A 57,671-nucleotide genomic window follows, 5' to 3' on the forward strand; every position below is an offset into this window, starting at 1 on the left:
TTGACAATTTTTAAAATCAGTCGTTTGTCATAGCGTTCTTGTTGGTTTGATCGTAATACATAATTTTCCTGTTTTGATGTTTCCATACACTTGTTTTAGTGTATAGCTATTCTAGGACAAGACAAGTAGTGAGAGGTGAATAGTGAGAAGTGAATGGTGAGAAGTGAATGGTGAGTGGTGAATGGTGTATAGTGCGTGGTGAGAGGAGGCTTGGTTCATTCAGTTTTAAAGGCTTGTTTATGAGGGTTTTGTGTTTGTTTTGTTGTAAGTATTTGATTTTCAGGTTTTTGAGAAAGTGTCCTTTTCAGAAGTAGCCTTTATAGTTATTTTTAGAGCCCCTTTTAATAGGACTGCCATAAGGTGTTTTTATGGGCTATAAGTTAAGTAATTTGGATTTGTAAAAGTTTTGTGTAAAACTGATTTAAAAAACTTAAAAAGAGATGATTATTAAATAACATATTAACATGATTTTTGATGATAACTTGTCAAAAACTAGCAATAAGTTCTTTAGAGCACATTAATATCATGTGTTATTTTTGTAAGTCGTTGAAACTAAGCTATGCGTTTATATTTATATAGAGAACATATAGAGCGTTTAAATGAGGTAAGTTCTAAGGTGGCCCTAAAAATTATGAATGATATTAGGGAGGCATATAACTTGCCTCATACCCGCTATATAAGTATAAAAGCCTATTGCAAATATTTTATGCAAGACCGCGAAGATGTTTGGGCGGCTTTAGAGCATACTAAGGCTAGTTAAATTATATTCTATTTTTTATGGTGTGGGTTTTTAATATTAATTTATATTTTAGCGTGATATGTTTGCCTTATGCAAGAGCCACAGTTTTCTATACTTATAGCTAATTACAATAATGGACATTTTTTTAAAGATTGTTATAAAAGCATCGTAGCTCAAACCTATAGTAAATGGGAAGCTGTTATTGTTGATGATGCTTCAACGGATGATTCTATTGAAATCATTAATGATTTGATAAAAGGCGATGATAGGTTTAAATTATATTTAAATAAAACCAATAAAGGTTGTGGTTATACTAAACATAAGTGTGCCACACTAGCACAAGGAGACATAATGGGTTTTTTAGATCCAGATGATGCCTTGGTTCCAGAAGCTATAGCGCTTATGGTTAACACACACCTTAAAAATAAAGATGTTGCTATTGTAACCTCAAAATATGAGTTTGTAGATTTAGAAATGAATTTTACTAAACCAAGTCTATATGGATGCAGCATACCCAAAGGAAAATCATATTTAACCTATGCTAATGGTGCTTTAACCCACTTTGCTACTTTTAAGAAAGCGGCATATACACAATCTGGAGGTATAAACCCTTTTATGAAACGGGCAGTTGACCAAGATTTGTATTACAAGCTAGAAGAACAGGGCAAGCATTTGTTTTTAGATAAGGTTTTGTATCGTTATAGAGTTCATGAACATAGTATTTCAAATAATGATAACCTTTATAAAGCCGAATATTGGCATTTTTATGCTATAGTTAATGCTTATAAGCGTAGAAAAAAGAAGTGTCTTGAAATTGATAACTTTTCTAAAAATTATATAAAGACATTAGCTTCTAATTATTACATAAAACGGTTTGAACGCCTTAAGTTTTCTAATAAAAAATGTTCTCAATACTATTTGTTATACAAAGCTTTTATAGCGTATCCATTACATAAGTTGCCGTTTAAAATGAAGAGTTTAATGGTTTTAATATTGGGTAGGATATGAAAACACCCTTAATATCTGTTGTACTTCCAGTTTATAATGTAGCGCCTTTTATAAAGGAAGCTTTAGATTCTGTTTTAAACCAAACAGTACAAGATTTTGAAGTATTAGTTATTGATGACTGTTCTACTGATGATACTTTAAAGGTTGTTAAAGATTTTAAAGATGACAGAATACGAATCATTGAAAAGCAACAGAATAAAGGCCTTATTGATAGTTTAAATATAGGTTTTAAAGAAGCCAAAGGGGCATATATTGCTAGAATGGATGGCGATGATATTAACGTTTTAAATAGATTTGAAAAACAACTCCATGTTTTGCAAAATAACCCCAATATTAAAGCTTGTGGGTGTTGGTTGCAATGTTTTGGTGCAAGCACAAAAATTATAAAGCACAGGGAGCATCATAAAGAAATTCAGGCGCATTTATTATTAAGTAATCCCATGAGCTTAGGGGCAACCATGTTGCATAGAGAGTCTTATAAAAATTATAGTTTTGATACAACTAAAATACATGCAGAAGATTATGACTTTTGGGCAAGAACAGCATGGGAGAGCCAAATGTATAATATTCAAGAAGTTTTGTATTATTATAGAACGCATACCAATCAGGTTTCTACTCAGTACAAAAATGTTCAAGTAAAACAAGATATAGCCATTAAATTAAGTTTATATCATAAAATAAACTATGATAAAACCGAATTTTCTGATACATTTTTAAAAAAGATGTTGTTTACAAATAATCAATTTTCATTGTTAGAATGTAAACAGTTTTTTAAGTGGTTAACACAAATATTAAGAATTAATAAAACGCAACAAGTTTTTGAGAATAAAGAACTCAAAGAAGTAGTACAAGTATTGAAAAGGAGGTTTGTTTTTGAAATATTTTTCACCAATAATAGAGTAGGCGTTGATTATAAATTGAGAAAAGACATTTTGTTTATTTTACCTTTTAATGAGAAATGCTTTGTGGTAAATAAGAAGCGTAAAGAGATTATTAGAGTATTAAAGAATAAAGTTTTTAAAGTTGAATAATGGGTGAGAAAAAAATAGGGATAGCTCTTTTAAGAATATTAGCTACTTTTTCTGTAATTGTAATTCATGTTTCAGCACCATTAGTTGTTGATTTTGGTAAAATACCGATGTTTGATTGGCATGTAGCTAATTTTTTTGATAGTATTAGTAGGTATTCAGTTCCAATATTTTTAATGATTAGTGGCGCTCTTTTGTTAAATAAAGATTATGATCTAATGGAGTTTTTGAAAAAGAGATTTGTAAAAATTATGCTTCCATTTTTAATGTGGTCCATAATTTATAGTCTTTTAAACCGCTACGTTTTTAAAAAAGGTTCTTTTGATATAATTAAAATTGTGAGAGATGTATTTTATGGTTCAGAATACCATTTATGGTTTATATTTACATTACTAGGAGTTTATTTAACCGTTCCAATTTTAAGAAAGTGGATAAAACAGGCAACTAAAAAAGAAATTTTATATGTATTGATTATTTGGTTAGTCACTTTGTTTCTTACTATACCTAGAATGAAAATTTATTTTCCTAAAATTGATTTAACATATTTTTCTGGGTTTATCGGTTATTTTATTCTAGGTTATTATTTGTCTTTATCTCATTTTAAAAGAATAGTCTCAGTCTCTCTTATTGTTTTTGGAGTTTTGGTTACAATCTTTGGAACTTATCACTTTACTGTTAAAAACGCAAAATTCTATTTTTATTTTTATGAGTATTTATGTTTAAATACGTTTATGGTTAGTTCTGGCGTTTTTATGCTTTTTAATAAATTAAATTGTGTTAATCCAAAGCATACTAATATGGTAACAAAAATTAGTCAAGCTTGTTTTGGAATTTATTTAATGCATCCTTTAGTGTTGAAATTATTTAAATCAATTGGTTTAGATATTTATATTATAAATCCAATTGCAAGTATATTATTAGTAGCTATAGCTTGTTTTGTATCATGTTTTATAATGGTTTCTTGCTTGAGAAATCTAAGATTTGGATATTTAGTTGCTTAATGTTAAACTTTTGAGCATATGAGTTTTTCTTTTGATAATAAAAATGTACTTCTAGTTCTTAACCATGGGGGGTTAGGAGGTTGCGAAAGACAAGCTTTAGGCCTTGCTAGGTATTTAACCCAAAAGAAAGATTGTCAAGTTACTATATTGCAGATTTATTCGGGCTTTCAAACCGAGGAATATAAAGCATATGCTAAGTGTTGCCATGTTAAAGAAATACTTTATTTTGGAGAGCCTTATTTGATTTTTAGAAAAGAATGGTCTTTCAAAAATATAAAACGTTTAAAATGGTCATTTCAGTATTTATGGAAACTGAGGCAAGGAGTGAAACCTTATAAACCAGACATTATTATACCATTTTTAAATGTGCCTTCAAAATTAGCTTACTATTTATATAAATCATTACCATCTGTAAAGGTTACTTTTTGGCACCAATTAGGAGCCGATACTAGAAAGGGAGATTGGTTTGAAACAATAGCAGCACATAAAACCCCTTTTGTAATTGGAAATGCTCCAAATTGTTTTGAAATGTTCCAAACCCAATATAAGGTTTCAAAAAACAAACTTAATTTGCTGCCTCAGTATGTTACATTAGAAAAAGTAGCAAAAGATTCAAATTCAATAAGAACTTCATTAGGTATACCAGTTAATTGTGTGGTAATTGGAATGATAGCGCAGTATAGAAGCGATAAGTATTTTGATTTGTTGTTAGATGCTTACCATCAATTGCATGTGGATATAGATATTCATTTAGTTTTTCTAGGTAATAAAAATAATAATGCTTCCTCTCTTCAAATTTTTAATGATTTAAATGAAAAAGTAAAAAAACTTAAATTAGAAGATAGAGTGTCTGTTTTAAGCAATATACCGGTAGAAGATGTGTTAAATATATTGGATATAGGTGTTTTACTGTCACAAATGGAGGGTATGCCTAACTCGGTTATGGAATATATGCTATATTCAGTACCGGTAATAGCAACTAACCATATTGGGTGTCAGCAATTATTAACAAATAGTGAGTTCTTAATTCCTAACGATATTGATTTGTTAAAAGAAAAATTGAAAAAGCTTATTGACTCAAAAGAAATAAGAATGAAAGAAGGAAATTTTAATAGAAATAGAATCTTAAAGTTCAATTTACCTAACTATGTTTGTGAATTAGAGAAAATAATCAATAAATATACATGATTGCTACCCCATTAATATCAATAATAATTCCCTGCTATAATCAAGCTGAGTTTTTAGATGAAACACTTCAATCTGTTTTAAACCAAACGTATGCCAATTGGGAATGTATTATTGTTAATGATGGTAGTACCGATAATTCTGAAATTATTGCAAAAAAATGGGTAGCTAAGGATAAGCGATTTAAGTATTACTATAAGCAAAACAGCGGGGTAAGCTCAACAAGAAACTTTGCTTTAGATAAGGTTAAAGGCACTTATGTACAGTTTTTAGATGCTGATGATGTTATAAATAATAAGAAGTTAGAGTTATCATTATTAGAAACATCAACTTTGAAAGATGATAAAATAGTTATTTCAAACTTTAGAATGTTTTCTATAAATCAAGAGCATACTACAAAACCTTATTGTAATTTAAATAGTGATTTATTTACTTATGATAATTTACTCTATAAATGGAATGAAACATTTTCAATCCCTATTCATTGTGGTTTTTTTAAGGCAAGTCTTTTTAAAGAGATTAGATTTCCTGAAAACTTAACAGCTCAGGAAGATTGGATTGTTTGGGTAAAGCTATTTAAATTGAATCCGAATGTTATTTTTTTAGACCAGCCACTAGCTTTATACAGACAGAATTTAAGAGGAAGAACAAAAACTAAAAGTTTGCATGATGATCAAATAAAGGCTTATGCTTATTTAAAAGGTTTGTTAAGTGAAGATGAATTTTATAAACTGTCAACAACATTAATATCTAGATATTATAAGTCTGAAGAAGAGATAAAAAAAAGGCTAAGAAAGGTTAAGGCTTCAAGACCATATCAAACAGGGTTAATGATTAAGAAAATACTCAAAAAAATAGGGTTGTTAAAAATATCTAGACGCATATTTCCAATTTTATTAAAGTTTAAAGCTAAAAACTAAAAAGAGTGTATGCTAGCTATAGTTATTCCTTATTATAAACAAACTTTTTTTAAAGCTACGTTACAATCTTTAGCAAATCAAACAGATAAACGATTTCATGTTTATATAGGAGACGATGCAAGTCCAGAAAACCCCAAAAAACTATTAGAATTTTATAAAGACACATTGGACTTTCACTATACTAGGTTTGAAACTAATTTAGGAGGGATTTCGCTTGTAAAACAGTGGGAACGTTGCTTAGAAATGGTACAAAATGAAGTGTGGGTCATGATTTTGGGTGATGATGATACTTTAGGCCCTAATGTGGTAGCGTCATTTTATGAGAATTTAGAATTTCTTGAAAAAGAAAAATCAACTGTAGTGCGTTTTGCAACGCAGGTTATAAATGAATATGGAGATGTTATATCTAAAGTATATAAACACCCAAAAACAGAATTAGCTTCCAATTTTTTACTCAGAAAGTTTAAAGGTGGTACAAGAAGCTCGTTAAGTGAGTATGTTTTTAAAAAAGATAAAATAACCACTGTTAAATTTAAAGATTTTCCTTTAGCATGGTCTAGTGATACACTAGCTGTTGTTGAGTTTTCAGGGGGTAACCCTATTTTTACAATAAATAGCGCATTGGTATTTTTTAGACTGAGTGGAAAGAATATAACAGGTCAGGGAGATTCTATAGAAAAAAATAAGGCTTGGTTTCAATTTTATAGTTACCTACTTTCTAAGTATGGTAAACAGTATTCTAATGAGTTATTAGAAAAGTTGTTTGATAGACTTGAAAAAGTTCAATTAAATAATAAAAAGACACCATTACGGTGGCTTAAATTATTTTGGTTGTACATTGTGTTTTTTAAATATTCAAGGTTTTTATCATTATTTAAAAAGATTAAACAAAGTATTTTATGAAATTTTTAATTATTGTTCAAGACCTACGCGTTAGCGGAACTAGTGCAGGTATTGGAAGAAGGTCTTTTTTAGGAAAATTACGTAGGGTTTATCCAGATGCTAAAATTGATGTGCATTATATAATTCATAGAGATACAGAAGACCAGTTAGATTTACTACCTATAAACTCAATAAAAAAACATATTGTAAATACAAAAGTACCCTGGCATATTATATTTTTAAACCGTTTTTATTGGAGGTTATTCCATATATCATTAAAAGAACGTTATGTGCATAAACAGTATGCCAAAGTTATAGAAAAACTAGATTACAAGGTGTATGACCATATTTTTATAACGAGTTCAGGGTTAGAACATGAAACTATTTTGGCAACTTATAACTTGCCAATTCTAAAAAAGGCTATTTTGGTATTTCATGACCCTTATCCATTATCATGGTATGTTGGTAGTGATAAAAAACCTTCAAAATTAGATTTGTTTCGTCTAAATAAAATGATTGAGGTTGTGCATCAAGCAAAAACATGTGCTACTACAGCTAATTATATGTCTCAAGACCTTCAGCATTTATATGCTTCAAAAAAGAAGTTTTATACTTTACCTCATCAGTTTGACGCTGATGTTTTTGACCTTTTAGATACAAGTCAAGTGATTAAAAAAAACAAAAAAGTTAGATTGTCTTATAATGGAGCGTTTATGTTTGGGCGTAACCCAGATAACATGCTGATGGCTTATAAGGCTTTGGTAAATGAGAACCCTATTTATAAAGAGCATACAGAGTTTGTATTACGTGTTAAAGGAGAAGGGATAGAAAATTTAAAACAGAAATTTAAGGAAATTAAAAATATCAAAATTTTAGAAACCTTAAATTTCTCTAATGCTTTTAACGAGCAAATTAATGAAAGTGATATTGTTATAATATTAGAAAATGGTCCAATATATTGCAATATTTTAGTGGGGAAAGCTCCATTTTTAGCAGCGTATAACAAACCTTTATTATGTATTTCACCAGAGAAAAGTGAATTGAGAAACATTATAGTAGATAAAAGGTGTATTGCAAATATGAATGATATAGCAGACATAAAAGAAAAACTAAATGTTTTAATTAACAATAGGTTAACTACTGATGAGATATTTAAACCCTTTGGAGATTACTTTAGTAATGAAAAATTTAAAGAGAGGTTAGAGAAGATATTAAAGGATAAGAATGATTAATAAATTTAAAAGATTTATAAGAAAACGCTATAATATAAGTTTCTCTAAGTCTGGTGATGATATTCAGCTTATGAAACTTATTAATAATAATACACCTGGTGTATATGTAGATATAGGTTGTTGGCACCCTATAAAAGCTTCAAATACCTATTTTTTTCATTTAAGAAAATGGAAAGGGATTTGTATAGACCCAAATCCTGAGTTGAAATTACTTTATCAAACTCATAGACCTTCAGATATTTTTGTAAATGCAGGAATAGGTAATTCTAAAACCATGTTAAAATACTATATGCTTGAAGAAAGCTCTATGAACACCTTTAGTTATGATTTTGTAAAAAAGCAAAAACAAGAAGATAAAATTATAAATACTATAAATGTTCCTGTTTATAATTTAAAAGATATTCTAGATAAGAATTTACAAGAAAATGACCGATTGGATTTTTTTGATATTGATGTGGAAGGATTGGATTTAGAGGTTTTAAAAACAAACGATTGGAATATATACAGGCCTAAAGTAATAGTTGTAGAAAGTGATATTCCTATAAAACAAGATGTGAAATCTGAGATTACTCAATATCTTGAGATGCAAAATTATAGACTAATAGGTAAATCTATTATAAACTCAGATTTGGGAAACTTGTTTTTTCTGTCATATTAAATATTAAAGATGCGTATAGGATTTAACCCCAATAAAGATAGAGCTATTGAATGTTCAAAATACATTCACCAAGTGGTTATTCCTGTTTATATTCCAAATGAAGCAGGGTATTTTAAAGATAGTTTTAAAATCTTTAAGTTATGTATAGAGTCTTTATTAAAAACTGTTCATAATAAAACATACATAACTATTGTAAATAACGGAAGTAGTCAAGTTGTTAAAGAATATTTAGATGATTTATTGAACAGTTTAAAAATTCATGAACTTATTCATACAGAAAATATAGGCAAACTCAATGCAATTTTAAAAGGCTTGGTAGGCAATGATATAGAATTAGTGACAATTTCAGATGCCGATGTTCTGTTTCTTCCAAATTGGCAGCAGGAAACCGTTAAGGTGTTTAGCAATATTCCTAAAGCAGGAGTTGTTGGTATTGTGCCTCAGTTTAAAATGTTTAAATCGCGTTGTGGTAATGTAATTTATGATACTCTTTTTAGTAAAAACTTAAAGTTTTTACCTGTTAAAAACCCAAAAGCATTACAAATGTTTTATGACAGCATTGGTTGGAAAAGAGATTATAATCAAGATTATTTAAAATATAATTTAGGGTTAAAATTTAGTCAGAATTTAAGTGTGTTAGTAGGTTCAGGACATTTTGTGGCAACTTATAAAAAAGATATGTTCTCTGAAATCACCACTTATTTAGGGTATAAATTGGGAGGAGTTAGTGAAACATATTTAGATAATGCTCCATTAAAAAAAGGATATTGGCGCTTAACAACGCAAGATAACTATGCATACCATATGGGGAATACTTTTGAAGATTGGATGAAAGTAATGCCTCAAAAAGAACAATTTGTAGAAGCAATAAGCTCTAATTTTAGAACATATAAAAACTCAAATACATTAGTTTGTTTTTTTAAGAATAGGGTGTTCGTTAAATTTTTATCTATAGGTTTTTTATATAGGTGGTTTTTAAAATGGAAAGGGTTGCCAAAAGACATGATAAAGCAATATTAAGAATATGCATAACCCAATTTTCTCCATATTAATAACCACCAAAAACAGGCTTACTGATTTAAAAATAACATTAAGTAGTATAGCTCATTTGCTAAAACAAGAGCATGTAGAATGTATTATATGTGATGATGGTTCTACTGATGGTACTTCAAATTTTATAGCAACACAGTATCCTTCTATTCAATTAATTAAAAACTCTAAAAGCAAGGGGCTTATTTACAGTAGAAATAAGTTGCTTAGTTTAACCCAAGCCCTATATGCTATTACTTTAGATGATGATGCTCATATTGTATCGCAAAATACATTAGAAAGTATTAAAGTGTTTTTTGAATCTCATAAAAGATGTGCCGTTATAGCCTTTAGGATTTTTTGGGGAACGTCTTTACCTAATAACTTAAACCACAAGTTAACCAATAGGCGTGTTAAAGGTTTTGTGGGATGTGGTCATGTTTGGCGTATGGAGGTCTGGAGAAGTATACCTAATTATCCTGAATGGTTTGTGTTTTATGGCGAAGAGGAATTTGCGAGCTACCAGCTATTTAAAGCAGGTTGGGAGGTACACTATGTCCCAGAAATTTTAGTACACCATCGCGTTGATATTAAAGGACGAAAAAGCCATAAAGATTATAAAATCCGTTTAAGGCGGTCTTTACGATCTGGTTGGTATTTGTACTTTTTATTTTATCCATTAAAAACCATTCCTAGAAGGTTTTTATATACCTTATGGATTCAAATAAAAACAAAAGTGTTAAAAGGCGATTTTAGAGCCTTATTAGCTATTTTTCAAGCTTTAGGTAATTTGGTTATTAATTTTCCGCGATTATTAAAACAGGCTAATAGATTATCAAATAAAGAATTTTTAGAATATTCTAAATTAGCTAATACCAAATTGTATTGGAACCCAAAAAAATAATTAAATACATCATATAATTAAATGCTCAACACGCTAAAGAACAACCTTTCATATAAACAAAAATTAAAAATAAAATATAAGATAAGATATTTAAAAGCATTTTTATATCCTTTTAATTTATCGAAAATAGCTAGGATTCATAAAACAGATAAATATGGGTATCATTTTTATACTCCACATTATCAAAACCATTTTAAAACATATAAGTTTAAAAGAAATACCATTTTAGAAATAGGTGTTGGAGGTTATGAAGACCCCTATATAGGAGGAAATTCTCTAAGAATGTGGAAATCATATTTTCCGTTTTCAAAAATATATGCCTTAGATATTTATGATAAGTCATTTCTACAAGAAAAGAGGATTAAAATATTTAAAGGCAGTCAAGTAGATTATGATTTTTTAGATGAAATTATAAAAGAAACAGGAGAACCAGACATTATTGTTGATGATGGTAGTCATGTTAATGAACATGTGATAAAAACATTTAAGCATCTTTTTCCTAAGTTAAAAAAAGGCGGAATTTATGTGGTTGAAGATACTCAAACTTCTTATTGGGAAGGTTATGGAGGTGATTCAACTAATTTTGATAATAAAAATACCATTTGTGGATTTTTTAAATCTCTAATAGACTGCTTAAATAATGAAGAGTTTATAATAGAAAATTATCAAAAAACATATTATGATAAACATATAATTTCCATGCATTTTTATCATAATATGATTTTTATTTATAAAGGTGATAATGATGAATTATCTAATAAAGTAAGAGGAAATAAATTCAAATAAGTATGTTGATTTTTTCTAATTTAGGTAAAAAAGGAAATTTAGGAAATCAGCTATTTCAAATAGCATCAACCATTGGTATAGCAAATAAAAATGGTCATGGGTTTGCTTTTCCAAAGTGGCAATACGCAACCTATTTTAATTTTAATTTTCCTCTATTTGATTCAAATAAAAATTATCAAGTTTTAAAAGAAGCAGGTTTTCATTATTCAGAAGTTACACTAGAAGTAGGGTGTTATGATTTGAATGGTTGGTTTCAGTCTGAAAATTACTTTGATAAACAAGCTGTAAAACAATGTTTTGAGTTTCAATCTAATTTAGTCAGTCAAGTTAAAGAGAAATATAAAGAAGCATTATCAAAAAAAACTATTTTAATTTCAGTTAGACGAGGCGATTTTGTAAATCATCCTTATTATTTTCAGCTAGATTATCGTTACTATTTATTAGGAATAATGAAAAATTTTCCAGATTGGAAAGAAAGAAATCTAATTTTTACTAGTGATGATATTGATTATTGTAAAAATCATTTTAAGTTTTTGTCAAACGCTATATTTGTAGAGAAATTAAACGCGATAGAACAGCTTATTTTAGGAACTTTATGCGATGATTTTGTAATAAGTAATTCAACTTTTTCTTGGTGGCAAGCTTGGTTAGGTGAGAAAAAAGAAACTAAAATTGTTAGGCCAATACAAAATTTTAGAGGTAAGTTTAAGAGCCAGAATGATGATAAAGACTATTTTCCTGACAGATGGATAGCTTTTACCGCAGAAGGTAGAAGGGTAGAACCAAAATATTGGAAGCTTATATTCAAAGGGGAATTTTTTAAAATAATTGATAATATTAAATATTATTACAGATTATTAATAAAAAGAACGAAAAAGTTTATAAAAAGAATAATAGGAAGAGCTTAAGAAGTTTGAAGCATAAGGTTTGTGAATAAGTGATTTTGAAGTGTTAGAATATGCTATTGTAGATGTAGAATATAAAAGCAAAAAAGCAACATCATTAAAAGATTGGATTAAGGCTAAAATAGAAGCTTATATAGAACATAGAAATCCTTTAGCAAAAGGAATGAGTTACGGTATAGTAGCTAAAAAGATATAACATGGCAAAAAAAGAATTAAAAACCATAGCCATCATACCTGCCCGGGGAAACTCTAAACGTTTACCAAATAAAAACATTAAGTTGTTAGGAGGCGTACCGTTGTTAGTACATAGTATTAACTATGCAAAGCAGCATGATTTTATTGAGGCTGTATATGTTTCTACTGATAGTGAAGTGATAAAAAAAATGGCATTAGCAAATGATGCTTTAGTAATAGACAGACCTCATGAGTTGTCTGGTGATTTAGAGCCCACTGTAACCGCCTTAAAACATGTTATAGAAACTGTAGCGTATAGTGTAGAAAATGTAGTTTTATTACAACCAACAAACCCATTACGTCCTAAATATTTATTAACAGAAGCCTTCCAAATATTTAATGAGAAAGCATGTGAAAGTTTATTTACGGTATCTAGAAATCATCAAAAATTGGGTACAATAAACAAAACCATATTTAAACCTTATAACTATAAGATAGGACAACGTAGTCAGGATTTAGAGCCTTTATATTTTGAAAATGGATTGTTATACATAACAAAATCAAAATATATTTTAGAAAATGAAATAGTAACAAAGAAAGCATATCCGTTAATTGTGAATCATCCTTTTGCTTCTGTTGATATTGATACACAGAATGATTTTGAATATGCTGAGTTTTTGTTGGGGACTTCGACAAGCTCAGTCTGACAAGACTTCGACAAGCTCAGTCCGACAAGCTCAGTCTGATAAGGTTTAAAAGTTTAGATAATAATAAGAAAACAAAATGAGTAACCCATTTATAGAAATAGCAGGTAGAAAAATAGGACAAGACTACCCCCCTTTAGTCATAGCAGAAATAGGAATAAATCATGAAGGTTCTTTGCAAATAGCTAAAGATATGGTTGATGCTGCATTTAGGGCGGGAGTAGAGGTTATAAAGCATCAAACACATATTGTAGACGATGAAATGAGTGGTGTTGCAAAACAAGTTATTCCAGGTAATGCCAATATTTCTATTTATGACATTATGAAACGCTGCGCTTTAAATGAAGCAGATGAATTAGAATTAAAAAATTATGTAGAACGCAAAGGCATGATTTTTATTTCTACCCCATTTTCGCGTGCAGCAGCAGAACGACTAAAAAGATTTGATATACCTGCTTATAAAATAGGTTCGGGTGAATGTAATAACTACCCATTGTTGGAGCATATTGCACAATATGGAAAGCCAGTGATTTTAAGTACAGGTATGAATACTATTGAAAGTGTAAAAAAAGCGGTTACTATTTTTGATAAAAATAAAGTACCTGTAGCATTGCTTCATACAACTAATTTATATCCCACACCAATTCATTTGGTACGTTTTGGTGCTATGATGGAATTGCATAAAGCCTTTCCAGATAAGGTTTTTGGGTTAAGTGATCATACACTCAATAATAATGCTTGTTTAGGAGCTGTGGCTTTGGGAGCTTCTATTTTAGAACGTCATTTTACCGATACAATGCAACGTAAAGGGCCTGATATAGTTTGTAGTATGGATGAAAGTGCATGTAAAAACCTTATTGTAGATAGTAAAGAAATAGCTTTAATGCGAGGTGGTACAAAAGCACCAACTAGAGAAGAACAGGTTACTATAGATTTTGCTTTTGCAACGGTTTGTAGTATTTCTAATATTAAAAAAGGCGCTATTTTTACAAAGCATAACATATGGGTAAAGCGACCTGGTACAGGAGGTATCTTAGCTGAACATTTTGAAAACGTTTTAGGAAAAAAAGCGTCTAGAAATATTGTAAATGATGAACAATTAACTTGGGAAGATATTGAATAAAAATAAAGCCTGTATTAGTTTGAAGAGAAGTGGTTTTAATGAATAGCGATAATTAGTGGGGTAATTAAAAGGATTTTGAAAAGGACTTCGACAGGCTCAGTCTGACGAGACTTCGGCAGGCTTAGTCTGGCAGGTTTAGTCTGACAAAGTGAAATAAAATAATTATAAGATAAAAGTTAGTTAGACAGATCTTGTCAAAGCTATTGAAAAGTATGCGTAAAAAAATAGTATTTTTAACAGGTACACGAGCCGATTTTGGTAAAATGAAACCACTTATTCAAATTACTGAAGGTCACTCTGATTTTGAAGCATATATTTTTGTTACGGGTATGCATCTTCTAGAAACTTATGGGTACACGCTTATTGAAGTTGAGCGTTGTGGTTTTAAGAATATTAAAACATATAGGAATGATACCAATGAGGCTAGTATGGATTTAACTTTAGCTAAAACTATAACAGGTTTTTCTGAATTTGTTAAAGCTATACACCCCGATTTAATTGTAATTCATGGTGATAGGGTTGAAGCATTGGCAGGAGCTATTGTTGGTAGTTTAAATAATATTTTAGTTGCCCATGTAGAAGGCGGGGAATTGTCTGGAACCATAGATGAGCTATTGCGTCATGCTACTAGTAAAATGAGTCATATTCATTTTGTTTCTAATGAAAAAGCAAAAGCCTTATTAGAACAAATGGGAGAATTACCTGAATCTATTTATATAATTGGATCTCCAGATGTAGATATCATGTTTTCAAATACATTACCAGATTTAGAAACCGTAAAATTATATTACAATATTTCGTTTCAAACATATGCTGTTGCCATGTTTCATCCAGTGACAACAGAGCATCAACAAATGGAACAATACGCTCATAATTTTGTTCAAGCGTTAATACAAAGTCATAAAAATTATGTAGTTATTTTTCCTAATAATGATATGGGAAGCCAAACCATTTTAGATGCTTATCAATTGCTTTTAAAGCACCCTAATTTTCGTGTATTTCCATCTATTAGGTTTGAGTATTTTTTAACTTTATTGAAACAAGCTGAATTTATTATAGGGAATAGTAGTGCTGGTGTTAGAGAAGCGCCTTATTATGGCATTCCTACTATTAACATTGGTTCGCGCCAAAACAATAGAGTTTTTTCAAATACCATAATAAATTCAGATTACCGTATTACTAACATTTTGGAAAGTATAAAACAGATTGAAAACAAAGTTTTTTCAATTGAATCTCCAAATTTTGGAGTAGGTAATAGTGCAAAAGATTTTTTAAATGTTTTAAAATTAGAATCACTTTGGAAAACAAATCATCAAAAACAATTTAGAGCACTTTAATGAAAAAACTAGCATTGGTTATTACAGACGGGGTTGGCTTTAGAAACTTCATTTTAAGTGATTTTTTAGATTATGCAAACCAAACTTTTGATGAGGTGGTTATTTTATCGTGTTTGCCAAAATCAATTTATAAAACACATACTAATTTAAGGATTATAGAGTTACATGTATTTGAGGAAACTTTTAAAACCTGGTTTTTTAGAAAAGCCAAAGAGATTGCCCACCTTAAATTGAATAAGGAAGGCAACTTTGGGATTTTAGATAATTTAAAAGCCAACCATTCAAAATTAAAAACAACACGAGGGTACGCCACCCGATTTATTTATAAGCTTACCACTTTATTTCATTCAGAAGTTACTATTCAGCAGTTTCAAAAGCTACAAGATTTTACATTTAGGCATCATAGCATAACCAAAGCCTATTCATCAATTTTAGAAAACGAGCAATTTAGCCTATTGTTTTTTACACACCAACGTCCGCCATATATAGCCCCTTTGGTATACGCCGCCAAAAAGAACTACATAAAAACAGCAGCGTTTATTTTTAGCTGGGACAATTTAGCATCAAAAGGTAGAATGGCTTCAAACTTTGATTATTACTTGGTTTGGAGTGATTTAATGAAGCGTGATTTGTTGAGATTTTATAAATCTGTTAAGGAAAATACTATTAAAGTAGTTGGAACGCCTCAATTTGTGCCTTATGTAATGGATGTTTATAAGATGCAAGCATCTGAATTTTTTAAGGATTTTGATTTGAATCCGAAATTAAAAACCATTTGTTTTAGTTGCGGTGATATTTCAACCAGTAAAAATGATGAACTATATATAAAAACTATTGCCAAAGCAATTGATGCAGGCCATATAGAACCTGTTAATTTTATAGTTAGAACTTCGCCTGCCGAAGACCCCATACGTTTTAAAGCCTTGGTAGAGACCTATCCGTTTATAAAATGGCATTTCCCGAAATGGAAACAGGTAAGAGCTAAGCACCAAGAAGCATGGTCTCAACGTATTCCAACAATAGATGATGTAAAACAATTAAGAGCTTTATTAGAATATTCAGATTTAAACATTAACATGCTTTCTACTATGAGTTTAGATTTTATGATGTTTGACAAGCCTGTTATTAATCCTGTATTTGGAAATAAAGATAATGGGTTATATGATGATCAGCGCTTTTTAGGATATGAGCATATTCAGCATTTAGTTAATAGTAAGGCTACTAAGGTTGTAAAAAATGAAGCAGCATTAATAAAAGCTATTTCAGAATGTTTATCGGGTACTGAAGGTTCTAAAACCCGAAAAGCATTTATTAATCAGCAAGTAGGGGTTCCTTTAAAAGTAACTAATAAACAATTGGTTAATAGTTTATTTTCATGGGTTTAAAAACAAAGAAAGTTGCCATAATATGTAATTATAAATTACTACCCAATAGAGTAGGAGGAATGGATTATTTTTTCTGGGCTTTTGATGAAAAGTGTAAAGCCAATAATGTTGAGATTGATTGGTTTTTTCCAAATACTTCAAATCATGGCAATTATTCAAGTATGAATATCATGTTTCCAGATACGGACATGGTTTTAGAAACCTTTGTATTGCAAGCTGTTAAAGTTAAGTATGATGTGGTATTTACTCACTTTGTAGAACTGTGTACTTCGTTTTATTGTCAGCTTAAAAAGAAAACAGAGGCAAAAATTATAGCAGTAGATCATAACCCAAGACCACTACAAGGATATCCATTAAAGAAGCGTATAAAGAAACGTTTAAAAGGTTGGTTGTATTCACGGTGTATAGACCAGTTTATAGGGGTTTCTAAATATACTACTAATGAAATATTACAAGATTTTGGGAGCCATTTAAAAACGAAAACTTCGGTTATTTATAATGGAATTATTATTAATGATATTAAGCCCAATTTAAACCGAAACGTTACATATCCAAAGTTTATAGTTGTCTCTCATTTAAGAGCATCAAAAGGGATACAAGATTTAATTGATGCGGTAAATAAATTGCCAGAATCTATAAAAGAAAAACTTAAAATAGATATTTACGGTGAAGGCCCGTACGAATCTGAATTAAGGAAGAAGGTTAGTTTGTTTAAATTAGAACCTGTTTTTAATTTTAAAGGAAGTGTTCACAATCTTAATGAACTTTACTGTCTTTATGATTACATGATTCAACCTACCCACATGGAATGTTTTAGCTTGTCTATTTTAGAGAGTCTTGCGGCCAATGTACCTGTTATTACAACACCAGTTGGTGGTAATTTAGAAGTGGTTAGGCATGGTGTGAATGGTTATATTTTTAAAGCTAAAGATGTTTTAGGCTTAAAAAATATTATTGAAGCTGTTTTTTTAGGTAAAGAACAGATAGAAGAAAATACTAGAACATTAATAGAAATCTCGTTTTCTATTGATATTATGGTTGCACATTATTATAAACTCATTTCATGAAAATAGCATTTTTAACCCCAGAATTTCCACATCCTAAAACCGGTAAATCTGGCGGTATAGGTACTAGTATTTTTAATTTGTCTAAGGCGCTTGTGGGGTTAGGGCATGAGGTAAGTGTTATTATTTATGGTCAAGATGTTGATGCTTATTTTCAAGACAACAACATCCATTTTTATAAGGTAAAGAATATAAAAGTTAAAGGTTTATCACTCTTACTCACTCAAAATAAGGTAGCACGTTTATTAAATTCGTTATATAAAAGTGGTAAGATTGATATTGTAGAAGCCCCAGACTGGACTGGGTTTACCGCTTTTGTAAATATAAAATGTCCGTTAATTATCAGGCAAAATGGTAGTGATACTTATTTTTGTCATTTAGATAAACGCCCCGTAAAATTCAAAAATAAATTTTTAGAAAAACGTGCTTTAAAAAAAGCCAATGGCATTATAAGTGTTAGTGCTTTTACAGGCCATTTAACCAATGAGTTATTTGGACTTAATAGAGCGTTTACGGTAATACCTAACAGTATAGATGCCCAGATATTTACACCAGAACACCCTAATAACAATACGTTGCGTATTCTTTATTTTGGAACTTTGATTAGAAAAAAAGGTCTTTTTGATCTTCCTAAAATTTTTAATTTAGTTAAAGAAAAGCATGAAGACGTTGAATTGGTATTAGTAGGAAAAGATAGTGGTGATGTAAAAACAGGGGGGGCTTCTACCTGGGAACTTATAAAACCCTTGTTTAGTAAAAAAGCTATAAAGCATGTACATTATATGGGTACGGTTAGTTATTCTAAAATTCAAGACCTAATTAAAGGGGCAACAGTATGTGTGTTTCCTACATTTGCAGAAGCCCTTCCCGTTTCATGGTTAGAAGCCATGGCTATGGAAAAAGCTATTGTAGCCTCTAATATTGGGTGGGCAACAGAAATGATAGAAGATGGTAAAGAGGGTTTTTTAGTACACCCCACCAATCATAAACATTATGCAGCGTGTATTTTAGAGTTGTTAGAAAATTTAGAAAAACGACATCAGTTTGGAGTTGCTGCAAGAGAAAAAGTAAAAGCAAAATTTAGTCACGATTTAGTTGCCAAACAATCGGTGGCATTTTATAAGTCCATAATCGATTGCGTTTAATATAATGTGTTTATTATGAAAATGGTTATTTATAATTATAATGTTTGGGGTAATAAAAATACGTTTTGGTACTTCGACACACTTCGACACACTTCGACAGGCTCAGTCTGACAAAGCTCAGTGTGACAAGGCTCAGTGTGACGTACTTTGACAGGGCTTCGATAGGGCTTCGATAGGACTTCGATAGGACTTCGATAGGACTTCGACAGGACTTCGACAAGCTCAGTCTGACAAGGCTCAGTCTGACAAGGCCCAGTGTGACAAGGCTCAGTGTGACGTACTTTGACAGGGCTTCGATAGGGCTTCGATAGGACTTCGATAGGACTTCGATAGGACTTCGACAGGACTTCGACAGGCTCAGTCTGACAAAGCTCAGTGTGACAAGGCTCAGTGTGACAAGGCTCAGTGTGACGAGGTTAGTGTGAGGGGGCACTTCGACACACTTCGACAGGCTCAGTGTGACAAAGCTCAGTGTGACGAGCTCAGTGTGACGAGGTTAGTGTGACGAGGTTAGTGTGACATGGGAAGCTTTGTATGTCAATAAGCATAACATATTAAAAATAATAACATTTGTACGTATTACAATTTTGATGAATTTAAAAGAACATATCACACCACAAGGCGAAGCAATTCTTTATACGGGGAAGCCTCATATAAAATTGTTAAATAAATTAGCTTTAGGCGAAGGCGATGTGTGGCATAGTGCCTTAGACCAAGGTTACAAAAATGCCTTTCAAGACATTATTTATCAAACTGTGGTGTATTTTTGGTATGCTAACGATTTTGACAATCTTGATACCTGTGTTAGTTGGCGTATTAATCCGCATGCTTTTGCTATACGAAAGCATGTTTGGGAAACATTTGGAGGTTTTGATTATGATTATGAGTCTACTCAAATGTCTGCTCTAGATTTTGGGTTTAATGTTTTAAGGTATCAAGGGGCAATTCCATTGTATGTAAAAGGTTTGTTTCAACCTTCTAATGAAACAGTTCGTTTATCCACAAAAGATATTTATACGTTTTATAAGAAAAACTTCAAAAAATCACATAGTATTTATATGCTTTTCAGGCGCGGTTTTTGGAAACCAAAAGACCTATATGGGTATTGGTTTGCTAACAAAAATTATGAGTTTAAACATAAGACTTTACAGTTGGCTCCTAGAGCACTTCAGCCTATAACGGGTGCGCCAAAGGTGAGTTATATAATTCCTACTATGTTACGTCAGGAGTTTACATTAAACCTTCTGAACGATTTGGAACATCAAACTTGCAAACCGCATGAGGTTATTGTTGTAGATGCTACCCCAATAGATAAGCGCAATACCGTATTGTATAACCCTAATAATTATTCATTTAAAGTGGTGTTTAAATGGCAAAGCACCAAGGGTAGTTGTAGAGCAAGAAATGAGGCTATAGCTTTATGTACAGGAGATTATATAGTTTTTGGCGATGATGATATTAGAGTGCCGCCAGAATTTATTGAAAACCATATTAAATTACTACAAACTTATAATGCGGAAGCTTGTAATGGACTAGATATTAGAGCCGATCATCAGCAGCAAGATTTAAACGATTTAGTTATTAAATTGAACGCTTTAGGCGCACAACGTTGGAAGGTAGGGGCAAGTCAAAATTTTAGTAATGCTAATTCTTGTGTATCTAAACGGGTTGTAGATATTTTGGTAGGGAATGATATAAATTATGATGGCGGTTATGGAGAAGATGCCGATTTTGGTTTAGAAATAACCAAGTTAGGGGTTACCGTTTTACACAATCCTTTTTCGGTAAACCTTCATTTAAAGCCACCTCAAGGTGGTTATAGGTTTTGGGGTAAGCAATCTAGTATTAAGGGGAAGCAACGAAAACAACAACCATGGGAATTGGATACTCCTGTGAAAAGGATTGTGCCCAAACCAAGCCCAACAATAATGTATCAACTGTTTAAGCACTATAGCAAAAGACAGCGTAAAGAGTATAAAATCAAGTATTTTGTATTTTATTTTACTAAAGCACCTAAAGTAGCATGGTTTTTAAGGTTTATTAAACTTCCTATACGATTGCTTCAATTCAATAAATCTGTTTTTTATGCAAAAAAATTAATGGCATTAGGCAAACGAACTCGATGATATGAAATTTTCACTAGTTATATGTACATATTTGAGACCACAAGCGCTTTTAGAATTACTACATTCTGTAAAGGCACAAACTCTATATCCTAGTGAGATTATTATTGTTGATGGTTCTACTAACGATGATACAAAACACATATTAGAACAACATGTTTTTGAAAATTTAACCTATCATAAAGTTGAAGCCTCTCAACGAGGTTTAACTAAACAGCGGAACTTTGGAATAAATAAAGTATCTAAATCATCTGAAGTTATTTGTTTTTTAGATGATGATATTATTTTAAAATCAAATTATTTTGAAGCATTAATAGATACATATATTAAAAAGCCAAATGCGCTTGCTGTAGGAGGTTATATTACTAACGAAGTAAGTTGGGAAAAGGCAGATGAAAAAAAAGATAAGTTGAAATTCTATTATGATGGTTGGATGCGTAATGAACCATTACGCTTTAAATTAAGACAAAAATTTGGTTTGTTGCCAGATGCTAAACCGGGTTATATGCCTACATTTTCTCATGGGCGTTCGGTGAGTTTTTTACCACCCTCAGGAAACATATATCAGGTAGAGCAAATTATGGGTGGTGTGTCGTCTTACAAAAAAGAGGTTTTTAAAACCATGCAGTTTTCAACCTATTTTGAAGGTTACGGATTGTATGAAGATGCCGATTTTTCATTGCGATTATCAAAAAAAGGCAATCTTTATGTAAATACTGCCGCACAATTAGAGCATCATCACAATAAATCAGGGAGACCTAATAAACTCAAGTATGGTAAAATGGTGATAAGAAACGGCTGGTATGTTTGGCGGGTTAAATACCCCAAGCCTTCTATTAAGGCGCAATTAAAATGGCATGCTACCGCTTTTTTATTAACCGTTATTAGATTTACCAACATATTAACAAGCAATAGCCATAGAAGACAAGAAGCCTTTACAGAAAGTTTAGGGCGATTTATAGGTTGGGTGTCTTTAATTTTTAGTAAACCAAAAGTGAAACCATGAGATTTTTAATAATAACACATGTTCTACATAAAAAAAATAATGAAGATTATTTTGGTTATGCGCCTTATGTAAGAGAAATGAATGTGTGGTTAAACCATGTTGATGCGGTTCATATTGTTGCTCCGTTAATAAGGGGTTCTATTTCTGAAATTGATTTAGCTTATAAACATGCGTCATTAAATTTTACAGAGGTTCCTCAAATTTCATTTATATCGGCTATAAGTGCATTACGTTCGGTTTTTAAACTTCCAACTATTTTATATGCTATTTATAAGGCCTGTAAAAAATCAGATCACATTCATTTACGTTGCCCCGGTAATATAGGTTTGTTGGGGTGTTTAGTGCAACTATTTTTTCCTAAGAAGATAAAAACTGCCAAATATGCTGGTAATTGGGACCCTAAAGCCCAACAACCACTGAGTTATAGATTTCAAAAATGGTTATTAAGCAATACGTTTTTAACAAAAAATATGCAGGTTTTGGTTTATGGGCAGTGGGAACATCAAACTAAAAACATCAAACCGTTTTTTACAGCATCCTTTTATAAAAATGAAATTGAAGATTTAAAACCCAAAGATTATACAAAAACACTACATATGGTGTTTGTAGGCAGTTTGGTTGAAGGAAAACATCCGCTTTTTGCCATACAACTTGTTGAGCAACTTATAAAACAAGGAAAACGTATTTGTTTAAACATGTATGGCGATGGTGTTTTAAAGCAGGAATTACTAGATTATATTCATTATAAAAATTTAAAAGCATCCGTTTTTTTACATGGTAATCAATCTAAAGAAGTTATAAAAACAGCATTAAAACAAGCACATTTTTCTATATTGCCATCAAAATCTGAAGGTTGGCCCAAAGCTATTGCCGAGGCTATGTTTTTTGGCGTTATACCTATTGCAACCAAAGTGTCTTGTGTGCCTTATATGTTAGATTTTGGAAATAGAGGTATTTTAATTGAACTCGAAGTAGATTTAGCTGCACAGCATATTTTAAATCACTTAAAAGATACTGTTAAATTGCAAGTCATGTCTAAATTGGCAACAACATGGTCTCAAAACTATACCTTAGATTATTTTGAGTCTGAAATTAAAAAATTAATAGTTCATTAATGCGAGTCATTCAGATAATAGATTCTTTAGAACCAGGTGGTGCAGAACGGGTTGCCGTTAATTTAGCCAATGCTTTAGCACATAAAATAGACAGGTCTTTTTTATGTACCACCAGAAAAGAGGGTTTGTTAAAAGAAAGCATAAATAGTGATGTTGGTTATTTGTTTTTAGATAAAAGTGGTACGTTTGATTTAAAAGCGGTATTTAAGCTAAGAACATTTTTAAAAAGGCATGATATTGATGTTGTTCATGCACATTCTAGCTCTTTTTTTATAGCCGTTTTAGTAAAAGTTTTTTTATTTAGAGTTAAAATTATATGGCATGATCATTATGGAAATAGCGAATTTTTAAGCAATAGAAAATCAAAAGTATTAGCATTTACATCTTATTTGTTCTCTCATATTTTATGTGTTAATGAAACTCTAAAAAACTGGGCTATTAATAACTTACATTGTAAAAATGTAATTTTTCTGCCAAATTTTTCAGTATCAGTTGAAATTAAATCGGAAACTATTTTAAAGGGTACTAAAGGAAAACGTATTGTTCATTTAGCAAATTTGAGACCTCAAAAAAATCATGAAATTTTAATCAAAGCTTTTAATGAGGTATTAAAAAAGTACCCTGATTGGACGCTTCATTGTGTAGGGAAAGACTTTAATGATGCTTATTCTAAATCTGTCAAAAGGTTAATCAGCAAATTGCAATTAGAAAATCAAGTGTACCTTTACGGAAGTTGCCCTGATGTATTTCATATTTTAAAACAATCAACTATAGGTGTTTTATCCTCAAAATCAGAAGGCTTACCTTTAGCGTTATTAGAGTACGGAGTGGTTGGTTTACCTAGTATAGCAACTAATGTTGGTGATTGTAATTTAGTTATTTCAAATAAAAATGAGGGGTTTTTAATTGAAAGTGAAGATGTTAATGCTTTAAAGAATGCTTTGTTAAGCCTAATTGTTGATGAAAAGTTAAGGCAAAATATGGGAGCGTGTTTAAAAGAAAAGGTAATGAATAATTTTTCTGAAGCAGTACAAATACATAAACTTATAGAAATTTATAAACTTCACATAAAATGAAGTTATCGGTCTATTATAAACTTATTATTTTTCATGTATTATTAGGCATTTTAATATTTGCTTTTAAGCCTTTAGCTACCCCATATTTTTTATTTACTACGGTTTTTTTTATCTATAAAATTATAAGAGTTTCTAAAAAAAGGAAAGCTTTTTATGTGTTGTTGGCTTGTTCTTATGTTGTTGGCATTGAGGTGTTTTTAAGAATGAATGGAGGAACTATTTTTTATGAGGCCAGTAAATATTTAGTGATTTTATTTATTTTGTTGGGTATGTTTAGTGTTAGCTTTAGTAGTAAAGCATTTGCATATGTATTTTATATATTGCTTTTAATACCAGGTATTTATGTGGCTATTGCAGAAATGGGTTTTGAAACTAATATACGTAAGGCTATAGCTTTTAATTTAAGTGGGCCTGTGTGTTTAGGGTTGGTTGCTATTTTTTGCTATCGCCGTAATATCACATTTAACCAAATTAAAATTATCCTTTTAGGGTTTTTATTACCGCTTATAAGTATGACGGTGTTTTTAGTGCTATACACGCCCGATATAAAATCAGTAGTAACAGGAACAGCCTCAAACTTTGCCGCTTCTGGTGGGTTTGGACCCAATCAAGTAGCTACGGTGTTAGGGTTAGGAATATTTGTTTTAGCGGCTCGTTTTTTTATGTCTAAAGATGGTTTATTGTTACGGTTGGTAGATTTGGGTCTTTTGGGTTTTATGGGTTTTAGAGCTATAGTAACATTTAGTAGAGGAGGCGTTATTACAGCTTTAATAATGATTGTTGGATTTATAGTTGTATACTATTTAAAAGTGAACAAAAAGAAAAGACTAAACATGCAAATGTCTGTTTTTTTCTTTTTAACAGCGCTTTTTTTAACTTGGTTAGTAAGTTCTATTCAAACCAGTGGTTTTATAGATAAACGTTATGCAAATCAAGATGCTGCAGGTAGGTCTAAGAGCGATGTTACCACCGGTAGAACCGATTTATTAGCTTTTGAGTTTAAAGAGTTTGTAAATCATCCTTTTTTAGGTATTGGCGTTGGTAAAGTAAAAGAAGTACGGTTTAATGAAACCGGAATAGAAGCCGCTTCACATAACGAAATGAGTAGAATTGTTGCAGAACATGGTTTGTTTGGTGTTTTTGCATTTCTTATTTTATTAATAACTCCGTTAGTTATTAGATTAAATAACAAGTCTAATATATTTTTCTATTCGTTTTATGCCTTTTGGTTACTTACAATTAATCATTCAGCAATGCGCATTGCAGCTCCGGCATTTGTATATGGCTTGTGTTTGCTTAATATAACTTATAAAAAACCATTAAAAGGTAAAAAAGTGTTGAAACCAAACCAAGAAAGCGCTTAATATTTGCATATGGTATTATAATAAATGAAAAATCTTCTTTACATAGGAAACAAGTTAGCAGAAACGAATAAAACAGTTACTACTATAGATACATTAAGCAAAAAATTGTGTGATGAAGGTTATAACGTAGTGTCTGTTTCTGATAAAAAAAATAAGATTTTTAGATTGTTTGATATGCTTTTGCATATTATTAAGTACAGAAAACAAGTAGATTATGTTTTGATTGATACCTACAGTACTTTAAATTTTTACTATGCTTATTTGTGTGCTGTACTTTGTAAGTTTTTAAATTTAAAGTATGTGCCTATTTTACATGGCGGTAACTTACCAGAACGTTTAAAAACTTCTCCTAAACTATGTAATACTATTTTTAAAAATGCAGCAATTAATATAGCCCCATCACTTTATATAAAATTGATATTTGAAGATTTTGGGTTTGTTAACATTATATATATTCCAAATTCTATTGATATTGGAAAATATCGTTTTAAAAATAGGGCATTTAAACAGGTGAAATTATTGTGGGTGCGTTCATTTTCAAAAATTTACAATCCTTTGTTAGCTGTAAAAGTTGTTAAGGCTTTAAAAGATGATCATATAGAAGCAACACTTTGTATGGTTGGGCCTGATAAAGATGGGAGTTTAGAAACGGCCAAAATGTTGGCTAAACAATTAGATATTGATGTTAAGTTTACAGGTAAATTATCTAAAGAAGCATGGATTACATTATCTAAACATTATAATATTTTTATAAATACCACTAATTTTGATAATATGCCTGTAAGTGTTATAGAAGCTATGGCTTTAGGGCTTCCGGTAATATCAACTCAAGTGGGGGGAATGCCTTTTTTAATAGAACATGGAGTTGACGGTATGTTAGTAAACCCCAATGATGAAGCCGCTTTTGTTAATGCTGTTAAAACGCTGATGTCTCAAGAAAATAAAGCCGAAAAAATAGCTGAATTAGCTAGAAAAAAAGTAGAAAATTTTGATTGGGAAGTGATTAAAAAACAATGGCTAAACGTTTTAAGTTAATTTATACGTTGTAATAAAATTACTTGTTATCTTTATAACCTCTCATTAGCCACTAAAATGTCTAAAAACAGTATTCATTTTAATATATCAGAACGTAAAGTATTACTTCGTGTTTTTGATATTATTTCCGTTCTATTGGTACTGTATTTTGTAGGGAATACCTTTGAGTTTGATTACTTTTCAATTACCAAAAAACATTGGCGTTGGGTTTTTGTTCTTATTCTTTATATCTCCATATTTGGTACTATTTTCGAGTTGTATGATTTACAAAAATCGAGTCAAATAGAAAAAATATCAACTAGCATTGTATTTACCGTATCAGTTACTGTTTTATTCTATTTTTTAACGCCATTTCTAACCCCAATATTACCAGGCAATCGTTTACAAATTGTTTATTTTTATTTTGCTATTCTATTTGCTTTGGTTTTATGGCGATTGGCTTATATTACTTTTATAGTTTCGCCAAGGTTTTATAGAAAGGTGATTATTGTAGGAGAGGTTTCTAGTGTTGAAACTATAATAGAAGCTTTTAAAGAAGCAGACCCCAATTATAAAATTGTAGGCTTTGTAAATTGTGCCGCTAGTAAAAAGGATAATATAAAGTTTACAGGCATAAAGGAGTATAGTCCTAAGCAACTTAATAAGGTAGTTAAAGAAGATCATATATCAGAGATAGTTGTTGCCAGTTATAATTCTAATACCATAACCTATGAAACGTATTATGCACTTATTTCGCTTTTAGAAGAAGGCATTCCTATTAGGGAATATACACAGGTGTATGAAGATTTAACCCAACGAATTCCTATTCAGTTTGTAGGAAGAGATTTTTATAAATATTTTCCTTTTAGCCGAAGTAATAAAAACAAAATGTATTTATTTTTTCATCGGATGTTTGATATTTTAATTTCTGCTTTGGGGCTTGTTTTTTGTACATTATTTACACCATTTGTATTGTTAGGTAACCTTATTGGTAATAGAGGGAGATTATTATACACCCAAGAACGTATTGGTAAAAACGGACGCCAGTTTAAAATTATTAAATTTAGAACCATGATTAAGAATGCGGAACAAAATGGTGTTACATGGGCAAAGAAAAAAGATTCTAGAATCACCTTATTTGGAAGATTTTTAAGAAATACCAGACTAGATGAGATGCCGCAGTTTTTAAATGTTTTAAAAGGCGATATGAGTTTGATTGGTCCCAGACCAGAGCGTCCTCATTTTGTAAAGGAATTATCAGAAATGCTTCCGTTTTATGAAACTAGGCATATAATTAAACCCGGACTAACAGGTTGGGCACAGGTAAAAACAAGATATGGTTCATCTTATGATGATAGCTTGCTTAAGCTTCAATACGATTTATATTATATAAAACACCGTAGTTTTTTACTTGATATAAATATTCTTATTAAAACCCTAAGTACGGTAATTTTCTTTAGGGGGCAGTAGTTAAATTGGTTGTTTGCTGTTGGGGGTTGTATAATATTTTACTAAGTAAATATACCTAATAAATAAGGCTATTAATAGCGGAATTAAACCAATGGCAAATACCTGAACACCAATTACCCAGTGTAGTGTTAGTAAACAAAGCATTATTATTAAAAATTTTAAATATTTAATAAACCATGATTTAGGTTTTTTATTTACCAATTGCCCAATCATTAAAATGTTTAAAGCAAAAGCCCAAAGTAAATTGTAGTTTTGGTGTGTGCCTGTATGGTCTGTTGCAAACCAGAGTAGTAAAATAAGAATGCCTATAATTCCTGTAAAGCTAAACAGTGTTATATCTAGCCACTGCGTTTGTTTTTTATTTTTAAAATCTTTATAAGTAATAAATACAATAGCCAAAGCAATTAATCCTAAAATAAAAAGCGGACTACTAAAAAAATTATTAGCAATCTTAGTAGGTCTTTTAGTAAAAATAATATTGCTTTTTTTAACTAAAGGAGTGCCATCTTTTTTGGTAGCTGCTTCAAAAAAATTATAGATATTTTCTGGTAAAAACATTTGTTCTTCTGGTGTTGCTTTCCTGTCTATTACAGCGCCTAATGCCATGTCTATACCCAAACTACCCCATGTGTTTTTATTAACGTTGTCATAGATTAAACTTCTAAAAGTTTTTGTGGTATAATCTTTAGGTAGATTAAATTCAATGGCGTTTTTGGTAGCAATTTTAGTTACATCTTTAATGCGAGTAGCACAATTATCAAAAAAGAACTCATACAAATACCCACGGTTTTCAGGTTTGTAATTATTTATTAAATAGTTGTATAAGTTTTGTTTTTCGCTTTGCGATAAATTTAAAACTTGTTCTTTAACGGTGCGGTTAAAATAAACATACACTTGGTAAAACCTACTAAAGTTATCTTTACTAAGTAAATAATTTAGTTTACCACGAGCAAATTTTAGGTAAAAATTAGGGGCATCAAAATCGTATTCACCATAACCATAAACTACATCTAATCTGTTATTAGGGTCTTTTATTCTGAAGGCGCTATGACCGAAAGCATCATTTAAAGACGTTCCAGGACCAACTGTTAAAATGCTAATTTCTGCAGTATTAGAAAGTGTTACTTGCTGCCCATAAATAAATGAAGAAAATACTAAGAGTAGAAAACGTAATTTTTTTGTCATTACCTAAAGATACTAAAATCGAGTTTTAATGAAAATACATTTGAATACAATGCTACACTTTGGTCTCCAATATCTGTAAAGGCATAATCTATTTGAATGCCATTGTATTTAAAACCAACGCCAAAACTTGGTTGAAAGGTGAGTTGTTCTGTATTGTCTATTTGCAGTTCATTTTGAAAATTACCCATGCCGGCACGTAAATATACCATGTTAATATATGCAAACTCAAAACCTAAGGCAGGGTTTATACTAGCAAAAGATGATGAAATAATATCATTATTTTCTTCAAACCTAACATTTAAATTGGCGGCCATTAAAAGGGTGTAATCATAGTTGAAATCAACTAATTTAGAAACGCCTATTTGCAGTTTAGGTATTGTAATTTCGGTGCTTTCTGGTAATTCTTGGTTTTGCCCTTCAACAGCATCTTTAATGGTTTCAAATTCATCTTCATCAATAGCCCAAGCATTAAAAGTTGTGGTAATATCTCGAGCCATAATACCAAATTTCCAGTTGTTGTTGGTTTCAAACTGAATACCAGCATCTAAACCAAAGCCCCAAGACGATGCAAAATCACCAATAATTCTTCGAATAACTTTAGCGTTAACACCATAGTTTAATCCTTGAACAGGAAGTTTTCTTGCGTAAGAAAATGTTAAACCGTAGTCTGCCGTAGAAAAAAGACTAATTCTATCATAATTAATATTGCCTTGGTCATCAATTAATTGGGTTGTGTTTAAAATATCATCAACAGCAAACCTAATTAGTGATATTCCCATAGCACTATTATTGTCTATGGGCATTGCATAAGCTGCGTAATCATAATTGGCAATATTAGCAAAATAGCTAGAGTGCATAAGCGCTAACTGGTTGTCTTCTAAAGCTAAAAGACCCGCAGGATTCCAATACCCAGAATTTACATCGGCGGTGTGCGATGTAACAGCACTACTCATACCCAAAGCAGCAGCATCAACACCAATGTTCATAAACTCATTAGAATATTTTCTAGTAGTTTGACTAAAGGCGGATACAGATATTATAAAGAATAAAGCGGTTATATAAGCTTTCAATCGCAAATTTTTTACAAAGATGCACATAATTTATAAACCTATAAACTTGAATTTATATTAGATATTGCTTTAGAGTAAAATTGTTTGTTATTTTTACAGAAATTAAATTTATTACATGAAGCGATATATTCCGAATGCTCTAACCTTACTAAATTTATTTTGTGGGAGTATTGCTGTAGTTTTTGCGGTTAATGACCATTTTGTTGTAGCTGCTTTTTTTGTGTTTTTAGGTATATTTTTCGACTTTTTTGATGGTTTTGCAGCAAGAAAACTAAAGGTTGAAAGTGATATAGGTTTACAATTAGACTCTTTAGCCGATGTTGTTACTAGCGGATTGGTACCTGGAATTATTATGTTTAAACTAATAGGCTTAACACAAACAGGTTGGGTTGATGCTTATCAAGATGGTTTTCAAACAAGCTTATTTGAATTAACAGGAGGTAGTTTTTTACCTTTTATAGGGCTTTTAATTACATTAGCATCTGCTTACCGGCTTGCAAAATTTAATGTAGATGTTGAGCAGCAAACCTTTTTTAAAGGCTTACCAACCCCAGCCAATACTTTATTAATTGTATCGCTCCCCTTAATTTTAGAGTATCAAAATAACGATGTTATTAATGCTATTATTTTAAATAAATGGTTTTTAATAGCAATAACCATTTTAAGTTGCTGGTTGCTAAACTCTGGCATCAAATTATTTGCATTAAAATTTAAAAGTTGGGGCTTTAAAGCTAATGCAACACGTTATATATTTATTATACTGTGTGCTGTGTTGTTAATAGTACTTTGGTTTGCAGCCATACCATTAATTATACTGTTATATATAATTATGTCTGTTTTAGATAATTTAACCACAAAATAATATAATACATGGCCTCAGGATTTTTTGCGCTATTAGATGATATAGCAACCCTAATGGATGATGTGGTGGTAATGAGTAAGATTTCTACCAAAAAAACAGCTGGAATTTTAGGTGATGATTTAGCTGTAAATGCAGAAAAAGCCACTGGATTTGTGTCTTCTAGAGAGTTACCTGTTTTATGGGCTATAACTAAAGGTTCTGCGCTTAATAAACTTATTATTTTACCTATTGCATTTTTACTTAGTGCCTTTGCACCGTGGGCCATAACCTTAGCTTTAATTTTTGGTGCTATTTATTTGTCATTTGAAGGAGCAGAAAAAATTTATGAGTTTTTTGTACCACATGCACCTAAGGAAGATTCTCATAGTGATTTGAATGTAGAACTTACTAAAGAAGAGGCTTTACTTTCTGAAAAGAAGAAAATAAAATCGGCCATTTTTACAGATTTTATTTTATCTGTAGAAATTGTAATCATTGCACTAGGAACGGTATTAGAAAAACCTATATTATCTCAAATACTAGTAGTTACCATAGTATGTATTATTGCTACTGTTGGGGTTTATGGTATTGTAGCTCTAATAGTAAGAATGGATGATTTTGGATACAGACTTGTAAAGTTTGGTAAAAGAGAAAAAAGTATATCAAAATTTATTGGTAATTTTTTAATAAGAGCCTTACCTATTGTTATAAAAAGTTTAGCCGTAATAGGTACCATTGCTTTAATACTTGTTGCTGGTGGTATTTTTAATCATAACGTAGATTTTATACATCATTTAGTAGAGGGTAACCCTGTACCCATAATGTTAATTGAATTTATTATTGGCTTAATTGTAGGGTTTACAGCTTTAGTGGTGTTTAAAGCCGTTAAATTTTTAATAGCAAAGGTTAAAGGAACATAATACAAACATCATATTTTTATTTTTTAACTACTACAATAGATTTAAAAAGTAGTTATGCGAAAAATATGCTTACAAAAGTTATGGTTAAGTATGTAGTTGGGTAGCTTAAAACTTTTGTGTAAAAACATCTCTCTAAAACAGATTTATATTCGCATAACCTTTGAAATCTCTTTATTACAAAAGGGTTAAGAGTTTTAATAAATTTTTCTTATTGTATATTTACCACTAATTTGATAAAGATTTATGGTAAGAAATTATTGGAATGAAGTGTGGAAAGAGATTGTTTTTGATGATAAAATTTCTGAAAAAGAAACGTTTAAAATTTCAAATTACGGAAGGGTTTTAAATTATAAAAACGGACAAGAGGTTTTAGTAAACGAATCTTATGTAAATGGTTATCAAGTATTGCGTTTAAAGCTTAAAGAAAAAAGAAAGTGGACATCTAGGTATGTACATAAACTTGTAGCAGAACATTTTTTAAGTAAAAATGATGGTGTTTTTGTAATACATTTAGATTACAAAAAGACTAATAATAGGGTAGAAAACTTAAAGTGGGCAACCAAAAAAGAAAAAGAACAACATCAATTTAGTAATCCAGAATATAAAAATACCCCTAGAAAAAGAACCTATTCTAAGCTAACAGAAACTAAGGTTAAATTAATTAAAAGAAAAATTAATGACCCTAACAGAAGAACCCGTTTAAAAATTATAGCTAGGCAATTTGGTATTTCTGAAATGCAACTTTATAGAATAAAAACTGGAGAAAATTGGGGATCAGTATCAGAACATTAATGGTGGTAAAATAATTAATCTCTAATTTTCTTTTTACGCAGCTCAAAGTTTTGACCTAAGTACACTTTACGCACCATTTCATCGCTAGCAAGTTCTTCTGGGTTACCATGTTTTAATATACCACCTTCAAACATAAGGTAAGTTCTATCTGTAATGGCAAGGGTTTCTTGTACGTTATGGTCTGTAATTAAAATACCAATATTTTTTTTGGTAAGTTGCGCTACAATACGCTGTATATCTTCAACAGCTACAGGGTCTACACCAGCAAAAGGTTCATCTAAAAGGATAAAATTAGGGTCTGTTGCCAGTGCACGAGCAATTTCTGTACGCCTGCGTTCGCCACCAGAAAGTAAGTCGCCTCTATTTTTTCTAATATGTCCTAAACCAAACTCTTCAATTAAAGATTCCATTTTAAGCTGTTGTTCTTTTTTACTTAGTTTGGTAAGTTGTAGTACACTTAAAATATTATCTTCAATGCTAAGTTTTCTAAAAACCGAAGCTTCCTGAGCCAGATATCCAATACCATTTTGAGCACGTTTGTACATAGGGAATTTTGTAATCTCTGTATTATCAAGAAAAATTTGTCCGCCATTTGGCTTAATTAACCCAACAATCATATAGAATGATGTTGTTTTACCAGCACCATTTGGCCCTAATAACCCAACTATTTCACCCTGATTTACCTCAAGAGATACATCTTTTACTACTTTACGTCCGTTGTAGGACTTCATTAAATTTTCGGCTCTTAAAATCATACTTGCAATAACGTAAATTTTAATTAATTATTGGCTAATAACACTAAGCATGTTGCTCTTCTTTTCTTATTTGGTTTCTAACAACAATTTTAGATATATAGATACTTACTTGATATAAAATTAAAATAGGAATAGCTACAATGACTTGACTAGCAATATCTGGAGGTGTAATAATAGCAGATAGAATTAAAACAATTACCAGTGCATATTTTCTGTATTTTTTTAGAATTTGAGGTGTTACTAACCCAATTTTAGTTAAAAAATAAATGATAATAGGTAATTCAAAAATGAGTCCGGATGCTAAAGCAGAAGAGCGTACAAGGGCAATGTAAGAGCTAATATCAATTTGGTTGTCAACAGTTTCAGACACGCTATAATTAGCTAAAAAGTTTATGGATAAAGGTGTTACAATATAATACCCAAAAAGTACCCCAAGAAAAAACAATGCCGATGAAATTATAATAAATCCTTTAGAGTGTCTTCTTTCATTTTCATGTAGGCCTGGACTTATAAAGCTCCATAATTGATAAATTACATACGGAAAAGCAATTACAAAACCACCTAGAATTGCTGTCCAAATATCTGCTGAAAACTGACCCGCCATGGTTCTGTTTTGAATAATCATGGGAACTTCTTCATTACAAAATGTAGTATCTACCCCAATAAATGTGGCTGCTTTACACAAAAAATCATAAGTAGGGAAACTCATGTTTAACGGAGCAAAAATAATTTCATCAAAAATAAAGCGACTAAAAATAAAAGCTAGGGTAGCAACAATAACTACAGCCAAACAAATTCTAATTAAATGCCATCTTAAATCTTCGAGATGATCTAGAAAAGACATCTCATTTACATTTTTCTTTGCCATTATAAAATGCCTTCTTTAATTAAATCGTGTAAATGAACAACCCCAGCATATTTACCATTTTCTTCAACTAAAAGTTGCGAGATGCCATTGGTTTCCATAATATCTAGGGCATCAACAGCCATAGTTTCTGCTTTTACACGTTTTGGGTTAGCACTCATGATATCTTTAGCTGTTAAAGTTGAAAAATTATCAACTTTACTAAGCATTCTTCTTAAGTCGCCATCGGTTATAATTCCAATAATTTCATCATTTTCAATTACAGCCGTAACACCTAACATTTTTTTAGTTATTTCAACAATTACATCCTTAATACTGGTATTAGGTTGTACTTTTGGTTTTTCATTAATAGATGAAATATCATGAACTCTTAAATAGAGTTTTTTACCTAAGGAACCACCAGGGTGATATTTTGCAAAATCATTACTAGAAAATCCGCGCATTTCTAATAAACAAACAGCAAGCGCATCACCAACAACCAATTGAGCTGTGGTGCTAGTTGTAGGTGCTAAATTGTTTGGGCAAGCTTCTTTTTCAACAAAAGCATTTAAAACGTAATCAACTTGTTGTGCTAAAAAAGAGTCTTTATTCCCAGTTATAGCAATCATTTTGTTATTAGCGTTTTTAATTAGTGGTACTAAGACTTTAATTTCTGGCGTATTACCACTTTTAGAAATGCAGATAACTACATCATCTTCTAAAATTAAACCTAAATCGCCATGAATAGCATCGGCAGCATGCATAAATACAGCAGGTGTACCTGTAGAATTTAGGGTAGCTACTATTTTGTTTGCAATAATGGCACTTTTACCAACACCAGTAATTATAACGCGTCCTTTAGAGCTGTAAATAAGTTTAACAGCTTCAGCAAAATCATTGGTAATTAGGTTAGAAAGATTAAAAATGGCTTTACTTTCTGCCTCTATAGTTTGTTTAGCAATTTGTATAATAGAATTCTCGCTATTCAAAATTTATATATTTTTAGTTGATGCTTTTAAAGATTTTATTATCTTTAATCTTATTCAAATCCAAATTTTATTGTAATTTGGATTTTCGTTACAAAACTAACGAAAAAAAATATGAGGGTTCTTCAAAATATGCTAATAAAATTATTCATATTAATTTTGAATTTTTAGTGTATTTTTAAGTAGGTTAACTAAATTATTTAATTTATCCATGTTAATAGCAAAAAGTGACTTGCACTCCGCTCTTAAAAAATATTTTGGATTTAATAAATTCAAAGGATTGCAAGAAGACGTTGTAGAAAGTATTTTATCGGGCAATCATACATTTGTAATAATGCCAACAGGTGGTGGTAAATCGCTATGTTATCAATTACCAGCTTTAATGCAAGAAGGTACAGCCATTGTAGTTTCTCCATTAATAGCATTAATGAAAAATCAAGTTGATGCTATAAGAGGTGTTTCTAATGAAGAAGGTATTGCTCATGTATTAAATTCATCATTAAACAAAACAGAAGTAAAGCGTGTTAAGGAAGACATTGTAAATGGTGTTACCAAATTACTGTACGTAGCACCAGAATCTTTAACTAAAGAAGAGAATGTTGACTTTTTAAAAAGCGTAAAAGTGTCTTTTATGGCTATAGATGAAGCCCACTGTATAAGTGAGTGGGGGCATGATTTTAGGCCAGAATACAGGAATTTACGCAGTATAATTGGTAGAATAGGAGATAATATTCCCATTATAGGTTTAACAGCTACCGCAACACCAAAAGTACAAGAAGATATTATAAAAAACCTTGGTATTACTGGTGCAAAAACATTTAAAGCCTCATTTAACAGACCTAATTTATATTATGAGGTAAGGCCAAAAACTAAAAATGTAGATGCCGATATTATTAGGTTTATTAAGCAAAACGAAGGAAAATCTGGTATTGTTTACTGTTTAAGCAGAAAACGTGTAGAAGAACTAGCCCAAGTATTGCAAGTTAATGGTATAAAAGCCGTACCCTATCATGCTGGTTTAGATGCTAAAACCAGGTCTAGTCATCAAGATAAATTCTTAATGGAAGATATTGATGTGGTAGTAGCAACCATTGCCTTTGGTATGGGAATAGACAAACCAGATGTTAGGTTTGTAATACATCATGATATTCCTAAAAGTATAGAAAGTTATTATCAAGAAACGGGTAGAGCAGGTAGAGATGGAGGCGAAGGCCATTGTTTAGCGTTTTATGCCTATAAGGATATAGAGAAATTAGAGAAATTCATGTCTGGTAAGCCCGTAGCAGAACAAGAAATAGGTCATGCACTCTTACAAGAAGTGGTGGCTTTTGCAGAAACCTCAATTTCTAGAAGAAAATTTATTCTACATTATTTTGGTGAAGAGTTTGATAATGAAACCGGTGAAGGTGGCGATATGGATGATAATGTTAGGCATCCTAAAAAGAAACACGAAGCCAAAGAAGATGTTGTTGTTTTATTAGAAACAATTAAAGACACCAATGAAAAGTATAAATCTAAAGACTTAGTTAGTGTAATTGTTGGAAAAGAAAATGCACTAATAAACTCTCATAAAACTAACGAGCAACCGTTTTTTGGAAGAGGAAAAGATAAAGATAAAAAATATTGGATGGCTCTTTTAAGGCAAGTGCTTGTAGCAGGTTATCTTAAAAAAGATATAGAAACATACGGTGTTATTAAGTTACATGATACAGGAAAAGCATTTATAGAAAACCCTGTGTCTTTTATGATGACAGAAGATCATGTTTTTGAAGGCGAGCAGGAAGACGGTACCATTATTACAGCTGCTAAAGGAGGTGGAGCAGTAGCAGATGAAACGCTCATGAACATGCTTAAAGATCTTAGAAAAAAGAATGCTAAAAAACTAGGCGTACCACCATTTGTAATTTTTCAAGATCCATCTCTAGAAGATATGGCACTTAAATACCCTATTTCATTATCAGAATTAGGAAACGTTCATGGTGTTGGAGAAGGTAAAGCAAGAAAATACGGAAAAGATTTTGTAGCGCTTATTGCAAAATATGTAGAAGAAAATGATATTGTGCGTCCAGATGATTTAGTAGTAAAATCTACAGGAAGTAATTCTGCAAACAAACTTTATATCATTCAAAATATAGATAGAAAGCTGCCATTAGACGATATAGCTTCTGCCAAAGGCTTAGAAATGAGCGATTTTATTAAACAAATGGAAGCCATAGTTTACTCAGGTACTAAGTTAAATATTGATTATTGGATTGATGAAATTTTAGACGAAGACCAGCAAGAAGAAATTCATGAGTATTTTATGGAGTCTGAATCTGATGCCATAAAAGATGCTATTGAAGAATTTGATGGCGATTATGATGATGAGGAATTACGTTTATACCGTATAAAATTTATTAGTGAAGTAGCTAACTAGTTAAATATCTTATCGGGTAAGGCTTTCGGGTAGTGGCTACCTCCTATGTCGGGGAGCTTCAACAAACTTGTACTGAGCGTAGTTGAAGTATGCCTTAATCCTTAATGCATGTTTTTGCTAACAATAATATTGTTTAATTTTTGGTTGGTTTGTTTAACGTTCTAGGGTATGAAACGTAGGGCATTTCGGAGCTGCGTTCTTGTCAGACAAAGTTTGTTAAGTACCGAAAACTTGCAAAAACCACTGTCATCCCTATGTTTTATACCCATTGTTTTTTCTTTTATTTCTTTTTTTCTTCTTTCTAAATCTATTCTGATTCTCGGCAATAATGTGTTCTAAATACTTTGATTCTTTTTCTAATTCTAGGCTGTCAAAAACCCTTTTTAAATAGGGTAGATTAACTGTGTATAAATCAATTTTTGGCCAATTTAAAATAGCATCGATATAAACTTGAGAACATTGCGAGATTATCTTTTTATACAGGTATTTGTCAACTTTAAAATAAATTGGAACAAAATGAAGAAATACTTGCTCTCCTGTTTTATTTAAGGATTTCGAAATCATGTCAGCTAGTCTATCGGAGTCTGCGTTTCTTACTTCAAAACAGAATTTGTCATGATTAAAGACCAATAATTTAGACATCGCATTTCCAAATTGCTGGTAAGTGAAATCATTATTATTGATTTTTTCAGTTACAAAACCGTCTTTTAGGTTATTTGCGATTTTTGCGATTTTGTCAAAATCGATTTTACTCAAATATTCCAATGCTTCAGCAATTGACAATAAGTCCGCTTTTTCAAACTTTTTAATCAACTCAGCTTCATCTGTAATTGCTAGTAATTTTTTTGAAAGGGCAAAATCAACATCCTTAAGTGTGAAAAGCAAAGACTTAAATGAATGCAGATTGGTTTCATTTAGTTTTGTTTGAATTATACTGAAATCAAGGTTTGCAATTAGGTTTTTTGTTTTTCTCTTGTCTAGCCTATTGAAAACTTTTAGTGAATTACTAAGTAGTGAAATGCTCTGCTCATTTAACTTAGCAACAATTAGAGAGCTATCTAATTGATTGAATAAGTTTTGACATTCTTTGAAATAGACATTGGATATGTTCTCTAAAAACAAAGTAGACTCTTTAATGTCTTCGGTCTTTATTTTCTCTTGTATCAAGTCATTTTTAGAAATGAGAATGTCAAGACCATCTTTATGACTAAGAGTCTTGATTTGGTAAGTTATTTGTCTTAGGGATAGATTTTCAAAATTCAAATTGTCATTGCCAATTTCTCGTTGAGAAACAATTTGGTCAATCTTGTCTTTTGAGATTGCTCTTAGCTCATTAATTGCGGAATACAAATCAGCGGGACTAGCAACTTCTATCTTTGAAAACAGCACTTCATTGCTCATTTTATCAAGTATGCTCTTTGTTCTCTCAAAGTCTATTTTTTTAAGGTTAGAAAGAGCATTTGAAATGTGCTGAATACTAGCTTCATTGAGCTTGCTTTCAAAAAAGTTATTCTGGTCTAATTCCTTGAACAAATAGTTAGCATCTTCCCACCCTTCTTTTGTATTTGTATGAATGTTCTTTAATGTTCTGCTAATCCCATCAATTCTGAGCTTTCTTAGAAAATCAACCTGTTCATTTATTGGTAGTTCAACTACTCTATAGAAACTGTTTCTATCAAGAATAACATCCAATGTCTTGTTGATTTCTTCTTTTTGAGTTTCTGTGTATTCAGGATTGTCAGTTATTTCAGTTTGCAGTTGTGAGATATATTCATTTAACTCTAATTCTTTCTGTTCCGCATTTTTTCGGAAATCGGGAATGTCTATCTCGTCTTTAAAAACTTCATACAGCTTTATGACAAGGTGTTCAAAGCTTTCAATTTCAATGAAAAACGAGTTTTCTGTTTGATTGATTAATTCTTTGACACGCCAATTTAGCTTTTCGGGATTTCGACCGCACCATAGCAGTCCATACTTAGAACTTTTCAATTCTGAAAGAACATTCATGATTGATTCGTCTGCACCGTTATAACCGATTACAACTAAATCAAAGGCTTTTAGACACTCTTCAAACTTCACTTGCATGTTATTCCACAAAAGTTCAGTCTCAGGTTTGGTGTTTTTTATGTTCTCAAAAAGAAAATCACCATGAAGTTTAATAATGTTTGGTCTAGCACTTAAAGGATTAATATATTGGGCAACTTCGTTGTGTGAATAGATTTTTGGTTTTATATCTGTGTATCTAATAACAGCATCATAAATCAGGTCATCAAAATTCGTGGTGAAAAGATTTGTGATCTTTCCATTAGAAATTAAATGAGCAAGGAGAAGATATGGTGCGGAAGGTTCTTTCGTGTCTATATGGTACTCTATGAACTTTTGTCTTTCTCGAGGATTTTCAGAGTACTGTTCAAACCAAAAACCGTACTGTAAATCTTCGCATAAGTTGGTTACAATTTCTTGCTTATTAATCTTATCAAGAGCTGTCTCTAAGTATTTTGGGGTGGATTCTTTTAGTTTGTCAAAAGCCATCAGAGCCTTTTCTTTCAACTCTGTTTCTGCTTCAATACATTTTGTTTCATAGTCATCCTGAATGTCATCAAAAGCAGGTGCGTTAACTTCATATAAACTGTCAAGGTACTTAGAACTGTCCGTATAATTTTTTATGTACCATAGCTTTTTTAAGTGTTCAATAATTCCATATCCTGTCGGAATATTTGAACTTCTTGAGCAACCTGCACCAAATAAAAATGAACACTTTGGGAGTTCTTTAAAGTCTCCGTTCGGTTCTCTGAATTTGTTAATCAGAAATTCAATTGGTTTTATCTTGTTACTACGTATCATTTCATTTTACATTAGGCACAACTTAAGAATATACATCGTTTTAAACGACTTATATCCAACGCTAAACAAATTTCGGTAATTTTTCTCACAAAATCAAGGTGGTTTGCCAAGATAAAGACCCCAATTAAAATCCATGAAATCAAGATGTAAAAATTACCATGCTTTCCCTATCTTTGCACTTTCTTAAAAATTAGAACAATGCAAGACGGATTATACGCAAAATTCAACACCACAAAAGGCGAAATTTTAGTTGCTTTAGAATACAAAAAAACGCCTGGTACAGTAGGTAACTTTGTAGCTTTAGCAGAAGGTAATTTAGAGAATTCTGTTAAACCTCAAGGTACGCCTTATTATGATGGTTTAAAATTCCACAGGGTAATTCCAGATTTTATGATACAAGGAGGTTGCCCTCAAGGTACAGGAACAGGAAATCCAGGATACCAGTTTGATGACGAATTTCACCCAGATTTAAAACATGATGGTCCCGGTGTACTTTCTATGGCTAATGCAGGACCAGGTACTAATGGAAGTCAGTTTTTTATAACACACGTTGAAACCCCTTGGTTAGATAATAATCACACTGTTTTTGGTAAAGTTACAGAAGGACAAGACGTAGTAGATGCTATTGCGCAAGGCGATACTATTGAAACTTTAGAAATTCTTAGAGTAGGAGCAGAAGCAGAAGCATTTAACGCTGTAGAAGCTTTTAGAACTTTTGAAGGTGCTAGAGAAAAAAGAGAGCAAGAAGAAAAAGCAAAAGCAGAGGCCGAATTAGATAAACTAGCAGCAGGTTTTGAGAAGACCGAAAGTGGTTTGAGATACCAAATTATTCAAAAAGGAGATGGAGCAAAACCAGAAAAAGGTAAAACCGTTTCTGTTCATTATAAAGGACAATTAGCAGATGGTACTGTTTTCGATTCTTCTTACAAAAGAAATCAGCCTATAGATTTTCCTATTGGTGTAGGTCAAGTAATTCCTGGTTGGGATGAAGGTATTCAATTATTAAATGTAGGTGATAAAGCCCGTTTAGTAATTCCTAGTCACTTAGGGTATGGTAGTAGAGGTGCTGGAGGTGTTATTCCACCAAACGCTACACTAATTTTTGATGTAGAATTAATGGATGTAAAATAAAAGTCATTCTTTTTTTTAAATATATGAAAAGCACTTTGTAAGAAGTGCTTTTCTTTTTGTTTACAGTAAATTCTACAATATTCATCGAGTTTTTTTTACATAAACAAAAAATAATCATAACTTATAAGCTATAATGATTAGTGTAAGAGAAACAACATTTTATGCCGAAGTTTTAAAGGAATTACATTATCCTTATGCCACTGTGTTTATATTTAAAGGTTTTATAGTTGTTGAAGTTAATGAAGGCATTGAATATACTTGGGATAATCACGGAAAACCTGTAGCAGATGATGTTGCCTGTTATCTGGGAACCGATGGAAAAGATTTAATTTATATATCTAATAGAATTCACTCTTACTCTGTAGTTGCTCAAGATTGGTTAAAGTTTTATAGAAGCAGTTATGGGTTAAAAGAATATTACGTTGTAAGTGCTACCCCTAAAGGAAAATTCAATTTAATATTTGAAAATTTATTCTTTTATAAAAAAATTAGAAATTTTACTTCATTAAAGGAAGCTATTAAATTAGCAAAAAGTTCGGTAGTTAAAGTATTTTAAATTTCAAAATATCCTTAATTTGGTAGGGTGTTAAATTTATATTTATGAATGCTGCAACGTTACAACAATTAAAATACCCTATAGGGCAGTTTGAATGTCCTGATACCATCACAAAAAAGCATATAGACGATTGGATTTCGGTTTTAGAAAAATTTCCAATTAAGCTAGAAGCCTTAGTAAAGCACCTAACAAAAGAACAGTTAGATACTCAATACAGACCCGAAGGGTGGACCATTAGGCAGGTAGTGCATCATATAGCCGATAGTCATCACCATAGTTACACCCGTTTTAAATGGGCTTTAACCGAAGATAAACCAGTAATAAAACCCTATAACGAAGCAGATTGGGCAGCCTTAAATGACAGTAAAACAGCTCCAATACAAATGTCTTTAGAGCATATTAAGGCCATTCACTACAAACTAGTGTATTTGTTAAAGGGGTTGTCTCAGGCAGATTTAAATAAAAGTTTTATTCATCCTGAAACCAACTCAGAAATATTGCTGTCTTATAATATTGGTAATTATGCGTGGCATAGTAATCACCATTACGCACATATAGAAAATTTGCTTAAACGTAAAGCTTGGATGTAAATGGTTAGAGATTTTAAAACTAAAGATACACAGCAACTTCTAGACATATATAATTACTATGTAGTAAACTCTGTTGCAACCTTTGATACTGAACCTGTAGCATTTAAAGCGTATTCTGAAAAATTACATAAAATAAATAAAGCATACCCTTTAATAGTTTTTGAAGAAGATGATACTATTTTAGGTTTTGCTTACGGAAGCAAGTTTAGACCCAAACCAGCCTATAACGGAACAGTAGAAGCTACTGTTTATGTTAAGCATACGGCTCATGGAAAACAAATAGGAACAACACTTTACACAAAATTATTAACCCTATTAAAACAACAAAACTTTCATTCTGTAATAGGGGTTTTAACCATCCCCAATGCTGCTAGTGTTAAACTGCATGAAAAGTTTGGTTTTACACAAGTAGCCGAATTAAAAGAAGTAGGATTTAAGTTTGGTAAATGGCAAAATGTGGGCTTTTGGCAATTAAATTTTAATTAGTTTTCCATTTAATATTGCATCCAATACTTGGTTTTTGTATAGCTGTATTTTCTTTGTTTTCAATTAAACAATCTAAAGCATGCCTTAAGTCTTTACCATTTAATGGCTTGCCATTTTCTGGTCTAGAATCATCTAACTGGCCTCTGTAAACCAATTTTAAATGGTTATCAAAAACATAAAAATCTGGCGTACAGGCAGCATCATAAGCTTTTGCAATTTCTTGAGACTCATCATACAAATAAGGAAACGGATAGCCTTCTTTTTTGGCGTGAATTTTCATTTTTTCCGGACTATCTTGTGGGTAATTAACAACATCGTTACTAGAAATAGCAACAAAGCCAATACCCTTTTTTGCATAGGCATTTGCTATAGCAACAATCTCAGAATTTACATGAATAACAAAAGGACAGTGGTTACAAATAAACATAATTACAGTGCCTTTTTCACCTTTAACATCGTTTAACCCTATTGTAGTATTAGATGTGGTATCAGGTAATGAAAAATTAGGCGCTAAGGTTCCTAACGGAAGCATATTTGAAGGTGTTCTTGCCATAAAAAAAAATGATTTATTCAAAGTTCGTGATTATTTGTATTTTTAAAAAATGAATGACACAATAACTTTTGAAGATTTTACCAAAGTAGATTTAAGAGTAGGAACCATTATAGAGGTTAATGATTTTCCTGAAGCCAAAAAACCAGCATATCAATTAACAATAGATTTTGGAGCTTTAGGAATTAAAAAATCTTCTGCTCAAATTACTTCACTATATAAAAAAGAAGATTTGTTACAAAGACAAATTGTGGCTGTAGTAAACTTCCCTAAAAAACAAATAGCCAAATTTATGAGTGAATGTTTGGTTTTAGGTGCTGTTAATGGTAAAGATGTGATGCTTTTAAACCTAGAAAATAAAGTGATTAACGGCAGTATTGTATCTTAAAGATATGCAAGAACTAGATTCTGTAAAGATAAACTTTGATAGTGGTGGGCTATGGATATTAAATATAGCGTTAGCGGTGGTTATGTTTGGGGTAGCTTTAGGAATAACACTAAACGATTTTAAAAATTTATTGAAACAACCTAAGCTGGTTTTTGTTGGTGTTTTGTCTCAGTTTATATTGCTGCCTTTTATTACATTTTTATTGGTAAACCTTATTAAACCCCAACCTAGTATTGCTTTAGGAATGATGATGGTGGCTGCTTGCCCTGGAGGTAATATTTCTAATTTTATGACACATATGGCTAAAGGTAATACGGCACTGTCTATTAGTTTAACCGCATTTGCAACATTTTTTGCCATTGTTATGACGCCTTTTAATTTTCAGTTTTATGGCGGTTTATACCAACCAACGGCGCAATTATTAAAAGAAGTAGAATTAAACCCTTTAGAATTAGTGAAATTGGTAACTTTAATTCTTGGTATTCCTTTGGTTTTAGGCATGGTATTAAGGCATTTTAAAGAGCAATTAGCACTAATAATTTCAAAAGTATTAAAGCCATTGTCAATATTTATTTTTGCTACAATAGTTGTAATTGCATTTTCAAATAATATTGATATTTTTAATACCTACATACATCATGTATTGGTTATAGGTATTTCACACAATATATTAGCCATTTTATTGGGTTTAGCTGTAGCTATATTATTTAAGTTGTCTTTTAAAAATAGAAAAACCATTGCCATAGAAACTGGTATTCAAAATTCTGGATTGGGCTTATTACTTATTTTTACATTTTTTAACGGTTTAGGCGGAATGGCAATTTTAGCAGCTTTTTGGGGGATTTGGCATATTATTTCTGGGTTACTACTGGCTTTTTATTGGTCTTCTAAAAGTGATTAAGTATTACAATTTGAAAAAAATTTGGTTATATAGTGTACGACTGTATTTAAGGTTAGGAATGTTTTTCTACTTTAAAAAAGTACTAGTTCAAGGTGTTAAAAATATTCCAAAGAATAAACCCGTTTTACTTTTAGGAAATCATCAGAATGCGCTTTTAGATCCTTTATTAATTGCCGTTTACTCTAATAGATTTTCTTTTTTTCTTACCAGAGCTGCCGTTTTTAAAAGGACGTTTATAAGTAGCATTTTGAAGAGTTTACAAATGCTTCCTGTTTATAGAATTAGAGATGGATGGAGTAGTATATCAAATAATAACGCTGTTTTTGAGACTTGTTCTGAGTTGCTAAATGATAATGAAGCCATTGTGATTTTTCCGGAAGGTAACCATAATTTAGCAAGACGTGTAAGGCCACTTAGCAAAGGCTTTACTAGAATTATTTTTGAGACTTTAGAAAAATATCCGAATGTAGATTTACAATTAGTCCCAATAGGATTTAATTATCAAAATGCTCTAAACTTTCCTGATAGTGCATCTTTAATTTTTGGAAAACCTATAGCAGCAAAAGATTTTGTTTCAGAAAATAGACGTGATGATGTTATTGCTTTAAAAGAGGTTGTTTATTCAGAATTAAAGAAATTAACTACTCACATTCCACAGGAACATTATGAGGATGATTTAAACAAATTAAAGTCTTTGCATGTTGATTTTTTAAAGCCAAAAGAGGTAAATAAATGTATTGAAAGTGACTTTAAAAGTTGTAATAAAAAAGAGCAGTCTAAAATTAGTGGTTTAAAAAGGAGCCTTAAATTATTGCTGATAATTAATTTAATAATGCCTTACGCTATTTGGAAATTAGCTGTTGAAACAAAAATTACTGAGTTAGAATTTGTGTCAACGTTTAGGTTCGCGGTTGCAATAACCTTAGTTCCTTTTTGGATTTTAATAATATCTGTTGTACTGATATTAAATTTTGGATGGCTTGCGGGTTTAATTTATTTTGTTTCAAGTTTAGTTTTAGCACTTTTAACAACTAAGCTGTAATAATAAAAAGCCGTAACATAGTTACGTTTTACGTTTTTTATGACTGGAATTGTCTTGTCTTGAAATAGCTTTAAAACTATAGTTATATAAATCAAAAAACCTGAACAATAAAACAACGTATTGTTCAGGTTTAATAAATTATTTTAATCCTTTAATAATCTATATCAGTATATTGTTTGTAGGACTAAATTTTTTCTTTATTTCTGTACTATGCTTTTATTTTTTTTTTCAAGTACACTAGCTTTACTAGAATCTACCACTAAGCCTTTAATTTTTAAAGCAACAGTAGGTGTTTTAGCATTAGAAATTACAGTAATAGTTTTTCTAATAGGATTCACTCTGTTAGTGTCATATTTTACCTTAATTTCTCCCGTTTTACCTGGCATAATGGGGTCTTTAGGTTTAGATGGAATAGTACACCCACAAGATGATTTAACATTAGAAATTATAAGTGGGGCATTTCCAGTATTAGTAAATTCAAAAACCCTTACACCATCAGATCCTTTTTCAATAGTTCCATAGTCTATCGTTTCAGTTTTAAACTTTATTTCTGCCTGTTTTTCTTGAGCAGTAACAGAGAAACTGATTAAACCGATAAATAAAATTGTAATTAAATGTTTCATTACTTTTACTTTTTTAATTCTTTGTAAACATAGGTACTTTTTCTATAATCAGCAAAAAAAATAGACGAAATACACATGTGTTAACATATTTAACTTGGTTAAAAGTACATATTACTTTTCTTAAGATTATTTAAAAAATCGTTAAAATTATTAGTCTTTCAAAAGCGCATAATAGTTTTTACAGAAAAAGAAATATAAGTACTTTTGCCAATTATTATTCAAAAACTATTCCAAACATGAGTATTCCATCAAAATACGATGCACAACAGGTAGAAAATAAGTGGTACGACTACTGGATGAAACATAATTATTTTCATTCTACACCAGATGATAGGGAGCCGTATACTATTGTTATTCCGCCACCAAACGTCACAGGAGTACTGCACATGGGACATATGTTGAATAATACCATTCAAGATGTGTTAATTCGTCGTGCACGCTTACAAGGTAAAAATGCCTGTTGGGTACCCGGTACAGACCACGCATCTATTGCTACTGAAGCCAAAGTAGTAGCGAAACTTAAGGAACAAGGCATAGATAAAAACGATTTATCTCGCGATGAGTTTTTAAAGCACGCTTGGGATTGGACGCACGAATACGGTGGTGTAATACTGGAACAGTTAAAAAAACTAGGGTGTTCTTGCGATTGGGATCGTACCAAATTTACTATGGACGACGATATGAGCGAAGCCGTAATAAAAGTGTTTGTTGATTTGTACAACAAAGGTTTAATTTACCGCGGTTATCGTATGGTAAACTGGGATCCAGAAGCCAAAACAACACTTTCTGATGAAGAAGTTGAATACGTAGATAAACAAGGAAAATTATATCATATTAAATACCAAATTGAAGGTAGTAATGAAACGTTAACCATTGCTACAACACGTCCTGAAACTATTTTAGGCGATTCTGCAATTTGTATAAACCCAGAAGATGAACGTCATTTTAACCTAAAAGGAAAAAAAGCCATTGTACCAATTTGCAATCGTGTCATTCCTATTATTGAAGACGATTATGTAGATATAGAGTTTGGAACAGGTTGTTTAAAAGTAACACCAGCTCACGATGAAAACGATAAGGTTTTAGGTGATAAGCACAAGCTTGAAGTTATTGATATTTTTAATGAAGATGCAACCTTAAACAGTTACGGTTTGCATTACGAAGGAAAAGATCGTTTTGATGTTAGAAAAGACATTGTAAAAGAACTTGAAAGCTTAGGATTAATTGAAAAAATAGAAGATTACAATAACCGTGTTGGTATTTCTGAGCGAACAAAAGCTATTATAGAGCCACGATTAAGCGACCAATGGTTCTTAAAAATGGAAGCATTGGTAAAACCTGCAATTGAAGCGGTTTTAGGTGAAAATAACGACATTCAATTATTTCCTAAAAAGTTCGAGAATACCTATCGCCACTGGATGGAAAACATCCGCGATTGGAATATTTCACGTCAGTTGCTTTGGGGGCAGCAAATTCCAGCCTATTACTATGGTGATGGAAAAGAAGATTTTGTGGTAGCCGAAACTATTGAAGAGGCCGTGAAATTAGCTCAAGAAAAAACAGGAAATTCAGCATTAAAAGCTTCAGATTTAACTCAAGAAAAAGACGCGTTAGATACTTGGTTCTCGTCATGGTTATGGCCAATGTCGGTTTTCGATGGTATTCGTAACCCAGAAAATGAGGATATAAAATATTATTACCCAACAAACGATTTGGTTACAGGTCCAGATATTTTATTCTTCTGGGTAGCCCGTATGATAATTGCTGGTTACGAGTATAAAGGAGAAAAGCCTTTTAAAAATGTATACTTAACAGGTTTGGTACGTGATAAGCAACGTCGTAAAATGAGTAAATCCTTAGGAAACTCACCAGACGCCTTAAAACTTATTGAAGAATACAGTGCCGATGGTGTTCGTGTTGGTTTACTATTAAGTAGTGCTGCTGGAAATGATTTATTGTTCGATGAGTCATTGTGCCAACAAGGTAAAGGTTTTGGTAACAAAATCTGGAATGCTTATCGTTTAGTAGATGGTTGGGAAGTATCAGAAACGATTGAACAACCAGAAGCCAGTAAAATAGCTATTGAATGGTACGAATCTAAATTTCAAAAAGCATTAATAGAGATTGAAGATCACTTTAGTAAATACCGTTTGAGTGATGCATTAATGGCTATTTACAAGTTAATTTACGACGATTTTTGTGGTTGGTTGCTAGAAATGGTAAAACCAGCGTACCAACAGCCAATTGACACGAAAACATATAATGCCATTATTTCAATTTTTGAAGATAATTTAAAAATTGTACATCCGTTTATGCCATTTTTAACTGAAGATTTATGGCATTACATAAAAGAACGTACACCCGAAGAAGCTTTAATTGTAGCCAGTTGGCCAACAGCAAAACCAATTAACGAAACGTTGATTTCTGAATTTGATTTTGCTTCGGAAGTTATTTCGGGTATTCGTACCATTAGAAAGGAAAAAAATATAGCCTTTAAAGATGCAATTGGTTTTTCTGTAATAAACAACGAAAAATCATCAACTACGTTTGATGCTATTATTGCCAAAATGGGTAATCTTGAAGCTATTGAATATGTAGATGAAGCAGTAGAAGGCGCTTTAACCTTTAGAGTGAAATCTAACGAGTATTTTGTGCCAATGGCAGGTGCGATAGATGTTGAAGCTGAAATTAAAAAACTAACCGAAGAGTTAAATTACACCGAAGGGTTTTTAAAATCGGTGCAGAAAAAACTATCCAATGAGCGTTTTGTAAATAATGCACCAGAGCAAGTTGTAGCTAGCGAGAAAAAGAAAGAAGCCGATGCTTTAGCTAAAATTGAAACGTTAAAAGCTAGTTTAGCTAGTTTAAAATAAGGTGACAAAACCTAAAACGAGTTAATTATTCTCTGTATAAAAAGTATTTATTAACTAGTTCTATATACTTTATTTTAGCCTCATCTTGAGAGATGTCTTTTGCTTGAAATAAAGCATTTGTTTTAAAAGCATTTATTAAAGCTTCTCTACTTTTTGGTCTGCCATAATCATTGGTAGCCTTTTTGTAATAGGCATAAAGTTTTAATAAGGTGTCGGCAGGAAAAGGCTCTTTATGAGCATTAACTCTAGCCACAGCTTCTTTAAATTCTATGTCTAATTCTTCACTACTCATTACATTTCAGCTATAATGGTTTCGCCACCTCGAACTTTTTGATTTAATTCAATTTTTAAATTAGTGTCCAAAGGTAAAAATAAATCTACTCTAGACCCAAATTTAATAAAACCAGCATCATCACCTTGTTTAGCAGTTTCATTTACTTTAGCATAATTAACAATGCGTTTTGCTAAAGCTCCTGCAATTTGTCTATACAATACTTTTCCGTAGGTTTCATTCTCAACAACAATAGAGGTTCGTTCATTTTCTTCACTTGCCTTAGGATGCCATGCAACTAAATACTTACCAGGGTGATATTTGCTAAAAATAATTTTACCGCTAATAGGATAACGTGTTACATGAACGTTTATTGGAGACATAAATACGCTAACCTGAAGGCGCTTTTCTTTAAAATATTCTTTTTCAAAAACCTCTTCAATAACTACTACTTTACCATCAACAGGAGCAATAACTTGTTTGTTGTTAACAACTGTTTTGCGTTTAGGATTTCTAAAAAACTGAAGTATTAGTAATAATAACACTAAAAAGGCTATCATTAACAATGTGCGCAACCAATGGATAGAAATAAAACTATCAATCAATAAAAATGATGCCACAACAATAACAAATGTTATAACAATTATTTTATGGCCTTCTTTATGAAACATACTGTAAAAGTCTTAAAAATGAATAAATAAACGGTGCTGCAAAAATGATACTATCTAATCGGTCTAACAAACCACCATGACCAGGCATAATTACACCGCTATCTTTAACACCTGCTTGTCTTTTAAATTTAGATTCTATTAAATCTCCTATGGTACCAAATACACTAATAATTATACTTAAAATTAGCCAATTGCTAAAGTTTAAAGTTTCTGTAAAGTTAGCAATAAAATAACTTGCTACGCATGAAAAGAATAAGCCTCCTAAAAAACCTTCAACTGTTTTTTTGGGTGAAATTTTTGCAAACAGTTTTTGTTTACCAAAATTTTTACCAACTAAATACGCAAAAGAATCGTTTACCCATATAAGGATAAAGGCTCCAAGTAATATTGTTGAATTGTAAATGTTTTGATAGTTGGCAATTAAAATGATAAAAACAAAAGCACTTGATAAATAAAAGGTTGTTAATAGAAATTTTTTTGATGCAAATAAGGGGATGGTTTTTTCTGAAAACAAATCTTTAATTAGAAAGAGTTCAACAAAAATGGTTATTACCATAAGAATCTGAGTAGCTTCATCTAAACCTAAATGGGTGTTTAATACCAGTTTCCAATACACGAATATAAAGTAGAGAACCACATAAATAATGTACGGAAAGATGCCTTTTAATTGAACAAGTTTTTTAAATTCTGCTAAACAAATAAAACCAAATACAAAAAAAAGAATGATTAAGGCATGCTCATTTTGAAAACAACCTATTAGTAGTGAAATGTAAAGAAGGCCAGAGAGACCTCTTATTAGAATTTCTTTCATTCTATAAATCTTCTAAAAGTAGTAAGTATAGGTTTTTAGCACTGCTACCATAACTTAAAAAGTCTTTTTCATCTCCAGATTTAAAGTGTTTAATGGTAGTGATATTGGTAGGGATTTTTTGTTTGTTTTTAGATTTTATACCACGTAATCCTTCACCAATATTTTCAACTATTTGGCTAGTGGTTGCAAAAACTACAAAATTAACAGGAAGTTCTGGTAGTTTTTTTTCAAAAATTTGTTTTGAAGAGATTAATAAAGACCCATCATTTGCAATTAAATTTTCACAAGTTGTAAAGAAAAAAGTTGATTCACTAATATTTAGAGTGGGACTTAAATCAGAATTTTTGAATTTGTCTTTTAAATTGTTATCAAGCAGTAGCACTTTTTTATCATGCCATTTATTTTCTTCAATGATATTGTCTAAATTCTGATAGATTTCATTTAAATTCTCACAATAGAGAAATTTACCACCATTAGCCTTGAAGTTTATTGTAAACCTCTCATCTATAGGTAGTTTTATTTCTGGCATGTATTTACCTCTTTCTTCAGATTTTAATTCCTCTTTTGAACTTTCAGATTTGGAACCAAAAATTTTTCTAAAAAGACTCATGGAGTGATTGCTATTAACCTAATTTTTTGTTGTTTACCAAATATAAAAAATCTTAAATTAAACTTAAGTTTAATTTAAGATTTTTATTAAAAGCTTAACGAAATAAGCTAATTTCAATTTATTTTTCAGAGTTTTCTGTACTTTCAGAATCCTTTGGGTTTTCTTTTGTATTCTCTTCTGTTTCCTTTTTGTCTTCTATCTTTTCTTTATCAAAAGCACGTTTACCAAAAATTCTTTCTAAATTATCTTTAAAAATAACTTCTTTATCAAGTAATTCTTCAGCAAGTTCTGTGAGCTTATCTTTGTTAGCTTCTAAAAGTTTAACAGCTCTTCTGTATTGCTCTTCTATAATATCTGAAATTTCTTTGTCAATTAACTCAGCAGTTTGTTCACTATATGGTTTGGTAAACCCATATTCATTTTGGCCTGAAGAGTCATAATAGGTAAGATTACCAATTTTATCGCTAAGTCCGTAAATGGTTACCATAGCTCTAGCTTGTTTAGTAACCTTTTCTAAATCACTTAAAGCTCCAGTTGAAATTTCATTAAAAATAACTTGTTCTGCAGCTCTTCCTCCTAAAGCGGCACACATTTCATCTAACATTTGTTCTGGGCGAACAATAAGTCTTTCTTCTGGTAAATACCAAGCAGCTCCTAAAGAACGACCACGTGGAACTATAGTTACTTTTACAAGTGGTGCAGCGTGTTCTAGCATCCAACTTACCACAGCATGACCTGCTTCGTGGAAAGCAACCGCTCTTTTTTCACTTGGGGTAATGATTTTATTTTTCTTTTCTAATCCACCTATAATTCTATCTACTGCATCAAGAAAATCTTGTTTATCAACTTCTTTTTTACCATTTCTAGCAGCAATTAAAGCGGCTTCGTTACAAACATTTGCAATATCAGCACCAGAGAAACCAGGAGTTTGTTTAGAAAGAAAATCGGTATCTAAATCTTTAGCTTTTTTAAGAGGTCTTAAATGCACTTCAAAAATTTCTTTACGTTCTCTAACATCTGGTAAATCAACATAAATTTGTCGGTCAAATCTACCAGCACGCATTAAGGCTTTATCTAAAATATCAGCTCTATTGGTTGCGGCAAGTACTATAACATTTGTATTAGTACCAAAGCCATCCATTTCAGTAAGTAGTTGATTTAAAGTGTTTTCTCTTTCGTCATTACTTCCAGACATGGCATTTTTACCTCTAGCTCTACCAATAGCATCAATTTCATCAATAAAAATAATTGAAGGTGATTTTTCTTTGGCTTGCTTAAATAAGTCACGTACACGTGATGCACCAACACCAACAAACATTTCTACAAAATCTGAACCAGAAAGCGAGAAGAAAGGCACTTTTGCTTCGCCAGCTACAGCTTTAGCTAATAAGGTTTTTCCGGTTCCTGGAGGGCCAACAAGTAATGCGCCTTTTGGAATTTTTCCTCCCAGTGTGGTGTATTTTTCAGGGAATTTTAAAAAGTCTACAATTTCTTGAACTTCTTCTTTTGCACCTTCTAGACCAGCTACATCTTTAAAAGAGGTTTTAACTTCTGTATTTTGATCAAATAGTTTAGCTTTAGATTTTCCTATGTTGAAAATTTGTCCGCCAGCACCACCACCAGCACCACCAGACATTCTTCGCATTATAAAAATCCAAACTCCAATTAGTAGAATAAAAGGGAGTATGCCTATTAATAAGTTTCCTATAGTATCGGTTTCTGTATCGAATTCAACTATAGGTTTGGCATCTAAGTTATCTATAATACTATTTAGTTTGTTTTCAAAATTCTGAAGGTCTCCAAACTCAAATTCATAGTTTGGTATACGACCAACAGTTGGAATAAAGGTTTGTTGTTTAGAATTTTTGTGCTCATCTTTAGCTTCTGCCTCAGAGGTTAAATAAACTCTAGCAACTCTTGTGTTTTTTACAATATCAACTTTTTCAACATCGCCATTGGCTAAAAATTTAAAGAAATCTGATGTTGTAGTTTTAGAGCCACCACTATTACTACTGCTTCCAAATAATTGAAACCCTAAAAATAGGGCAATTAAAATACCGTAAATCCAATACGGGCTAAATTTTGGTTTTTTGTCTTTTATGTTTTTTTTATCGTTTGCCATGTAATTTTCTTAATAACTAGTTTCTATTATTGTTGATTTAGCATCTCCCCAAAGACTTTCAATATCATAATATTCTCTAACATGTTTTTGAAACACATGTACAACAACATTAACGTAATCTATTAAAACCCATTCGGCATTATCTTCACCTTCAGTATGCCAGGGTTTGTCTTTAAGTTCTTTGCTTACTTTCTTTTGTACGGAGTTAACTATGGCGTTTACTTGTGTATTAGAAGTTCCTTCACATATAATGAAATAGTCACAAACGGTGTTTTCAATATCTCTTAAATCTAAAATATTTATTTCTTGACCTTTAACATCTTCAATGCCACTAATTATTACAGATATTAATTGGTCTGCACTTATTTTTTCTTTCGCCATTAATTTTATTTAATTTGTGCAAAGTTATTATTTTTTTTAGTTCTTTATACCTTAAAATAATCTTAAGATTTTAAAGACCAACAATATCCTTGCTATATGTTTATAATCAAACTTAATGCCACTGATTCTACAAACAGTTATTTACGTAGGTACATTGCAGAGAATAAAGTTGAAGATTATACCATTGTTGTAGCTAAAGAACAAACGCAGGGTAGAGGGCAAATGGGTACTGTTTGGGTTTCTGATGCTTGTAAAAATCTTACTTTCAGTATGTTTAAGGATTTGAGTGGGCATGTTGTAGAGTTTCCTTACTACATAAGTATGGCCATTTCTTTAGCTATTTTAAAAGCTTTAAAATCATTAAATATTCCTAATTTAAGCATTAAATGGCCTAACGACATTTTGTCAGCAGACAAGAAAGTTTGTGGGATTTTAATTGAAAATGTCATAAAAAATAAATTAGAATCTACAATTATAGGTATTGGGGTTAATGTAAACCAAACTAAGTTTGATGGTTTGCCTAAAGCTACATCTTTAAAAAATATAACAGGAGTTCATTTTGATTTGGATGAAGTGTTATTTAGGATTATAACCTACACAAAAGAATATTCATCATTGCTTCAAGCGGGTAAATATGAAGCTGTAAAGCGTGAATATGAATCTAATTTGTTTAGAAAAGACAAGCCTTCAACTTTTAAAGATGCAGAAGGTTCTTTATTCTCTGGCTTTGTTAAAGGTGTTACTAAATATGGAAAGTTAATGGTTATTTTAGAAGATGAAATCTTAAAAAAATTTGATCTTAAAGAAATTACAATGCTTTATTAAATAGCTTTAGGAATACTAGTAGCTAATGTTTCAATAAATTTGGTAATGGGGCTTTTAATCATCATTGCCATCATGGGATTAAAATCTCCGGAAAATTGTAATTGTACTTCGCTAGAGGTATCACTTGTTTTAACAATATTTCCAGTTAATGAAAAATCTATTTTACCGCCAGCGGCACCTAAAACAATTTTGTTTGGAGCTTCAACAGCTTTCTTTTCTAAAACTATTTCTGGCATCCCTTTTAATGCAAAAACAAATTTATCATCTCCTAAAACTTCAAATTTACTAATGTTTTCTGGCATTAATGTTTCAAAATTTTTAACATCGGCTAAAAATTCAAAAACCTCTTCTGGAGATTTTTCAACGTTTATTTTTGGAGATTCTAAATTCATGATACTATAGTATTATGGGTTATTAATTAGTAGGCTGTTTAAACCATTTTACAAAAAATGAAAATCAAATACCATTCCATTCACTTGGGTTGGTATTCCAATCTAATAAAGTTTTTAGCTGGTTTTTTGAGATATAATTTGTGTCTAAAGCTTGTTCTAAAAGGGTTTCATAATCTCCTAAAGTTTGTAGTTTAACGTTAGCGTCTTCAAAATTTTTGGTAGCAATATCAAAACCATAAGTAAAAATAGCAATCATACCTTTAACATTAATACCTGCATCTCTTAAAGCTTTAACGGCATTTAAACTGCTTTTTCCGGTGCTTATTAAATCTTCTACAACTACTACATTTTGTCCTTTTTCTATAAAACCTTCAATTTGATTTTTTCTGCCATGACCTTTAGCATCTGGCCTTACATAGATAAAAGGTAAACCTAAATATTCTGCAACCAACATACCAATACCAATAGCTCCTGTGGCTACACCAGCAATAGCGTTTGGTTTTCCATATTGTTTTTCAATTTGTTTACCCATAGTTTCTCTAACGTAATTACGAATTGGTGGAAACGAAAGGATAATTCTATTATCACAATAAATAGGCGATTTCCAGCCGGAAGCCCAAGTAAAAGGTTCTTTTGGACTAAGTTTAATGGCATTAACTTGCAATAAAACTTCGGCAGTTTTTTTAGCGGTATTTTTATTAAAAATCATGTTGACAAAAATAAGGATAAATTTAATTTTACGTTAAAGAAGCGTTATTAATAAAAATATTTTTTTTAACAATTGTTGGTTTGTTTCTAAAAGTGATATTTTTACCATGCCTTAAAATGTAAATACAACGTATGCATAAAATTTTTGTTGGAGATAAACCTATAATTTTAACCTCTAAGGTTGAACAAGAAACTAACTTTAAAAATTATTTACTTGATACTGTAAATATTGGTAAAGTTGTTAAGGAATTAAAAAATTCTTCGTTAAATGAAGTTAGGCTTATACATAAAAATGAAGATAAGCTTTTAAGTAAATTTTTAAAAAAATTACCTAATGTAATAGCTGGTGGAGGTAAGGTTTACAACCAAAAAGGAGAAATACTATTTATTTATAGAAATGATAAATGGGACTTGCCAAAAGGAAAGACCGAAAAAAAAGAAACCATTGAAGAAACCTCAATTAGAGAAGTTGAAGAAGAAACAGGTGTTAAAGGATTAGAAATAACAAAACCACTAAATACTACTTACCATATTTTTAAGCGTAATGGCCGTCATAAAATAAAAATAACTTATTGGTTTGAGATGAAAACTAGCTTTAATGGTAAATTATATCCACAAGAAAAAGAAGGGATTACCAAGGTAGAGTGGTTAAACAAAATACAAGCTTTAAAAGCCCTTAAAAACTCATACGCTAACATAAGAGAATTGGT

The 57,671-nt window shown here is 31.1% G+C and carries 57 protein-coding genes (1 of these 57 running past the window's edge); 41 read left to right on the forward strand and 16 right to left on the reverse strand.

Translation table 11 applies throughout. The annotated features are described in order from the left end of the window. Positions 1-559 precede the first annotated feature (559 nt). From J1D01_RS13900 to J1D01_RS14030, 27 genes are all read left to right on the forward strand, one after another. Positions 560-760 carry a hypothetical protein gene (locus J1D01_RS13900; protein WP_421151239.1) on the forward strand — a complete coding sequence of 67 codons (201 nt, stop codon included), beginning with the start codon at positions 560-562 and terminating at the stop codon, positions 758-760. A gap of 69 nt (positions 761-829) precedes the next feature. After that, positions 830-1,747, forward strand: coding sequence for a glycosyltransferase family 2 protein (locus J1D01_RS13905; RefSeq protein ID WP_421151240.1), 918 nt, complete (start codon positions 830-832; stop codon positions 1,745-1,747). Further along, positions 1,744-2,778 (forward strand): glycosyltransferase family 2 protein, encoded by a 1,035-nt coding sequence (locus J1D01_RS13910; RefSeq protein ID WP_421151241.1) that lies wholly within the window; start codon positions 1,744-1,746, stop codon positions 2,776-2,778. The genes J1D01_RS13905 and J1D01_RS13910 overlap by 4 nt, the downstream gene beginning before the upstream one ends. Beyond that, positions 2,778-3,776: an acyltransferase gene (locus J1D01_RS13915; RefSeq protein ID WP_421151242.1), complete on the forward strand. Its 999-nt coding sequence runs from the start codon at positions 2,778-2,780 to the stop codon at positions 3,774-3,776. The genes J1D01_RS13910 and J1D01_RS13915 overlap by 1 nt, the downstream gene beginning before the upstream one ends. 18 nt (positions 3,777-3,794) lie before the next feature. Then, positions 3,795-4,964, forward strand: a complete 1,170-nt coding sequence (locus J1D01_RS13920; protein ID WP_421151243.1) for a glycosyltransferase — start codon at positions 3,795-3,797, stop codon at positions 4,962-4,964. Beyond that, the gene (locus J1D01_RS13925; protein WP_421151244.1) at positions 4,961-5,881 is read left to right on the forward strand and encodes a glycosyltransferase family 2 protein; all 921 of its coding nucleotides are present in this window, start codon (positions 4,961-4,963) and stop codon (positions 5,879-5,881) included. The genes J1D01_RS13920 and J1D01_RS13925 overlap by 4 nt, the downstream gene beginning before the upstream one ends. Before the next feature lie 9 nt (positions 5,882-5,890). Next, positions 5,891-6,784 carry a glycosyltransferase family 2 protein gene (locus J1D01_RS13930; protein WP_421151245.1) on the forward strand — a complete coding sequence of 298 codons (894 nt, stop codon included), beginning with the start codon at positions 5,891-5,893 and terminating at the stop codon, positions 6,782-6,784. Continuing rightward, on the forward strand, positions 6,781-7,995 hold the full coding sequence (locus tag J1D01_RS13935; RefSeq protein WP_421151246.1) for a hypothetical protein: 1,215 nt from the start codon (positions 6,781-6,783) through the stop codon (positions 7,993-7,995). The genes J1D01_RS13930 and J1D01_RS13935 overlap by 4 nt, the downstream gene beginning before the upstream one ends. After that, positions 7,988-8,653 carry an FkbM family methyltransferase gene (locus tag J1D01_RS13940; protein WP_421151247.1) on the forward strand — a complete coding sequence of 222 codons (666 nt, stop codon included), beginning with the start codon at positions 7,988-7,990 and terminating at the stop codon, positions 8,651-8,653. The genes J1D01_RS13935 and J1D01_RS13940 overlap by 8 nt, the downstream gene beginning before the upstream one ends. Positions 8,654-8,662: 9 nt before the next feature. Continuing rightward, on the forward strand, positions 8,663-9,673 hold the full coding sequence (locus J1D01_RS13945) for a glycosyltransferase family A protein (RefSeq protein ID WP_421151248.1): 1,011 nt from the start codon (positions 8,663-8,665) through the stop codon (positions 9,671-9,673). Positions 9,674-9,677: 4 nt separating this feature from the next. After that, positions 9,678-10,586 carry a glycosyltransferase family 2 protein gene (locus J1D01_RS13950; RefSeq protein WP_421151249.1) on the forward strand — a complete coding sequence of 303 codons (909 nt, stop codon included), beginning with the start codon at positions 9,678-9,680 and terminating at the stop codon, positions 10,584-10,586. 21 nt (positions 10,587-10,607) lie between these two features. Beyond that, entirely contained in the window at positions 10,608-11,372 is a 765-nt protein-coding gene (locus J1D01_RS13955) for a class I SAM-dependent methyltransferase (RefSeq protein WP_421151250.1), read from the forward strand. A 2-nt stretch (positions 11,373-11,374) separates the two neighbouring features. Further along, positions 11,375-12,280 (forward strand): alpha-1,2-fucosyltransferase, encoded by a 906-nt coding sequence (locus tag J1D01_RS13960; RefSeq protein ID WP_421151251.1) that lies wholly within the window; start codon positions 11,375-11,377, stop codon positions 12,278-12,280. A gap of 40 nt (positions 12,281-12,320) precedes the next feature. Continuing rightward, entirely contained in the window at positions 12,321-12,473 is a 153-nt protein-coding gene (locus J1D01_RS13965) for a hypothetical protein (protein ID WP_421151252.1), read from the forward strand. A 1-nt stretch (position 12,474) separates the two neighbouring features. Beyond that, complete coding sequence (locus J1D01_RS13970; RefSeq protein ID WP_421151253.1) at positions 12,475-13,158, forward strand: cytidylyltransferase domain-containing protein; 684 nt, start codon at positions 12,475-12,477, stop codon at positions 13,156-13,158. 76 nt (positions 13,159-13,234) lie between these two features. Then, complete coding sequence (locus J1D01_RS13975; RefSeq protein WP_421151254.1) at positions 13,235-14,278, forward strand: N-acetylneuraminate synthase family protein; 1,044 nt, start codon at positions 13,235-13,237, stop codon at positions 14,276-14,278. Between the two features lie 212 nt (positions 14,279-14,490). Further along, positions 14,491-15,615: a UDP-N-acetylglucosamine 2-epimerase gene (gene neuC / locus J1D01_RS13980; protein ID WP_372938438.1), complete on the forward strand. Its 1,125-nt coding sequence runs from the start codon at positions 14,491-14,493 to the stop codon at positions 15,613-15,615. Continuing rightward, complete coding sequence (locus tag J1D01_RS13985) at positions 15,615-17,000, forward strand: hypothetical protein (protein ID WP_421151255.1); 1,386 nt, start codon at positions 15,615-15,617, stop codon at positions 16,998-17,000. The genes neuC and J1D01_RS13985 overlap by 1 nt, the downstream gene beginning before the upstream one ends. Beyond that, positions 16,991-18,067 (forward strand): glycosyltransferase family 4 protein, encoded by a 1,077-nt coding sequence (locus J1D01_RS13990; RefSeq protein WP_421151256.1) that lies wholly within the window; start codon positions 16,991-16,993, stop codon positions 18,065-18,067. The genes J1D01_RS13985 and J1D01_RS13990 overlap by 10 nt, the downstream gene beginning before the upstream one ends. After that, the gene (locus J1D01_RS13995) at positions 18,064-19,209 is read left to right on the forward strand and encodes a glycosyltransferase family 4 protein (protein ID WP_421151257.1); all 1,146 of its coding nucleotides are present in this window, start codon (positions 18,064-18,066) and stop codon (positions 19,207-19,209) included. Before J1D01_RS13990 ends, J1D01_RS13995 begins: the two co-directional genes overlap by 4 nt. 590 nt (positions 19,210-19,799) lie before the next feature. Continuing rightward, positions 19,800-21,335: a glycosyltransferase family 2 protein gene (locus J1D01_RS14000; RefSeq protein ID WP_421151258.1), complete on the forward strand. Its 1,536-nt coding sequence runs from the start codon at positions 19,800-19,802 to the stop codon at positions 21,333-21,335. Position 21,336: 1 nt separating this feature from the next. After that, positions 21,337-22,338: a glycosyltransferase family 2 protein gene (locus J1D01_RS14005; protein ID WP_421151259.1), complete on the forward strand. Its 1,002-nt coding sequence runs from the start codon at positions 21,337-21,339 to the stop codon at positions 22,336-22,338. Beyond that, a complete protein-coding gene (locus J1D01_RS14010; protein ID WP_421151260.1) occupies positions 22,335-23,453 on the forward strand; it encodes a glycosyltransferase family 4 protein in 1,119 nt (372 codons plus the stop codon). The genes J1D01_RS14005 and J1D01_RS14010 overlap by 4 nt, the downstream gene beginning before the upstream one ends. Further along, entirely contained in the window at positions 23,453-24,529 is a 1,077-nt protein-coding gene (locus J1D01_RS14015; protein WP_421151261.1) for a glycosyltransferase, read from the forward strand. Before J1D01_RS14010 ends, J1D01_RS14015 begins: the two co-directional genes overlap by 1 nt. Continuing rightward, positions 24,526-25,893, forward strand: coding sequence for an O-antigen ligase family protein (locus tag J1D01_RS14020; RefSeq protein WP_421151262.1), 1,368 nt, complete (start codon positions 24,526-24,528; stop codon positions 25,891-25,893). Before J1D01_RS14015 ends, J1D01_RS14020 begins: the two co-directional genes overlap by 4 nt. A gap of 24 nt (positions 25,894-25,917) precedes the next feature. Further along, complete coding sequence (locus tag J1D01_RS14025; protein WP_421151263.1) at positions 25,918-26,928, forward strand: glycosyltransferase family 4 protein; 1,011 nt, start codon at positions 25,918-25,920, stop codon at positions 26,926-26,928. A 57-nt stretch (positions 26,929-26,985) separates the two neighbouring features. Next, positions 26,986-28,377, forward strand: a complete 1,392-nt coding sequence (locus J1D01_RS14030; RefSeq protein WP_421151264.1) for a sugar transferase — start codon at positions 26,986-26,988, stop codon at positions 28,375-28,377. Here the strand turns inward: J1D01_RS14030 and J1D01_RS14035 are convergent, their stop codons facing one another. Then, positions 28,378-29,562, reverse strand: a complete 1,185-nt coding sequence (locus J1D01_RS14035) for a DUF4105 domain-containing protein (protein ID WP_421151265.1) — start codon at positions 29,560-29,562, stop codon at positions 28,378-28,380. It lies immediately after the preceding gene. After that, entirely contained in the window at positions 29,562-30,548 is a 987-nt protein-coding gene (locus J1D01_RS14040) for a PorV/PorQ family protein (RefSeq protein WP_421151328.1), read from the reverse strand. Before J1D01_RS14040 ends, J1D01_RS14035 begins: the two co-directional genes overlap by 1 nt. Positions 30,549-30,747: 199 nt before the next feature. Here J1D01_RS14040 and J1D01_RS14045 point away from each other — a divergent pair, with 199 nt between their 5' ends. The 3 genes from J1D01_RS14045 (at position 30,748) to J1D01_RS14055 (ending at position 33,185) form a co-directional block, all read left to right on the forward strand. After that, positions 30,748-31,494, forward strand: a complete 747-nt coding sequence (locus J1D01_RS14045; RefSeq protein WP_421151266.1) for a CDP-alcohol phosphatidyltransferase family protein — start codon at positions 30,748-30,750, stop codon at positions 31,492-31,494. Positions 31,495-31,502: 8 nt separating this feature from the next. After that, the gene (locus J1D01_RS14050) at positions 31,503-32,393 is read left to right on the forward strand and encodes a DUF808 domain-containing protein (protein ID WP_372937450.1); all 891 of its coding nucleotides are present in this window, start codon (positions 31,503-31,505) and stop codon (positions 32,391-32,393) included. 243 nt (positions 32,394-32,636) lie between these two features. Continuing rightward, entirely contained in the window at positions 32,637-33,185 is a 549-nt protein-coding gene (locus tag J1D01_RS14055) for an HNH endonuclease (RefSeq protein ID WP_372937449.1), read from the forward strand. Positions 33,186-33,199: 14 nt separating this feature from the next. On the opposite strand, the gene lptB is transcribed toward J1D01_RS14055, so the two are convergent. Genes lptB through J1D01_RS14070 form a run of 3 tightly spaced genes read right to left on the reverse strand, consistent with a single transcriptional unit; the run spans position 33,200 to position 35,773 of the window. Continuing rightward, positions 33,200-33,940, reverse strand: coding sequence for an LPS export ABC transporter ATP-binding protein (gene lptB / locus J1D01_RS14060; protein ID WP_372937448.1), 741 nt, complete (start codon positions 33,938-33,940; stop codon positions 33,200-33,202). Positions 33,941-33,983: 43 nt separating this feature from the next. Next, positions 33,984-34,808, reverse strand: a complete 825-nt coding sequence (tatC, locus tag J1D01_RS14065; protein ID WP_421151267.1) for a twin-arginine translocase subunit TatC — start codon at positions 34,806-34,808, stop codon at positions 33,984-33,986. After that, positions 34,808-35,773 (reverse strand): KpsF/GutQ family sugar-phosphate isomerase, encoded by a 966-nt coding sequence (locus J1D01_RS14070; protein ID WP_372938304.1) that lies wholly within the window; start codon positions 35,771-35,773, stop codon positions 34,808-34,810. The genes tatC and J1D01_RS14070 overlap by 1 nt, the downstream gene beginning before the upstream one ends. A gap of 208 nt (positions 35,774-35,981) precedes the next feature. Here J1D01_RS14070 and J1D01_RS14075 point away from each other — a divergent pair, with 208 nt between their 5' ends. Continuing rightward, positions 35,982-38,186, forward strand: a complete 2,205-nt coding sequence (locus J1D01_RS14075) for a RecQ family ATP-dependent DNA helicase (protein WP_421151268.1) — start codon at positions 35,982-35,984, stop codon at positions 38,184-38,186. 252 nt (positions 38,187-38,438) lie between these two features. Here the strand turns inward: J1D01_RS14075 and J1D01_RS14080 are convergent, their stop codons facing one another. Then, complete coding sequence (locus J1D01_RS14080; protein WP_421151269.1) at positions 38,439-41,030, reverse strand: SIR2 family protein; 2,592 nt, start codon at positions 41,028-41,030, stop codon at positions 38,439-38,441. A 198-nt stretch (positions 41,031-41,228) separates the two neighbouring features. Between J1D01_RS14080 and J1D01_RS14085 the strand changes: the two genes are divergently transcribed. The 4 genes from J1D01_RS14085 to J1D01_RS14100 all read left to right on the forward strand — a co-directional run bounded on the left by J1D01_RS14085 (position 41,229) and on the right by J1D01_RS14100 (position 43,793). Next, complete coding sequence (locus J1D01_RS14085) at positions 41,229-42,161, forward strand: peptidylprolyl isomerase (RefSeq protein WP_372938272.1); 933 nt, start codon at positions 41,229-41,231, stop codon at positions 42,159-42,161. A 133-nt stretch (positions 42,162-42,294) separates the two neighbouring features. Next, on the forward strand, positions 42,295-42,717 hold the full coding sequence (locus tag J1D01_RS14090; RefSeq protein ID WP_421151270.1) for a hypothetical protein: 423 nt from the start codon (positions 42,295-42,297) through the stop codon (positions 42,715-42,717). A gap of 44 nt (positions 42,718-42,761) precedes the next feature. Then, the gene (locus J1D01_RS14095) at positions 42,762-43,307 is read left to right on the forward strand and encodes a YfiT family bacillithiol transferase (RefSeq protein WP_421151271.1); all 546 of its coding nucleotides are present in this window, start codon (positions 42,762-42,764) and stop codon (positions 43,305-43,307) included. Next, positions 43,308-43,793 (forward strand): GNAT family N-acetyltransferase, encoded by a 486-nt coding sequence (locus J1D01_RS14100; RefSeq protein ID WP_421151272.1) that lies wholly within the window; start codon positions 43,308-43,310, stop codon positions 43,791-43,793. On the opposite strand, the gene J1D01_RS14105 is transcribed toward J1D01_RS14100, so the two are convergent. Beyond that, on the reverse strand, positions 43,786-44,346 hold the full coding sequence (locus J1D01_RS14105) for a thioredoxin family protein (protein ID WP_421151273.1): 561 nt from the start codon (positions 44,344-44,346) through the stop codon (positions 43,786-43,788). The two genes, J1D01_RS14100 and J1D01_RS14105, sit on opposite strands and share 8 nt — an antisense overlap. A 49-nt stretch (positions 44,347-44,395) precedes the next feature. Between J1D01_RS14105 and J1D01_RS14110 the strand changes: the two genes are divergently transcribed. From J1D01_RS14110 to J1D01_RS14120, 3 genes are read left to right on the forward strand one after another with little or no spacing between them, the layout of a single operon-like run. Continuing rightward, positions 44,396-44,731: a tRNA-binding protein gene (locus J1D01_RS14110; protein ID WP_372938267.1), complete on the forward strand. Its 336-nt coding sequence runs from the start codon at positions 44,396-44,398 to the stop codon at positions 44,729-44,731. A gap of 4 nt (positions 44,732-44,735) precedes the next feature. Continuing rightward, on the forward strand, positions 44,736-45,632 hold the full coding sequence (locus J1D01_RS14115) for a bile acid:sodium symporter family protein (protein ID WP_421151274.1): 897 nt from the start codon (positions 44,736-44,738) through the stop codon (positions 45,630-45,632). A 58-nt stretch (positions 45,633-45,690) separates the two neighbouring features. Then, the gene (locus J1D01_RS14120; protein ID WP_421151275.1) at positions 45,691-46,674 is read left to right on the forward strand and encodes a lysophospholipid acyltransferase family protein; all 984 of its coding nucleotides are present in this window, start codon (positions 45,691-45,693) and stop codon (positions 46,672-46,674) included. Between the two features lie 197 nt (positions 46,675-46,871). Here the strand turns inward: J1D01_RS14120 and J1D01_RS14125 are convergent, their stop codons facing one another. Beyond that, positions 46,872-47,297 carry a DUF1573 domain-containing protein gene (locus J1D01_RS14125; protein ID WP_372937295.1) on the reverse strand — a complete coding sequence of 142 codons (426 nt, stop codon included), beginning with the start codon at positions 47,295-47,297 and terminating at the stop codon, positions 46,872-46,874. 236 nt (positions 47,298-47,533) lie between these two features. On the opposite strand from J1D01_RS14125, the gene J1D01_RS14130 reads away from it, so the two are divergent. Continuing rightward, a complete protein-coding gene (locus J1D01_RS14130; RefSeq protein WP_421151276.1) occupies positions 47,534-50,170 on the forward strand; it encodes a valine--tRNA ligase in 2,637 nt (878 codons plus the stop codon). 25 nt (positions 50,171-50,195) lie between these two features. On the opposite strand, the gene J1D01_RS14135 is transcribed toward J1D01_RS14130, so the two are convergent. The 6 genes from J1D01_RS14135 to rsfS all read right to left on the reverse strand — a co-directional run bounded on the left by J1D01_RS14135 (position 50,196) and on the right by rsfS (position 55,036). Then, positions 50,196-50,462, reverse strand: a complete 267-nt coding sequence (locus J1D01_RS14135) for an acyl-CoA-binding protein (RefSeq protein ID WP_076697492.1) — start codon at positions 50,460-50,462, stop codon at positions 50,196-50,198. After that, positions 50,462-51,112, reverse strand: a complete 651-nt coding sequence (locus tag J1D01_RS14140; RefSeq protein WP_372937297.1) for a phosphatidylserine decarboxylase family protein — start codon at positions 51,110-51,112, stop codon at positions 50,462-50,464. The genes J1D01_RS14135 and J1D01_RS14140 overlap by 1 nt, the downstream gene beginning before the upstream one ends. Further along, positions 51,102-51,923, reverse strand: coding sequence for a phosphatidate cytidylyltransferase (locus J1D01_RS14145; protein WP_372937298.1), 822 nt, complete (start codon positions 51,921-51,923; stop codon positions 51,102-51,104). Before J1D01_RS14145 ends, J1D01_RS14140 begins: the two co-directional genes overlap by 11 nt. A 1-nt stretch (position 51,924) precedes the next feature. Then, the gene (locus J1D01_RS14150) at positions 51,925-52,533 is read right to left on the reverse strand and encodes an LUD domain-containing protein (RefSeq protein WP_372937299.1); all 609 of its coding nucleotides are present in this window, start codon (positions 52,531-52,533) and stop codon (positions 51,925-51,927) included. A 118-nt stretch (positions 52,534-52,651) separates the two neighbouring features. After that, positions 52,652-54,655 (reverse strand): ATP-dependent zinc metalloprotease FtsH, encoded by a 2,004-nt coding sequence (gene ftsH / locus J1D01_RS14155; RefSeq protein ID WP_421151277.1) that lies wholly within the window; start codon positions 54,653-54,655, stop codon positions 52,652-52,654. Positions 54,656-54,664: 9 nt separating this feature from the next. Then, complete coding sequence (gene rsfS, locus J1D01_RS14160) at positions 54,665-55,036, reverse strand: ribosome silencing factor (protein WP_372937301.1); 372 nt, start codon at positions 55,034-55,036, stop codon at positions 54,665-54,667. 96 nt (positions 55,037-55,132) lie between these two features. On the opposite strand from rsfS, the gene J1D01_RS14165 reads away from it, so the two are divergent. Further along, positions 55,133-55,861, forward strand: coding sequence for a biotin--[acetyl-CoA-carboxylase] ligase (locus J1D01_RS14165; protein WP_421151278.1), 729 nt, complete (start codon positions 55,133-55,135; stop codon positions 55,859-55,861). On the opposite strand, the gene J1D01_RS14170 is transcribed toward J1D01_RS14165, so the two are convergent. Further along, positions 55,858-56,253, reverse strand: a complete 396-nt coding sequence (locus J1D01_RS14170) for an SRPBCC family protein (RefSeq protein ID WP_421151279.1) — start codon at positions 56,251-56,253, stop codon at positions 55,858-55,860. The two genes, J1D01_RS14165 and J1D01_RS14170, sit on opposite strands and share 4 nt — an antisense overlap. A 64-nt stretch (positions 56,254-56,317) precedes the next feature. Next, positions 56,318-56,962: an orotate phosphoribosyltransferase gene (pyrE, locus tag J1D01_RS14175; protein ID WP_421151280.1), complete on the reverse strand. Its 645-nt coding sequence runs from the start codon at positions 56,960-56,962 to the stop codon at positions 56,318-56,320. A gap of 131 nt (positions 56,963-57,093) precedes the next feature. Between pyrE and J1D01_RS14180 the strand changes: the two genes are divergently transcribed. After that, a protein-coding gene (locus J1D01_RS14180; protein ID WP_372937305.1) for an NUDIX hydrolase crosses the window boundary here: on the forward strand, positions 57,094-57,671 show its 5' portion. 4 nt of this gene lie beyond the right edge of the window; only the first 578 of its 582 coding nucleotides appear in the window; it begins with the start codon at positions 57,094-57,096; its stop codon lies beyond the right edge, outside the window.

The organism is Seonamhaeicola sp. NFXS20, from assembly GCF_049132085.1.
Classification (GTDB): Bacteria; Bacteroidota; Bacteroidia; order Flavobacteriales; family Flavobacteriaceae; genus Seonamhaeicola.

What these genes read in the sequence shown, in the direction of transcription:
- J1D01_RS13985 (WP_421151255.1), top strand. Translation starts at nt 15,615, where the DNA reads ATGAAAAAACTAGCATTGGTTATTACAGACGGGGTTGGCTTTAGAAAC.
- J1D01_RS14115 (WP_421151274.1), top strand. Translation starts at nt 44,736, where the DNA reads ATGCAAGAACTAGATTCTGTAAAGATAAACTTTGATAGTGGTGGGCTA.
- J1D01_RS13920 (WP_421151243.1), top strand. Translation starts at nt 3,795, where the DNA reads ATGAGTTTTTCTTTTGATAATAAAAATGTACTTCTAGTTCTTAACCAT.
- J1D01_RS14150 (WP_372937299.1), bottom strand. Translation starts at nt 52,533, where the DNA reads ATGAGTCTTTTTAGAAAAATTTTTGGTTCCAAATCTGAAAGTTCAAAA.
- J1D01_RS14075 (WP_421151268.1), top strand. Translation starts at nt 35,982, where the DNA reads ATGTTAATAGCAAAAAGTGACTTGCACTCCGCTCTTAAAAAATATTTT.
- J1D01_RS14050 (WP_372937450.1), top strand. Translation starts at nt 31,503, where the DNA reads ATGGCCTCAGGATTTTTTGCGCTATTAGATGATATAGCAACCCTAATG.
- J1D01_RS14130 (WP_421151276.1), top strand. Translation starts at nt 47,534, where the DNA reads ATGAGTATTCCATCAAAATACGATGCACAACAGGTAGAAAATAAGTGG.
- J1D01_RS14140 (WP_372937297.1), bottom strand. Translation starts at nt 51,112, where the DNA reads ATGTTTCATAAAGAAGGCCATAAAATAATTGTTATAACATTTGTTATT.
- J1D01_RS13945 (WP_421151248.1), top strand. Translation starts at nt 8,663, where the DNA reads ATGCGTATAGGATTTAACCCCAATAAAGATAGAGCTATTGAATGTTCA.
- J1D01_RS14105 (WP_421151273.1), bottom strand. Translation starts at nt 44,346, where the DNA reads ATGGCAAGAACACCTTCAAATATGCTTCCGTTAGGAACCTTAGCGCCT.
- J1D01_RS14090 (WP_421151270.1), top strand. Translation starts at nt 42,295, where the DNA reads ATGATTAGTGTAAGAGAAACAACATTTTATGCCGAAGTTTTAAAGGAA.
- J1D01_RS14170 (WP_421151279.1), bottom strand. Translation starts at nt 56,253, where the DNA reads ATGAATTTAGAATCTCCAAAAATAAACGTTGAAAAATCTCCAGAAGAG.
- J1D01_RS13930 (WP_421151245.1), top strand. Translation starts at nt 5,891, where the DNA reads ATGCTAGCTATAGTTATTCCTTATTATAAACAAACTTTTTTTAAAGCT.
- J1D01_RS13975 (WP_421151254.1), top strand. Translation starts at nt 13,235, where the DNA reads ATGAGTAACCCATTTATAGAAATAGCAGGTAGAAAAATAGGACAAGAC.
- J1D01_RS14045 (WP_421151266.1), top strand. Translation starts at nt 30,748, where the DNA reads ATGAAGCGATATATTCCGAATGCTCTAACCTTACTAAATTTATTTTGT.
- J1D01_RS14095 (WP_421151271.1), top strand. Translation starts at nt 42,762, where the DNA reads ATGAATGCTGCAACGTTACAACAATTAAAATACCCTATAGGGCAGTTT.
- J1D01_RS14080 (WP_421151269.1), bottom strand. Translation starts at nt 41,030, where the DNA reads ATGATACGTAGTAACAAGATAAAACCAATTGAATTTCTGATTAACAAA.
- rsfS (WP_372937301.1), bottom strand. Translation starts at nt 55,036, where the DNA reads ATGGCGAAAGAAAAAATAAGTGCAGACCAATTAATATCTGTAATAATT.
- J1D01_RS14000 (WP_421151258.1), top strand. Translation starts at nt 19,800, where the DNA reads ATGAATTTAAAAGAACATATCACACCACAAGGCGAAGCAATTCTTTAT.
- J1D01_RS13925 (WP_421151244.1), top strand. Translation starts at nt 4,961, where the DNA reads ATGATTGCTACCCCATTAATATCAATAATAATTCCCTGCTATAATCAA.
- pyrE (WP_421151280.1), bottom strand. Translation starts at nt 56,962, where the DNA reads ATGATTTTTAATAAAAATACCGCTAAAAAAACTGCCGAAGTTTTATTG.
- J1D01_RS13900 (WP_421151239.1), top strand. Translation starts at nt 560, where the DNA reads ATGCGTTTATATTTATATAGAGAACATATAGAGCGTTTAAATGAGGTA.
- J1D01_RS13910 (WP_421151241.1), top strand. Translation starts at nt 1,744, where the DNA reads ATGAAAACACCCTTAATATCTGTTGTACTTCCAGTTTATAATGTAGCG.
- neuC (WP_372938438.1), top strand. Translation starts at nt 14,491, where the DNA reads ATGCGTAAAAAAATAGTATTTTTAACAGGTACACGAGCCGATTTTGGT.
- J1D01_RS14015 (WP_421151261.1), top strand. Translation starts at nt 23,453, where the DNA reads ATGCGAGTCATTCAGATAATAGATTCTTTAGAACCAGGTGGTGCAGAA.
- J1D01_RS13950 (WP_421151249.1), top strand. Translation starts at nt 9,678, where the DNA reads ATGCATAACCCAATTTTCTCCATATTAATAACCACCAAAAACAGGCTT.
- J1D01_RS14030 (WP_421151264.1), top strand. Translation starts at nt 26,986, where the DNA reads ATGTCTAAAAACAGTATTCATTTTAATATATCAGAACGTAAAGTATTA.
- J1D01_RS13940 (WP_421151247.1), top strand. Translation starts at nt 7,988, where the DNA reads ATGATTAATAAATTTAAAAGATTTATAAGAAAACGCTATAATATAAGT.
- ftsH (WP_421151277.1), bottom strand. Translation starts at nt 54,655, where the DNA reads ATGGCAAACGATAAAAAAAACATAAAAGACAAAAAACCAAAATTTAGC.
- J1D01_RS14020 (WP_421151262.1), top strand. Translation starts at nt 24,526, where the DNA reads ATGAAGTTATCGGTCTATTATAAACTTATTATTTTTCATGTATTATTA.
- J1D01_RS14110 (WP_372938267.1), top strand. Translation starts at nt 44,396, where the DNA reads ATGAATGACACAATAACTTTTGAAGATTTTACCAAAGTAGATTTAAGA.
- J1D01_RS14135 (WP_076697492.1), bottom strand. Translation starts at nt 50,462, where the DNA reads ATGAGTAGTGAAGAATTAGACATAGAATTTAAAGAAGCTGTGGCTAGA.
- J1D01_RS13915 (WP_421151242.1), top strand. Translation starts at nt 2,778, where the DNA reads ATGGGTGAGAAAAAAATAGGGATAGCTCTTTTAAGAATATTAGCTACT.
- J1D01_RS14055 (WP_372937449.1), top strand. Translation starts at nt 32,637, where the DNA reads ATGGTAAGAAATTATTGGAATGAAGTGTGGAAAGAGATTGTTTTTGAT.
- J1D01_RS14165 (WP_421151278.1), top strand. Translation starts at nt 55,133, where the DNA reads ATGTTTATAATCAAACTTAATGCCACTGATTCTACAAACAGTTATTTA.
- lptB (WP_372937448.1), bottom strand. Translation starts at nt 33,940, where the DNA reads ATGATTTTAAGAGCCGAAAATTTAATGAAGTCCTACAACGGACGTAAA.
- J1D01_RS13935 (WP_421151246.1), top strand. Translation starts at nt 6,781, where the DNA reads ATGAAATTTTTAATTATTGTTCAAGACCTACGCGTTAGCGGAACTAGT.
- J1D01_RS14005 (WP_421151259.1), top strand. Translation starts at nt 21,337, where the DNA reads ATGAAATTTTCACTAGTTATATGTACATATTTGAGACCACAAGCGCTT.
- J1D01_RS13960 (WP_421151251.1), top strand. Translation starts at nt 11,375, where the DNA reads ATGTTGATTTTTTCTAATTTAGGTAAAAAAGGAAATTTAGGAAATCAG.
- J1D01_RS14145 (WP_372937298.1), bottom strand. Translation starts at nt 51,923, where the DNA reads ATGAAAGAAATTCTAATAAGAGGTCTCTCTGGCCTTCTTTACATTTCA.
- J1D01_RS14085 (WP_372938272.1), top strand. Translation starts at nt 41,229, where the DNA reads ATGCAAGACGGATTATACGCAAAATTCAACACCACAAAAGGCGAAATT.
- tatC (WP_421151267.1), bottom strand. Translation starts at nt 34,808, where the DNA reads ATGGCAAAGAAAAATGTAAATGAGATGTCTTTTCTAGATCATCTCGAA.
- J1D01_RS14035 (WP_421151265.1), bottom strand. Translation starts at nt 29,562, where the DNA reads ATGACAAAAAAATTACGTTTTCTACTCTTAGTATTTTCTTCATTTATT.
- J1D01_RS14025 (WP_421151263.1), top strand. Translation starts at nt 25,918, where the DNA reads ATGAAAAATCTTCTTTACATAGGAAACAAGTTAGCAGAAACGAATAAA.
- J1D01_RS13995 (WP_421151257.1), top strand. Translation starts at nt 18,064, where the DNA reads ATGAAAATAGCATTTTTAACCCCAGAATTTCCACATCCTAAAACCGGT.
- J1D01_RS13955 (WP_421151250.1), top strand. Translation starts at nt 10,608, where the DNA reads ATGCTCAACACGCTAAAGAACAACCTTTCATATAAACAAAAATTAAAA.
- J1D01_RS13990 (WP_421151256.1), top strand. Translation starts at nt 16,991, where the DNA reads ATGGGTTTAAAAACAAAGAAAGTTGCCATAATATGTAATTATAAATTA.
- J1D01_RS13970 (WP_421151253.1), top strand. Translation starts at nt 12,475, where the DNA reads ATGGCAAAAAAAGAATTAAAAACCATAGCCATCATACCTGCCCGGGGA.
- J1D01_RS13905 (WP_421151240.1), top strand. Translation starts at nt 830, where the DNA reads ATGCAAGAGCCACAGTTTTCTATACTTATAGCTAATTACAATAATGGA.
- J1D01_RS14010 (WP_421151260.1), top strand. Translation starts at nt 22,335, where the DNA reads ATGAGATTTTTAATAATAACACATGTTCTACATAAAAAAAATAATGAA.
- J1D01_RS14125 (WP_372937295.1), bottom strand. Translation starts at nt 47,297, where the DNA reads ATGAAACATTTAATTACAATTTTATTTATCGGTTTAATCAGTTTCTCT.
- J1D01_RS14120 (WP_421151275.1), top strand. Translation starts at nt 45,691, where the DNA reads ATGTTTTTCTACTTTAAAAAAGTACTAGTTCAAGGTGTTAAAAATATT.
- J1D01_RS14040 (WP_421151328.1), bottom strand. Translation starts at nt 30,548, where the DNA reads ATGAACATTGGTGTTGATGCTGCTGCTTTGGGTATGAGTAGTGCTGTT.
- J1D01_RS14100 (WP_421151272.1), top strand. Translation starts at nt 43,308, where the DNA reads ATGGTTAGAGATTTTAAAACTAAAGATACACAGCAACTTCTAGACATA.